Annotated in this window: 49 protein-coding genes; 13 read left to right on the top strand and 36 right to left on the bottom strand. The window is 70.0% G+C overall.

What is annotated here, in order from left to right:
- Positions 1–61: 61 nt before the first annotated feature.
- The 3 genes from istB to AC5YDA_RS13475 all read right to left on the bottom strand — a co-directional run bounded on the left by istB (position 62) and on the right by AC5YDA_RS13475 (position 2,852).
- A complete protein-coding gene (istB, locus tag AC5YDA_RS13485) occupies positions 62–865 on the bottom strand; it encodes an IS21-like element helper ATPase IstB (RefSeq protein ID WP_496189084.1) in 804 nt (267 codons plus the stop codon).
- Positions 862–2,571 carry an IS21 family transposase gene (istA, locus tag AC5YDA_RS13480; protein ID WP_496192733.1) on the bottom strand — a complete coding sequence of 570 codons (1,710 nt, stop codon included), beginning with the start codon at positions 2,569–2,571 and terminating at the stop codon, positions 862–864. The genes istB and istA overlap by 4 nt, the downstream gene beginning before the upstream one ends.
- Before the next feature lie 149 nt (positions 2,572–2,720).
- Entirely contained in the window at positions 2,721–2,852 is a 132-nt protein-coding gene (locus tag AC5YDA_RS13475; RefSeq protein ID WP_496193117.1) for a hypothetical protein, read from the bottom strand.
- A 185-nt stretch (positions 2,853–3,037) separates the two neighbouring features.
- Between AC5YDA_RS13475 and AC5YDA_RS13470 the strand changes: the two genes are divergently transcribed.
- Positions 3,038–3,691, top strand: a complete 654-nt coding sequence (locus AC5YDA_RS13470) for a hypothetical protein (protein ID WP_496193116.1) — start codon at positions 3,038–3,040, stop codon at positions 3,689–3,691.
- A gap of 18 nt (positions 3,692–3,709) precedes the next feature.
- On the opposite strand, the gene AC5YDA_RS13465 is transcribed toward AC5YDA_RS13470, so the two are convergent.
- Positions 3,710–4,174: a YbhB/YbcL family Raf kinase inhibitor-like protein gene (locus tag AC5YDA_RS13465; protein ID WP_496193115.1), complete on the bottom strand. Its 465-nt coding sequence runs from the start codon at positions 4,172–4,174 to the stop codon at positions 3,710–3,712.
- Between the two features lie 82 nt (positions 4,175–4,256).
- Positions 4,257–5,156 carry a LysR family transcriptional regulator gene (locus tag AC5YDA_RS13460; protein WP_496193114.1) on the bottom strand — a complete coding sequence of 300 codons (900 nt, stop codon included), beginning with the start codon at positions 5,154–5,156 and terminating at the stop codon, positions 4,257–4,259.
- Between the two features lie 212 nt (positions 5,157–5,368).
- Here AC5YDA_RS13460 and AC5YDA_RS13455 point away from each other — a divergent pair, with 212 nt between their 5' ends.
- The 11 genes from AC5YDA_RS13455 to AC5YDA_RS13405 all read left to right on the top strand — a co-directional run bounded on the left by AC5YDA_RS13455 (position 5,369) and on the right by AC5YDA_RS13405 (position 15,630).
- Positions 5,369–6,400 (top strand): amidohydrolase family protein, encoded by a 1,032-nt coding sequence (locus tag AC5YDA_RS13455; protein WP_496193113.1) that lies wholly within the window; start codon positions 5,369–5,371, stop codon positions 6,398–6,400.
- Positions 6,401–6,418: 18 nt separating this feature from the next.
- Positions 6,419–7,111 carry a 4-carboxy-4-hydroxy-2-oxoadipate aldolase/oxaloacetate decarboxylase gene (ligK, locus tag AC5YDA_RS13450; protein WP_496190097.1) on the top strand — a complete coding sequence of 231 codons (693 nt, stop codon included), beginning with the start codon at positions 6,419–6,421 and terminating at the stop codon, positions 7,109–7,111.
- Complete coding sequence (locus tag AC5YDA_RS13445; protein WP_496193112.1) at positions 7,111–8,016, top strand: DUF1932 domain-containing protein; 906 nt, start codon at positions 7,111–7,113, stop codon at positions 8,014–8,016. The genes ligK and AC5YDA_RS13445 overlap by 1 nt, the downstream gene beginning before the upstream one ends.
- The gene (locus AC5YDA_RS13440; RefSeq protein ID WP_496193111.1) at positions 8,003–8,938 is read left to right on the top strand and encodes an amidohydrolase family protein; all 936 of its coding nucleotides are present in this window, start codon (positions 8,003–8,005) and stop codon (positions 8,936–8,938) included. The genes AC5YDA_RS13445 and AC5YDA_RS13440 overlap by 14 nt, the downstream gene beginning before the upstream one ends.
- 2 nt (positions 8,939–8,940) lie before the next feature.
- Positions 8,941–10,251 (top strand): protocatechuate 4,5-dioxygenase subunit alpha/beta, encoded by a 1,311-nt coding sequence (locus AC5YDA_RS13435; protein ID WP_496190094.1) that lies wholly within the window; start codon positions 8,941–8,943, stop codon positions 10,249–10,251.
- A gap of 18 nt (positions 10,252–10,269) precedes the next feature.
- Positions 10,270–11,232 carry a Gfo/Idh/MocA family oxidoreductase gene (locus tag AC5YDA_RS13430; RefSeq protein ID WP_496190093.1) on the top strand — a complete coding sequence of 321 codons (963 nt, stop codon included), beginning with the start codon at positions 10,270–10,272 and terminating at the stop codon, positions 11,230–11,232.
- Complete coding sequence (locus tag AC5YDA_RS13425) at positions 11,229–12,209, top strand: aldo/keto reductase (RefSeq protein ID WP_496190092.1); 981 nt, start codon at positions 11,229–11,231, stop codon at positions 12,207–12,209. Before AC5YDA_RS13430 ends, AC5YDA_RS13425 begins: the two co-directional genes overlap by 4 nt.
- Entirely contained in the window at positions 12,200–12,904 is a 705-nt protein-coding gene (locus AC5YDA_RS13420) for a substrate-binding domain-containing protein (RefSeq protein WP_496190091.1), read from the top strand. The genes AC5YDA_RS13425 and AC5YDA_RS13420 overlap by 10 nt, the downstream gene beginning before the upstream one ends.
- Before the next feature lie 73 nt (positions 12,905–12,977).
- On the top strand, positions 12,978–14,183 hold the full coding sequence (locus AC5YDA_RS13415) for a 4-hydroxybenzoate 3-monooxygenase (protein ID WP_496190090.1): 1,206 nt from the start codon (positions 12,978–12,980) through the stop codon (positions 14,181–14,183).
- A 137-nt stretch (positions 14,184–14,320) separates the two neighbouring features.
- Entirely contained in the window at positions 14,321–14,755 is a 435-nt protein-coding gene (locus AC5YDA_RS13410; protein ID WP_496190089.1) for an OsmC family protein, read from the top strand.
- Positions 14,756–14,868: 113 nt separating this feature from the next.
- Complete coding sequence (locus AC5YDA_RS13405) at positions 14,869–15,630, top strand: sulfite exporter TauE/SafE family protein (protein ID WP_496190088.1); 762 nt, start codon at positions 14,869–14,871, stop codon at positions 15,628–15,630.
- Here AC5YDA_RS13405 and dprA read toward each other — a convergent pair.
- From dprA to AC5YDA_RS13250, 31 genes are all read right to left on the bottom strand, one after another.
- A complete protein-coding gene (dprA, locus tag AC5YDA_RS13400; protein WP_496190087.1) occupies positions 15,595–16,761 on the bottom strand; it encodes a DNA-processing protein DprA in 1,167 nt (388 codons plus the stop codon). The genes AC5YDA_RS13405 and dprA overlap by 36 nt on opposite strands.
- Entirely contained in the window at positions 16,754–18,292 is a 1,539-nt protein-coding gene (locus AC5YDA_RS13395; protein WP_496190086.1) for a YifB family Mg chelatase-like AAA ATPase, read from the bottom strand. Before AC5YDA_RS13395 ends, dprA begins: the two co-directional genes overlap by 8 nt.
- Positions 18,289–18,651, bottom strand: a complete 363-nt coding sequence (locus tag AC5YDA_RS13390) for a YraN family protein (protein ID WP_496190085.1) — start codon at positions 18,649–18,651, stop codon at positions 18,289–18,291. The genes AC5YDA_RS13395 and AC5YDA_RS13390 overlap by 4 nt, the downstream gene beginning before the upstream one ends.
- 97 nt (positions 18,652–18,748) lie before the next feature.
- Positions 18,749–19,060, bottom strand: a complete 312-nt coding sequence (locus AC5YDA_RS13385; protein WP_496190084.1) for a DUF2469 domain-containing protein — start codon at positions 19,058–19,060, stop codon at positions 18,749–18,751.
- Positions 19,057–19,695: a ribonuclease HII gene (locus tag AC5YDA_RS13380; RefSeq protein ID WP_496190083.1), complete on the bottom strand. Its 639-nt coding sequence runs from the start codon at positions 19,693–19,695 to the stop codon at positions 19,057–19,059. The genes AC5YDA_RS13385 and AC5YDA_RS13380 overlap by 4 nt, the downstream gene beginning before the upstream one ends.
- 1 nt (position 19,696) lies before the next feature.
- Entirely contained in the window at positions 19,697–20,449 is a 753-nt protein-coding gene (gene lepB, locus AC5YDA_RS13375; protein WP_496190082.1) for a signal peptidase I, read from the bottom strand.
- Between the two features lie 17 nt (positions 20,450–20,466).
- Positions 20,467–20,817, bottom strand: coding sequence for a 50S ribosomal protein L19 (rplS, locus tag AC5YDA_RS13370; protein ID WP_496190081.1), 351 nt, complete (start codon positions 20,815–20,817; stop codon positions 20,467–20,469).
- 167 nt (positions 20,818–20,984) lie between these two features.
- Positions 20,985–22,028: a glutathione synthetase gene (locus AC5YDA_RS13365; protein ID WP_496190080.1), complete on the bottom strand. Its 1,044-nt coding sequence runs from the start codon at positions 22,026–22,028 to the stop codon at positions 20,985–20,987.
- Complete coding sequence (locus AC5YDA_RS13360) at positions 22,025–23,182, bottom strand: tyrosine/phenylalanine carboxypeptidase domain-containing protein (protein WP_496190079.1); 1,158 nt, start codon at positions 23,180–23,182, stop codon at positions 22,025–22,027. The genes AC5YDA_RS13365 and AC5YDA_RS13360 overlap by 4 nt, the downstream gene beginning before the upstream one ends.
- Positions 23,179–23,970 (bottom strand): N-formylglutamate amidohydrolase, encoded by a 792-nt coding sequence (locus AC5YDA_RS13355; RefSeq protein ID WP_496190078.1) that lies wholly within the window; start codon positions 23,968–23,970, stop codon positions 23,179–23,181. The genes AC5YDA_RS13360 and AC5YDA_RS13355 overlap by 4 nt, the downstream gene beginning before the upstream one ends.
- Positions 23,971–24,123: 153 nt before the next feature.
- Positions 24,124–24,885, bottom strand: coding sequence for a succinate dehydrogenase/fumarate reductase iron-sulfur subunit (locus AC5YDA_RS13350; RefSeq protein WP_496190077.1), 762 nt, complete (start codon positions 24,883–24,885; stop codon positions 24,124–24,126).
- Complete coding sequence (locus AC5YDA_RS13345; RefSeq protein ID WP_496190076.1) at positions 24,882–26,885, bottom strand: fumarate reductase/succinate dehydrogenase flavoprotein subunit; 2,004 nt, start codon at positions 26,883–26,885, stop codon at positions 24,882–24,884. The genes AC5YDA_RS13350 and AC5YDA_RS13345 overlap by 4 nt, the downstream gene beginning before the upstream one ends.
- Positions 26,873–27,520 (bottom strand): succinate dehydrogenase cytochrome b subunit, encoded by a 648-nt coding sequence (locus AC5YDA_RS13340; RefSeq protein ID WP_496190075.1) that lies wholly within the window; start codon positions 27,518–27,520, stop codon positions 26,873–26,875. Before AC5YDA_RS13340 ends, AC5YDA_RS13345 begins: the two co-directional genes overlap by 13 nt.
- A gap of 190 nt (positions 27,521–27,710) precedes the next feature.
- Positions 27,711–28,409: a tRNA (guanosine(37)-N1)-methyltransferase TrmD gene (trmD, locus tag AC5YDA_RS13335; RefSeq protein ID WP_496190074.1), complete on the bottom strand. Its 699-nt coding sequence runs from the start codon at positions 28,407–28,409 to the stop codon at positions 27,711–27,713.
- The gene (rimM, locus tag AC5YDA_RS13330; RefSeq protein WP_496190073.1) at positions 28,409–28,927 is read right to left on the bottom strand and encodes a ribosome maturation factor RimM; all 519 of its coding nucleotides are present in this window, start codon (positions 28,925–28,927) and stop codon (positions 28,409–28,411) included. The genes trmD and rimM overlap by 1 nt, the downstream gene beginning before the upstream one ends.
- Positions 28,928–29,013: 86 nt before the next feature.
- Positions 29,014–29,265 (bottom strand): RNA-binding protein, encoded by a 252-nt coding sequence (locus AC5YDA_RS13325; protein WP_496190141.1) that lies wholly within the window; start codon positions 29,263–29,265, stop codon positions 29,014–29,016.
- Between the two features lie 2 nt (positions 29,266–29,267).
- On the bottom strand, positions 29,268–29,729 hold the full coding sequence (rpsP, locus tag AC5YDA_RS13320) for a 30S ribosomal protein S16 (protein WP_496190072.1): 462 nt from the start codon (positions 29,727–29,729) through the stop codon (positions 29,268–29,270).
- A gap of 200 nt (positions 29,730–29,929) precedes the next feature.
- On the bottom strand, positions 29,930–31,138 hold the full coding sequence (locus AC5YDA_RS13315; protein ID WP_496193110.1) for an amidohydrolase family protein: 1,209 nt from the start codon (positions 31,136–31,138) through the stop codon (positions 29,930–29,932).
- Between the two features lie 12 nt (positions 31,139–31,150).
- The gene (gene ffh / locus AC5YDA_RS13310; protein WP_496190070.1) at positions 31,151–32,722 is read right to left on the bottom strand and encodes a signal recognition particle protein; all 1,572 of its coding nucleotides are present in this window, start codon (positions 32,720–32,722) and stop codon (positions 31,151–31,153) included.
- A 181-nt stretch (positions 32,723–32,903) separates the two neighbouring features.
- Positions 32,904–34,058, bottom strand: a complete 1,155-nt coding sequence (ftsY, locus tag AC5YDA_RS13305; RefSeq protein WP_496190069.1) for a signal recognition particle-docking protein FtsY — start codon at positions 34,056–34,058, stop codon at positions 32,904–32,906.
- A 33-nt stretch (positions 34,059–34,091) separates the two neighbouring features.
- Complete coding sequence (locus AC5YDA_RS13300; protein WP_496190068.1) at positions 34,092–34,595, bottom strand: hypothetical protein; 504 nt, start codon at positions 34,593–34,595, stop codon at positions 34,092–34,094.
- 42 nt (positions 34,596–34,637) lie between these two features.
- A complete protein-coding gene (smc, locus tag AC5YDA_RS13295; protein WP_496190067.1) occupies positions 34,638–38,201 on the bottom strand; it encodes a chromosome segregation protein SMC in 3,564 nt (1,187 codons plus the stop codon).
- Positions 38,202–38,210: 9 nt separating this feature from the next.
- Positions 38,211–38,798: a GtrA family protein gene (locus tag AC5YDA_RS13290; RefSeq protein ID WP_496190066.1), complete on the bottom strand. Its 588-nt coding sequence runs from the start codon at positions 38,796–38,798 to the stop codon at positions 38,211–38,213.
- On the bottom strand, positions 38,795–39,469 hold the full coding sequence (locus AC5YDA_RS13285; RefSeq protein ID WP_496190065.1) for a helix-turn-helix domain-containing protein: 675 nt from the start codon (positions 39,467–39,469) through the stop codon (positions 38,795–38,797). The genes AC5YDA_RS13290 and AC5YDA_RS13285 overlap by 4 nt, the downstream gene beginning before the upstream one ends.
- Positions 39,470–39,615: 146 nt before the next feature.
- Complete coding sequence (gene mutM / locus AC5YDA_RS13280) at positions 39,616–40,452, bottom strand: bifunctional DNA-formamidopyrimidine glycosylase/DNA-(apurinic or apyrimidinic site) lyase (protein WP_496190064.1); 837 nt, start codon at positions 40,450–40,452, stop codon at positions 39,616–39,618.
- Positions 40,452–41,168, bottom strand: a complete 717-nt coding sequence (gene rnc, locus AC5YDA_RS13275) for a ribonuclease III (RefSeq protein ID WP_496190063.1) — start codon at positions 41,166–41,168, stop codon at positions 40,452–40,454. The genes mutM and rnc overlap by 1 nt, the downstream gene beginning before the upstream one ends.
- Positions 41,165–41,356, bottom strand: a complete 192-nt coding sequence (gene rpmF, locus AC5YDA_RS13270; protein ID WP_496181829.1) for a 50S ribosomal protein L32 — start codon at positions 41,354–41,356, stop codon at positions 41,165–41,167. The genes rnc and rpmF overlap by 4 nt, the downstream gene beginning before the upstream one ends.
- A 36-nt stretch (positions 41,357–41,392) precedes the next feature.
- Positions 41,393–41,938, bottom strand: a complete 546-nt coding sequence (locus AC5YDA_RS13265; RefSeq protein WP_496190062.1) for a YceD family protein — start codon at positions 41,936–41,938, stop codon at positions 41,393–41,395.
- Between the two features lie 119 nt (positions 41,939–42,057).
- Positions 42,058–42,492, bottom strand: a complete 435-nt coding sequence (locus tag AC5YDA_RS13260) for a hypothetical protein (RefSeq protein WP_496193109.1) — start codon at positions 42,490–42,492, stop codon at positions 42,058–42,060.
- Positions 42,489–42,983, bottom strand: a complete 495-nt coding sequence (gene coaD, locus AC5YDA_RS13255; RefSeq protein WP_496190060.1) for a pantetheine-phosphate adenylyltransferase — start codon at positions 42,981–42,983, stop codon at positions 42,489–42,491. The genes AC5YDA_RS13260 and coaD overlap by 4 nt, the downstream gene beginning before the upstream one ends.
- The gene (locus AC5YDA_RS13250; protein ID WP_496190059.1) at positions 42,980–43,564 is read right to left on the bottom strand and encodes an RsmD family RNA methyltransferase; all 585 of its coding nucleotides are present in this window, start codon (positions 43,562–43,564) and stop codon (positions 42,980–42,982) included. Before AC5YDA_RS13250 ends, coaD begins: the two co-directional genes overlap by 4 nt.
- A gap of 133 nt (positions 43,565–43,697) precedes the next feature.
- Here AC5YDA_RS13250 and AC5YDA_RS13245 point away from each other — a divergent pair.
- The coding region (locus AC5YDA_RS13245; RefSeq protein ID WP_496189277.1) for an IS481 family transposase at positions 43,698–44,709 on the top strand (1,012 nt) is incomplete at its 3' end.

Below are 44,709 nucleotides of genomic sequence, written 5' to 3'. Positions count from 1 at the left end.
TGTCGCTTGCCAGCGTGATGGGACCACCGTGTTGCCACGAGCATGGGACCACTTGGAAGTGTTATCGAGCATGGCGGACCTCGTTTCTGGGGTCAACGGTGACGCGCCCGCGTTGGCGGTAGGAGGGGCCTTCGACGACGAGGGTGTGCGCGCCTGAGGTGAGTCGATCGATGGCGGATTGGGCGAGGAGGGCGTCGGTGGTCAGGCCGAGCCATTCGGCGGGTTCTCGGTTCGACACCCAGATCGTGGCGGCGCGGCGGTGACGTTCGACGACGATCTCGTAGAAGTCGTTGGTTTGGGTGGCGTCGAGGGCCCGCAGCGCGAAGTCGTCCACGATGAGCAGGTCGATGCTGGTCAGGCGTCGGAGCTCGGCCTCGAGGGTGTTGTCGAGCCGGGCCGCCCGCAACCGGGTGAACAGTTTGTCGGCGCGGTGGAAGCCGACGGTCAGGCGGCGACGGATGGCGATGTGCCCGAGCGCGGTGGCGAGGTGGGTTTTGCCGACGCCGACGGGGCCGAGGATGAGGACGCCGGTGCCGGCTTCGGCGAACCGCAGGGTGGTCAGGTCGGACCACAGGTGCCGGTCGTAGGTGAGGTCGGGTTGGTCGTCGAAGGTGTCCAGCCGCATCGTGGGGTCCAGGCCGGCCTTGGCGGCGCGGAGGGTCGCGGAGCGGCCCTCGCGGCGGGTGACCTCGTCGGACAGGACGAGTTCGAGGAACGCGGCGTGGCCCAGCTGTTGCTGGCGGGCCAGGTGGAGCCGTTCGGGCAGGGTGTCGGCCATGCCGCCCAGCTTCAGGGCGCGCAGGGTGCGGGTCAGGTCGACGCCGACCGGGTCGACCGGCGCCGGGGGTCTGGTCATGGTGGTCATCGGTGCTCCTCCTCGAAGAGGGTGTCGGGTCCGTCGTCGCGGACCAGGGTCAACGTGGCGACCGGACCGCCGGCGGTGGGGGTCCGGTGACTGGCAGGGGTGGTCCCCTGGATGGCAGCGGGGCTGGTCCGGTCACTGGCGAAGGCCGTCGGCCGGGTGGCGAACTCGGCGGGTTGGCGGGCGAACCGGCCGCCGGGGATGGTGCCAGTCGGTAGCAGCGGCAGGGTGTCCTCGGTGGCCCGCTCCAGCATGGAGGCGATCTTGGTGACCGACACCACGTCGAGGTCCAGGGCGCGGGAGCAGGCGGCTTCGACCGGCCCGTTGCCGTAGCGGCGGACCAGCCCAAGGAGCCGGTACACCGCGCGCATCCGCGTCCACGGCAGCGGGTCGTCCAGGAGCCGCTCGGCGTAGATCCCGATACTCGACCCGTGGACCGCGCACGTGCTGATCAGGCGGGTCAGGTCCCGTAACGCGTAGCCGGACCTCTCTGCGGGCAGGTCGTCGCGGTCGGTGGATCGGCCCCCCGGCGCTTGGCGGGGGTGGGTCTTGACCAGCCGGCCCCGGTGGTACAGCTTGACCAGTTCCCGGTCGGCGCGCACGTCCAGCTGGTGGCCGAGGTAGGCGCCGGGCACCGAGTAGAGGGCGCGGGCGACCTCGACGTGGAAGTCGCGGTGCACCTTCACGGTCTTGAACACGGGCACGTCATACGCCGGCGGGACGGGCAACAGCACCCCGGCCTCGTGCTCGTCGAACACCTCCGCCGGGCGGGCCTGCAGGGTGCCGTGGATCCGCATCCCGGCCCGCTCGGCGCACCACACCGTGGCGCGTTGTTGGGCTTCCTCCAGGCTGGTGAACACCTCACCGGCCCAGAAGTTGCCGCGGACGTACTGCACCGCCCGCTCGACCTTCGGTTTGTCCTTCGGTGATCTGACGCGGGCCGGGTCGGTGCCGAACCCGGCGTGTTGGGCGTAATCGAGCCAGCCTTGGGACAGGCGCGGGTTCACCGGATCGGGGTCGGTGACGATGGCCTTCATGTTGTCGGGGATCAGCACCTTGAACACACCCTGGAAGAACGCCCACGCCGCTTCACAGCCGGCGATGACCGCCACCAACGTCTGCGAGTACGTCAACCAGACGAACAGGTGCCGCGAGTAGCAGGCGGTGAAGATCAGGGCGTGGACCTTCCGCCGGCGACCGTCTTCGCCGGTCAGGTAGCCCAGGTGTCCGAAGTCGACCTGCAGCTCGACGCCGGGCTCGCCGTCGGCGACCCGCACGGTGGTGTCCTTCACGCGGAACCCGCACCGTTCGGCGGCGAACCGGTGCAACGTCCGATACGGCACCACACACCCCTGCCGCGCCAACAGTTCGTGGACCTTCACCACCGACAACGGCTTGGCGTCCTTGCCGTCACCGGCCAACCACACCGCGATCTGCTCCTGGCGGGCTTCCAGGGCCTCCCACGCCGTCCCGTGCCCGTTCGGGCGGGCCGGACGCACCGCCGACACCACCTGAGCGACCAGGTCGTCATCGACCGCCGTGAACCCCGCGTCCCGCTGCAGACCGGCCTCCTGCGCGGCGGCCACATAGCGGCGGGCCGTCTTGCGGTCCACCCCCGCCCGCTCGGCGACTGTCCGCAGCCCGGCGCCCTCGAGCCAGCCGCGGAGTACTTCCCTGACCTCAACCACACTGACCTCCCTGAATCCCACGCCCGTAGACCTCCATGACGGCGACACCGACACGGCGATCCAACGAGCCGACCCAGGACCCACCGGCAAGACACGCCGGGTGGTCCCATGACTGGCAATCCAAGTGGTCCCATGAACCTGGCAGAAAACCCGCTACCCCGGTCCCATGCTCATGGCAGGCGACAGACCAGCATCTCCTGCTCGAACCCCTGGTAGAGCTCCACCAACTCCGGGGTGACCGGAGGCTGACCAGGGGCATCCCTGGCCTCGAGCCGGACAGGTGTCGGATGCGTGTTGGGCATGTCGCTCCTTCTCGCGGTCCGCACGGCTGCGCTTCCTTGCGCACGCGGCTGACCTTCGTGGGCAAGCCTCCCAGAGGATCACCCCCGGAATCGACACTTTCTGTGGTGCAGAACCGCGAAGACACCCATCGCCGACATCGAGGGGTGGGCGCCTCGGCGGCGCGCCACGCTGGCAGGATGGAGACATGACGGCTGTTCAACCTCCCAGCACCGGTGCACCATGGGCACCCCTGTCGGTCGACGACCTGACCGCGCTCTTCGGCGACGTGGCCGCACGCTGGTGGCTGTCGGGCGGTGTCGCGCTGGAGCACTGGCTGGGTGAGCCGATCCGCGAGCAGTCCAACATCGACATCAGCACCCTCCCTGGCGACCTGGCCACGATCATGGGAGCCCTGCCGGCGAACCTCCACGCGTGGGCGGTGCTGGAGGACGGCCTGATCGCCTTCGCGGACGTCCCCGCCGACGCGGATCTGCAGACCATCGGCATCCACGACGCCGACCGGGACGTCTGGGTCCTGCAAGTCCATGTCGAGGACGGCACGGCCGACCGCTGGCTCTACCGCCGAGACCCACGACTGGGCATCCCCTGGGACGAAGCGGTGCTGGACGTGGGAGGGGTCCCGACCGGCGCTCCCGGCATCCAGCTGCTGTGGAAGACCTTGCGCCCGCGCCCGCAGGACGAGGTCGACCGCGACGCCGTCCTGCCCGCCCTCTCGGAGGAGGAACGCGCGCGCCTGGAACGCGACACGCTGTCGATCCACCCGCACTCGACGTGGGCGATCCACGCCCGCAGCCCCTTCGCGCCGGCCAAGGCCAGCTGGAACCGCAAGAAGCGTTGACCTGGGGAGCGTCGCTGATCAGCGAGCCCGGACGAGTCCGGTCAGGGTCCCCCACGCCACCACGTGGGCGTCGATCGCCTGCAGCGCCTCCTGGCTCGAACCCGCCTCGACGTGCGCGTCCAGGGCGAACACGGCGAAGACGTACCGGTGCGTCCCGCTCGGCGGGCATGGCGGGTACCACCCCGTCGTCCGACCGCTGTTGGCCCACTCCCGCGCTCCCGCAACCGTCGCACCAGCGGGGAAGCCACCGTCCGCAGCGGGCAGCCCGGTCACCAGCCAGTGCAGGAACGTGCCGCTCGGGGCGTCCGGGTCACTGACGACCACCGCAACCGTGGTCGCGTCGGCCGGCACTCCCGACCAGGTGAACGCAGGTGATGCTCCCGGGCCGTGACAGGTGAACGGGTCGGGGATGACGCCGCCCTCGACGAAATCGCGGCTCGCGACCTCGATCGTGCGGTGCAGCGTCGGCTGTGGGACGTCCATGGCGCCTCCTTCGGGCAGGTCACCATTATCCGCCGCCGGGATGCGGACGCCCCGAGGTGCCGGCGTCCCCACACCGACGAGGTCACCAGGTGGGTTCGGTCACCGCCGTGACCACCAGGTCACGGAACCAGCGCTGCGCGGGGGTCAGGTTGCCCGCGGGACGGCTGTAGACAGCAACGGGGGTGCTCTTCGCGGGCCACGGCAGGCGGAAGGTGCGCAGGTTCGGGAACCAACCGATGAACACCTCCGCGACGTGCTTCGGCAACAGCGCCACGAGGTCGGTGGCGGCCAGCACGGCCGGCACGCTGGCGAACTCCTCGATGGTCAGGGCGACCTGCTCGGTCAGCCCGTGCTCGACCAGGACCTGGTTGGGGAAGACGTGCCCACCGCGGGCCGACACCCGCACGAACCGGCGGCCGGCGAACATGTCGGGGTCGCCGTCCGGCAGCGGGTGCTGCCCGGAACTGAGGGCCACGTACTCCACGCCGCGCACCGGGGTGCGCCACACGTGCCGGCTGCCCAGCAACATCACGGAGATCGCAAGGTCGATGGACCCCCGCAGCAACCTCTCCTCCACCACGTCGGCGTCCAGTCGCTCGACGCGCAGGTGCAGGTGGGGTGCGTGCTCGCCCAACGCCGCCATCACGGGCGGCAGGAAGGTCTGCTCCCCGATCGAGGTCAGCGCCAGTCCCACCTCGTCGGTCCAGGTGGACGGGGAGAAGTCGTCAGGGTCGGCGATGGCGGCATCGATCTGGGCCAGTGCCTCGTGGATCGGGCCGAACAGGCGGGTCGCCCGCGGTGTCGGCACCAACCCGCTCCCCTCGCGACGGAAGAGGTCATCACCGAACCGGCGACGCAGGCGTCCGAGCGTGTAGCTGACCGTCGGCTGGGTGACGTGCAGGTTCTCAGCCGCCGCGGTGACGCTGCGCAGCTCGTACAACGTGACGAGGGTCCGCAACTGGTTCAGGTCGACCACACTCATACATAGAGGTTATCTATGTATGACCATCGCAACATCTATTGGACCCGAAGGCTCGTCCGCGCCTAGATTCTTTGGTGTCAGGTCGCCCGGCACCGCGGCCGAACAACCTGGCCCCATCCGTAACGCCGCGGCCGTTCACCATTCCTGACAAACCCACCCATCCGACGCCGTGAGGCGCGAGGCTGGGACGCAGCACTACGACGGAGGATCGCATGATCATCGACATCCACGGCCACTACACCACCGCTCCGGAGCAACTCGGCGCCTGGCGTGACCTGCAGATCGCCTTCGCCAACGGGGATGGTGAGGCGCCCGACGTCGCCGCGCTCAGCATCAGCGACGACGACATCCGCGAGACCATCGAGGCCAACCAGCTCAAGCTCATGAACGAGCGCGGCAGCGACGTCACGGTCTTCAGCCCGCGCGCGTCCTTCATGGCCCACCACATCGGCGACCTGGAGGTCAGCAAGACCTGGGCCCGCATCTGCAACGATCTCGTCGCCCGCGTCAGCGAGTTGTTCCCCGACCGCTTCCTCATGGGCGCGATGTTGCCCCAGTCCCCCGGCGCCGATCCGGCCACCAGCGTCCCCGAGTTGGTCCGAGCCGTCGAGGAGCTCGGCGCGGTCACCGTCAACCTGAACCCGGATCCCTCCGGCGGCACGTGGAGCGCCCCCGCCCTGACCGACAAGGCCTGGTACCCCATTTACGAGAAGCTCGTGGAGTACGAGGTGCCCGCCATGGTGCACGTCTCCACCACCTGCAAGCCCGGCGTCTTCCACACCACCGGCGACCACTACCTCGGTGCCGACACCACCGCGTTCATGCAGCTGCTCAAGGGCGACCTCTTCTCGGACTTCCCGACCCTGAAGCTGGTCATCCCCCACGGCGGCGGCGCGGTCCCCTACCACTGGGGTCGGTTCCGCGGCCTGGCGATGGCGCTGAAGAAGCCGGAGATCGAGGAGCACCTGCTGGGCAACGTCTACTTCGACACCTGCGTCTACCACCAGCCCGGCATCGACCTGCTGACCGACGTCGTCCCGGTCGACAACATCCTGTTCGCCTCGGAGATGATCGGCGCCGTCCGCGACATCGATCCGCGAACCGGCCACTACTTCGACGACACCAAGCGCTACGTCGACGCGACCCTGAACCTCACCGACGAGCAGAAGACGGCCGTCTTCGAGACCAACGCGCGCAGGGTCTACCCCCGCGTCGACCGCGCCCTGGCCGCCCGCGGCCTCTGACACAAGGAGACAGAACGAATGCACCTGTACAACGAACTGGGCGTCGTCCAGCCGACCATCGAGCGCGCGGACGCGGACGTGGTCGCCAAGCTCGCCGAGTTCGGCGTGCCGACCATCCACGAAGCGATGGGTCGGGTCGGCCTCATGCGTCCCTACATCCGCCCGGTGTGGAAGGGCGCCAAGATCGCCGGCACCGCCGTCACCGTGCTCCTCCAGCCCGGCGACAACTGGATGATGCACGTCGCCGCCGAGCAGGTCCAGGAGGGCGACGTCCTCGTCGCGGCCTGCACCACCGAGTCGGAGGACGGCTTCTTCGGCGACCTGCTCGCCACGTCGGTGCAGGCTCGCGGCTGCAAGGGCCTGGTCATCGACGGCGGTGTCCGCGACGTCGACGTGCTCGAGGAGATGGGTTTCCCCGTCTTCGCCCGTGCGATCAACTCCAAGGGGTGCGTGAAGGCGACCCTCGGGTCGGTCAACATCCCCGTGGTGGTCGCGAACGCCCTCGTCATGCCCGGTGACGTGGTCATCGCCGACGTCGATGGCGTCGTCGTCGTCCCCGCTGCCCGTGCCGCCGAGGTGGCCGAGGCCGCCGCCAAGCGTGAGGCCAACGAGGGTGACAAGCGCGACCGCTTCGCGGCGGGCGAGCTGGGCCTGGACATGTACAAGATGCGCGAGCCCCTCGCGGCCGCCGGCCTGAAGTACCTGGGCTGATGACGATCGTCGGTGTCGTGGGCTACGGCGAGGTCGGGCGCATCCTCGCCGAGGACCTGCGCGCTCGCGGCACCGGCGTCGTCGCCTACGACGTCAAGCTCGACCCCTCGGGATCCCGCGGAACCGGTCAGCGGGTTCCCCTCGTCGAGCACGCGGCGGCCCACGGCGTCCGGCTCGTGGCCGACCACGTGGCGGTCGCAGCCCTGGCCGACCTCGTGATCAGCGCGGTGACGGCCGACCAGGCCGTCGCCGTGGCGGACGCCGTGGCCCCCGGCCTGGACGAGGGCACGTTCGTCCTCGACCTGAACTCGGCCTCGCCACGAGCGAAGCAGCGCGCGGCCGAGGCCGTGAACGCGGTGGGTGGGCGTTACGTGGAGGGGGCGGTCATGACCTCGGTCCCCCCGCACCGCCTCGATGTGCCGATCCTCCTCGGGGGCCCGGACGCCTCGAGCCTGGCCCCGCTGCTGGCCGACCTCGGCTTCACCGCCGCCACCGCGCACGACGAGCGCCTCGGCGTCACCTCTGCATCGAAGCTGTGCCGGTCGGTGGTCATCAAGGGGATGGAGGCCCTCTTCATCGAGAGCCTCGTGGCAGCCCGCCACCACGGCGTCGAGGACGAGGTGCTCGCCTCGCTCACCGAGACGTTCCCCGGTATCGACTGGGACGCGCAGGCGTCCTACTTCTTCGCCCGCGCCACGCAGCACGGCCGCCGCCGCGCCGACGAAATGGACGAGGCGGCCGACACCGTCGCCGCCGCGGGGATCGAACCCTGGTCCTCACGAGCCACCGCCCAGCGCCAACGCTGGGTCGCCGACCTGGCCCAGGCCGGCACCATCGAACCGACCCCGGACTGGCGCGCCAGCGCCGACCGCATCCTGAAGGAGGATCCCCATGGCCCACGGTGACGTCACCGGCGACTTCACCAAGACGCCCGGCTGGCTCGACTGGTACGACGGCCCCAGCAAGCCGCGCTTCCAGCTGCCCGCCGGCGCCGTGGACGCCCACTGCCACGTGTTCGGCCCGGGCGGGGAGTTCCCGTTCGCCCCCGAGCGCAAGTACACCCCCTGCGACGCGTCCGCCGACCAGCTGTTCGCCCTGCGCGACCACCTCGGTTTCGCGCGCAACGTCATCGTGCAGGCCACCTGCCACGGCGCCGACAATTCGGCGATGGTCGACGCGGTCCGCCGTTCGAACGGCAGGGCGCGCGGCGTGGCGACCGTCCGCCGTGACGTGACCCCCGAGCAGCTCGCCGAACTGCACGAGGCCGGAGTCCGCGGCGTCCGGTTCAACTTCGTCAAGCGCCTCGTGGACTCCGTCCCGACCCACGCCCTGACCGAGATCGTCGAGAAGATCGCTCCGCTGGGCTGGCACGTGGTCATCTACTTCGAGGCCGAGGACCTCCCCGACCTCTACGACTTCTTCTCCTCCATCAAGACCGATGTGGTCGTCGACCACATGGGCCGCCCCGATGTCACCCAGGACGTGGACGGCCCCGAGTTCGGGCTCTTCCTGAAGTTCATGCGCGAGAACCCGAACGTCTGGTGCAAGGTGACCTGCCCGGAGCGACTCACCAAGACGGGTGCGCCCGCCCTGGACGGCGAGCAGCACGCCTATGCCGACGTCGTCCCCTTCTCCCGCCGCGTCGTCGAGGAGTTCCCCGACCGCGTGCTGTGGGGTACCGACTGGCCCCACCCCAACCTCAAGAGCCACATGCCCGACGACGGGCTGCTGGTTGACCACATCCCCCTCATCGCCCCGACCACCGAACTGCAGCACAAGCTGCTCGTCGACAACCCGAACCGCCTCTACTGGCCCGAAGGAGAATGACCATGGCACTCGACAAGCCTTACAAGGATGTTCCCGGCACCATCATCTTCGATGCCGAGCAGGCCCGGAAGGGCTACCACCTCAACCAGTTCTCCATGTCCTTCATGAAGCCGGAGAACCGGGAGCGCTACCTCGCCGACCGCGAGGCCTACATCAACGAGTGGCCGCTCACCGACGCCCAGAAGAAGGCCGTGCTGGCCCTGGACCTCAACGCCATGATGGCCGAGGGCGGCAACATCTACTTCCTGAGCAAGATCGGCGCCACCCACGGCCTGAGCTTCCAGCAGATGGCCGGCTCGATGACCGGCATGTCCGAGGCCGCCTACCGCGACATGATGATCAACGGCGGCCGTCGCCCCGAGGGCAACCGCCTCAAGGACCAGGACGGCTGGGTTCCCCCGGAGCCGGGTGAGAAGGCCGAGACGACCCGCAAGGATGCCCCGGCGCGCTACACCTCCGCGGTCTTCACCTCGCACGTGCCCGCCATCGGTGCCGCGATGGACCTGAAGAAGACCGATGAGCCCTACTGGAAGAAGGTCTTCGACGGCTACGTGGAGTCGAAGGAGTGGATCAACAAGCCGGAGAACACCCCGGACGTCGTGATCCTGGTCTACAACGACCACGCCACCGCCTTCGACTCCACCTTGATCCCGACCTTCGTGCTCGGCACCGGTGCCCACTACCCCGTCGCCGACGAGGGCTACGGCCCCCGTCCGGTTCCGGACGTCGAGGGCTACCCCGAGCTGGCCGCGCACATCGCCCAGTCGGTCATCATGGACGACTTCGACCTGACCCTGGTCAACGAGATGGTGGTCGACCACGGCCTCACCGTGCCGCTGTCGCTGATGTTCGGTGACGTCGAGAAGTGGCCCACCAAGGTCATCCCGCTCGCGGTCAACGTGGTCCAGTACCCCGTCCCGTCCGGACGCCGCTGCTACGAGCTGGGCAAGGCCCTGCGCCGCGCCCTCGACAAGTGGGACGGCGAGCCCCTCAACGTCCAGATCTGGGGCACCGGCGGCATGAGCCACCAGCTCCAGGGTCCGCGCGCCGGCCTGATCAACAAGGAATGGGACAACGCCTTCCTCGACATGCTGATCAACGACCCGGTCGGCCTGACCGAGTGGCCGCACCTCGACTACGTGGACGAGGCCGGTTCGGAGGGCATCGAGCTGGTGATGTGGCTGATCGCACGCGGCGCGATGGACGATCAGTTCACCGGCGGCGAGGGCATCTCCGTGAACCACCGCTTCTACCACGTGCCCGCGTCCAACACCGCCGTCGGTCACCTCGTGCTGACCAACCCCGGCATCTGAGGGAACGAAAGGAAACCCATGAGCAACGACAAGGTCCGCATCGCCGTCGTCGGCGCAGCCGGCGCGTTCGGCATGAAGCACCTCGACGGCCTGAGCAACATCACCGACGCCGAGGTGACGGTCGTCAGCGGCAGCAACGCCGGGTCGACGCAGGCCGTGGCCGACAAGTACGGCGTGAAGAACGCCGTCGTCGGGTACGAGGCCGTCCTCGAGCGCGACGACGTGGACGCGGTCATCCTCGCCACGCCGACCCAGCTGCACGCCTCGCAGACCCAGGCCGCGCTGGCCGCCGGCAAGCACGTCCAGGTCGAGATCCCGTTGGCCGACTCCCTCGCGGACGCCCGTGCCACGCTGGCCGCGGCGCAGGCCAGGCCCGAGCTGGTGACCATGGTGGGCCACACCCGCCGGTTCAACCCGAGCCACCAGTGGGTGCACGACAAGATCACCGCCGGTGAGTTCAACGTGCAGCAGATGGACGTCCAGACGTACTTCTTCCGCCGGAAGAACATCAACGCCAAGGGCGAGCCCCGCACCTGGACCGACCACCTGCTGTGGCACCACGCCGCGCACACGGTCGACCTGTTCGCCTACCAGGCGGGCAGGATCGTGCAGGCCAACGCCGTGCAGGGTCCGATCCACCCCGAGCTCGGCATCGCCATGGACATGTCGATCCAGCTGAGGTCCGAGACCGGCGCGATCTGCACCCTCTCGTTGTCGTTCAACAACGACGGCCCGCTGGGCACGTTCTTCCGCTACATCGGCGACACCGGCACCTACATCGCCCGCTACGACGACCTCGTGAACGGTCGCGAGGAGCCCATCGACGTGTCCCAGGTGGCGGTCAGCATGAACGGCATCGAACTCCAGGACCGCGAGTTCGTCGCCGCCATCTCCGAGGGCCGCGAGCCCAACAGCTCGATCGGCAAGGTGTTCGACTGCTACCGCGTCCTCGGCGAGCTCGAGGAGCAGCTCACGCGATGAACCTGCCCCGCATCGGTCTCGGTTGCATGTCCCTGAGCCACGCCTACGGCGTGCCGCCCACGCCCAGCGAAGGCCTGGAGATCCTCCTGGCCTCGCTGGACGCCGGCGTGACCCACCTCGACACGGCCACGCTGTACGGCGGCGGTCGCAACGAGGAACTCGTCGGGAGGGCCCTCAAGGGCCGCCGGGACGACGTCGTGCTGGCCAGCAAGGGCGGCATGTCGATCGTCGACGGGAAGAAGGTCATCGACGGCCGACCCGAGACCCTGCGGGGTCAGGTCGACGCCTCGCTGCGGCGGCTGGGCGTCGAGCACATCGACCTGTACTACCTCCACCGGTGGGATCGGGACGTCCCCATCGGTGAGAGCGTCGCCGCGCTCGCGGAGATGGTGGCGGCCGGCAAGATCGGTGGCATCGGCCTCTCCGAGGTCTCGGTCGCGCGGCTGCGCGATGCGCTCGAGGCGGCCCCGATCGCGGCCGTCCAGAACGAGTACTCGCTCTGGAGCCGAAACGCCGAGCTCGGCATCCTCGAGGCGACGCGTGAGGCGGGGGTCGCCCTGGTGGCCTTCTCCCCCGTCGCGCGCGGCTTCCTGGCCGCCGACGGACTCGACCCGGACGCGCTGGCGGAGAAGGACATCCGCCGGGCCATGCCGCGCTTCCAGCCCGAGCACTGGCCGGCCAACGCCGCCCTGTTGCCCCGCTGGGTGGAGCTGGCCCGGGAGGCAGGGTGCACGCCCGCGCAACTCGCGCTGGCCTGGCTCCTGTCCCGGGGTCCGCACGTCACGGCGATCCCGGGCACGACCAACGTCGACCACCTGCGGGACAACCTCGCGGCGGCCGACCTGACGATCGAGGAGGGCATCCTCGAGCGGGCCGGCGACCTGGTCAACCAGTCGACCGTCTCCGGGCCGCGCTACAACGCCGCCCAGTCCGCCGAGGTGGACGCCGAGGCGTTCGAGGAGGCGGCATGGCGCTGACCGGCATCTCCTCCATGGCCACCCGTCACGTGCTGGCGGACCTGGTCGAACTCGCGGCATCCGACGGGCTGCCCCGGGTCGAGTTCACCGCCGTCGGCGGCGTCGAGGCCGCCAGGCGCGTCGCGGCCGGCGAGTCCTTCGACCTCGTGGTGCTCGCTGCCGGTGCGCTCGACGAGCTCGCCGCCGACGGCCACGTGGACGCCGCGACCATCCGTCCGCTCGTGCTCTCACAGGTGGCGGTCGGCGTGCCGGACGCGCTCGTCGAACGAGCCGGGCGACCCGAGGGGGTCGCCTACCCGGACGCCGGGGGCGTCCGAGCGGCCCTGCTCGAGGCCACGAAGGTCGGCTACTCCACCGGCCCGAGCGGCACCGCCCTCCTCCGTCACGTCGAGGACTGGGGCCTGATGGACGCCGTGGGCGACAAGCTCGTCCAGGCCCCGGCAGGCATCCCCGTCGCCCAGTTGCTGGCCGAGGGGACGGTCGACCTCGGCTTCCAGCAGCTCAGCGAGTTGGTCGGACAACCAGGGGTCCGCATCCTCGGCGTCCTGCCGGACGACTGCGCCATCGAGACGACGTTCTCGGGTGCGGTCGGCGCCTCGGCGTCCGACCCGGACGCCGCTGCCGCCGTCCTGGGGCACTTCGCCTCCGGACCAGCAGCGGCCGTCAAGGAGCGGCACTCCTTCGCTTCCCATTGATCCGGGGCGTCCGCACGACGGACGGCTCCCCCACAGCACCACCATTGGACCCTGTTCGAGGAGGAACACCACCATGGAACGTGAGATCATCACCACCCGCGTCGGCATCGTGGGCGGCGGCCCCGCCGGCCTGATGCTGAGCCACCTGCTGGCCCGCGAGGGTGTCGACAACGTGGTCATCGACAACCGCGAGCACGACGTCATCGCCACCACGCACCGCGCCGGCATCCTCGAGGCGGGCAGCGTGCGCATGCTGACCGAGACGGGTGTCGACGGGCGCATCCTGGAGCAGGGCTACGAGCACGCCGGCATCTACCTGCGCTTCAACGGCGAGAGCCACCAGATCGACTTCAAGAAGCTCGTCGGCCAGACCGTCTGGCTCTACGCCCAGAACGAGGTCTTCGTCGACCTGGCCGCCGCGCGGAAGCGGGACGGTGGGGACGTGCGGTTCGGCGTCAGCGACGCCGAGGTCCTCGGCCACGACACCGATGCACCGAAGATCAACTTCACCGACGCCGACGGGGTGGCCAAGCAGATCCAGTGCGAGATCGTCATCGGGTCGGACGGCTCCCGCAGCCGGACCCGCGACCTCATCCCCGGCCGGGTCAAGCACACGATGCGCTATCCGTTCGCCTGGTTCGGCATCCTGTGCGAGGCGCCGTTCAGCTCCGACGAGTTGATCTACTGCCACTCCCCGAAGGGCTTCGCGCTCATCAGCCAGCGCAGCGAGACCGTCCAGCGCATGTACTTCCAGTGCTCCCCCGACGAGGACGTGGCCGACTGGGATGACGAGCGCATCTGGAACCACCTCGATGAGCTCGTCGCCGGCCCCGACGGTTACAAGCTCAAGCGCGGCCCGATCTTCGACAAGGTCGTGCTGCAGTTCCGCTCGTTCGTCCAGGAACCCATGCAGCACGGGAACCTCTTCCTGGCCGGTGACGCCGCCCACACCGTCCCGCCGACCGGCGCCAAGGGTCTCAACCTCGCCTTCGGTGACGTCGCCCTGCTGGCCCCGGCCCTCGTCAAGTGGGCGAAGACCGGCAGCCGCGAGGACTTGGACACCTACGGTGAGCGCGCCGCCAAGCGCATCTGGAAGTCGCAGAACTTCTCCTATTGGATGACCCAGATGCTGCACACCCCGACCGACGACAACCCGTTCCTCCTGAAGCGCCAACTGGGCGAGCTGGAGGCCGTGACGTCGTCGGAGGACTCCAAGAAGTACCTGGCGGAGTCCTACACCGGCTGGCCCTACGACCTTCCGGAACTCATGGAGGGCTGAGGCGGACATGCCCCCTGACGAGGATCGCTCCTCGTCAGGGGGCTTTTCCGGCCGGGACCGGGGCCCCTGGCCCGCCGGCCCTTCACCTGAATCAAGAAACCGGCCCGGATGGCCCGGCGGCGCACTAGCGTGCCGTCATGAAGCCTTACCCGCACCACTATGAGGTCTCGACCGTGGGTGCGCCCACCGGCCCCCTCACGTTCTCCTCCCCGGGGCTGCCCGATCGGGAAGCCGACTCCCCGCCCGAGTTCGATGGACCCGGCGGCTACTGGTCACCCGAGACCCTGCTGATGGCCGCGCTCGCGAACTGCCTGACCCTGACGTGGCGCTCGGTCGCCGCCCACAACAAGTTCACGTGGAACGGCCTGCGTGTCGAGGTAACCGGTGTCCTCGACCGTGTGGATCGGGTGGCCCGGTTCACCGAGGTGCAGGCGATCTTCCACCTCACCGTTCCCGAGGACGCCGACGACGAGGTGGCCGAGCGGCTCGCTCACAAGACCGAGTCCGTCTGCCTCATCAGCAACTCCCTCAGCGCGACGAAGTCGATCGAGTTGCGCCTCACCCGCGCCTGAGTGCCCCACCTTCACCCCTGCACCACGTTCGGCAAGGGTCCGGGCTGGGGCCGCTCGGCTCCGGATGTCGGCGGCCCGCCGGGCCGGGTCCGGAACGGGGGTAGATTCACCCAGTGCCCGATGTCATCGCCCTGTACGGCTGGCCCCTGTTGCTGGCCATGACCGCCGCGTCGGTCCTGATCGGCTTCTCGAAGACGTCGTTCGGGGGGATCGCCGCCATCTCGGTCGCGGTGTTCGCCCTGGCGATGCCGGCCAAGGAGTCCACCGCCACGGTCCTGCTGTTGCTCATCGTCGGTGACCTGATCGCGATCCTGCGCTATCGGACCGTGTCGTGGCGCCTGCTGCTCAAGCTGGTCCCCAGCGTCATCCCCGGCCTGTTGCTGGGTGCCCTGTTCATGAACTTCGTCGATGACACCACCATGCGCCGCACGATCGGGCTCCTCCTGCTCCTCATGGTCGGGATCCAGGTGTGGCAGCGCCTGGCCCGGCCCAAGGCCGACCTGTCGCCGAACACCGATCCCCACTGGGGCCGGGCGAGCCTGACGGGCACGGCAGCCGGCTTCGCGACGATGACCGCGAACGCTGCCGGCCCCGTGATGGCGCTGTACTTCCTCGCCGCCCGCATCGACAAGGCACGCTTCATCGGCACCAACGCGTGGTTCTTCGCTCTCATCAACGTCTCCAAGGTTCCGTTGGCCGCCTCGCTGGGCCTGTTCACCGTCGAGGGGATCGTCCTGGACCTGTTCATGATCCCCGCCGTGCTGCTGGGGGCCCTGCTCGGCGCCTGGGTGATCAAGCACGTCACCCAGCGCCAGTTCGAAGCGGTCACCATCGTCGCCTCAGCCGTCTCCGCCGCCACCCTTCTGCTGCGCTGAGGGCAACGGCCGGTCCTGGACCGGACCCAGCGCCCAGCAGCCGTCGGGCGCTGCCGCCACCAGGCGCCGGGAGCGCAGGGCCTCCAAGGCGCGGAGCGTGGCCGGGACCAGGAGCCCCGCCCGCAGTGCCAGGTCACCCGTGTCCCGGCTCCCACGGCTCGGCAGCGCCTCGTAGACGGCCAACTCCTCGGGGGTGAGCAGGTCCAGGAGGCGGGGTTGCGTCTGGTGCTGCGGCAGGCACTCCCCCATCGGCGCCACCATCTCCCGGATGTCGGCCACGCTGGTGACGAGCGTCGCCTCCCCTTCGCGGATCAGCCGGTGGGGCGTGTAGGACGTCGCACTGCTCACGGGCCCGGGCACGGCCATGAGGTACCGGTTCAGGGTCATCGCCCATGTCGCCGTGTTCCGTGCCCCGCTCCGGGCTCCGGCCTCGACGACCACCACGCCCGCGCACAGGGCTGCGATGAGCCGGTTGCGCGCGAGGAAGCGCCGACGGGACGGGGGCTGGAAGGGCGGCGCCTCGCTGACCAGCACGCCCGCCTCGGCGACCCGCTCCAGCAACGCGGTGTGCGCCCGGGGGTAGAGCTCATCCAGGCCGCCCGCCAGCACGGCCAGCGTCCGACCGTCCCCTGCCAGTGCTCCCCGGTGGGCTGCCGCATCGATGCCGTAGGCCCCGCCCGAGACCACCGTCGTGCCGGAGCCGGCCAGCTCCGCCGCCAGTTCGGTGGCCGTCCGGTCCCCGTAGGCCGTGGAGGCCCGGGACCCGACCAGCGCGACCGCGTCCGCCGCGAGGGCGCCGAGATCGCCGTGACCGCGCACCCACAGCCCGACGGGTGTCCCTCCCATGTCCTGCACCGGCTCGGTGAGGGCGAGGTCGTCCATCTGTGGGGGCCACTCGGCGTCCCCCGGTACGACGAACCGGACTCCCGCACGCCGCGCCGCCTCCCGGATGGGCCCGAGGTCCAGAACCGCGGCGCGCCGTACCCAGGGGTCGTCCACCTGCGAGGTGCGGACCGCCTCCCAGACCCCGGCCACGCCCTCCCGCCGCAGGCGGTCCCGCAGGCGCAGGTCCCCCGCCTCGACCACGCACGACAACGCCATCCGTGCCCTGCGCTCGGCCTCATCAGCCACAGCGAACCTCCTCCAGTTCCTCGCCCCGGCGCATCGCCAGGGCCACCTGTACGTCGTCACGGCGTGGCTTGTCGACACCGGCCAGGTCGGCCACCGTCCACGCGAGCCGCAACACCTTGTCGACGCCGCGGGCACTCAGCAGGCCCTTGGTGACGGCGTCGTCCAGCAGGGCGACGCCGCCGGGTCGTGGCAGGTCATGACGCAGCACCGGCCCGGGCACCTCGGCGTTCGTCGTGAACCCCAACGGCGCCAATCGCACGCGCTGGCGCTCGCGCGCCGCCGAAACCCGAGCGGCCACCACCGCGCTGGGCTCGGCCGTGCCGCGGGCCGCACGCAGGTAGGACTGGGTCATGGGCCGCAGGGTCTGCGTGATGTCGATCCGGTCCAGGATCGGGCCTGAGAGCCGCTCCCCATAGCGCCTGATCAGCGATGGGGCGCATGTGCACGTCCCCGACCGCACCCCCGCCTGCCCGCACGGGCACGGGTTGGCGGCCAGGACCAGCTGGAACCGCGCCGGGTACCGGGCGACGGCCCTGACCCGGGCGAGCTCGATGCGGCCCGACTCCAGCGGCGTCCGGAGCGCATCGAGCGCCCGGGCGCTGAATTCGCAGGCCTCGTCCAGGAAGAGCACCCCGCGGTGGGCCAGGGAGATCGCGCCGGGCTGTGGGATGTGGGAGCCGCCGCCCACCAGTGCCGCGACGCTGGCCGAGTGGTGCGGGGCCGAGAAGGGCGGACGCCGCGGCAGTTCCCCGCCGACGTGGAGCCCGGAGAGCGACTGGATCGCCGCGACCTCGAGGGCCTCCTCGGAGGACAGGCGGGGAAGGATGCCCGGCAACCGTTCGGCCAGCAGGGTCTTGCCCACCCCCGGCGGCCCCTTGAAGGAGAGGTGGTGCGCACCGGCGGCAGCGACCTCCAGCGCCCAGCGGGCCTCGAGTTGTCCGGCCACGTCCGCCATGTCGGGCTCGCGTTCCCGCTGCGGGAGGGGCTCGGCGTCGGGCAGGCGTTCCGGCAAGTCCTCGCCACGGAGCAGCGCCGCCAGGTCGTCGATGGATCCGACGCCGTGGATCGTGATGCCCTCCACCAGCCGCGCCTCGCGGACGTGTTCCCACGGCACGATCGCGTGGCCCACGCCCTCGGCGGCGGCCTGCAGCACCGCCGGCAGCACGCCGCGCACCCGGCGGACGGAACCGTCGAGCCCGACCTCACCCATCACCACCGCGTCATCGAGCCGGACCTGCGGGACGCTCTGGTTGGCCACCAGGATGGCGCCGATGATGGCCAGGTCGAAGTGGGTGCCGGCCTTCGGGAGGGATGCCGGGGAGAGGTTGATCGTCACCAGGTGTTGCGGCCAGCCCGCCAACCCGCTGTTGCCCAGGGCCGCGCGGCAGCGCTCCCGGGCCTCGTTCAGCGCGGCATCGGGCAGCCCGACGATGACCGTGCGCGGGAGGCCACCACCGACGGAGGCCTCGACGTCCACGAGCGTGGCCTGCAGGCCGACGAGCCCCACCGAGCGCGCCCGTCCGAGCCTCACGGTTCGATCCCCCGGACGTGTTCGATCGCCGCGGTGCCGTCGGGGTACCGGATGATGCCGAGCGCGTCCACGCGCAGGTGCGGCACCGGCGCGCTCTGCGTGCGTGCCCAAGCCGCAGCCAGCCGGCGCAAACGGAGCACCTTGGCGCGGGTGATCGCCTCGAGCGGAGAGCCCCACCCGGTGCCGTTGCGTGTCTTCACCTCGCACACCACCGCGACCCCGTCGGGATCGCGCAGCACGAGGTCGATCTCTCCGTGCACGCAGCGCCAGTTGCGCTCCAGCACCGTCCAGCCGCGGTCGGTCAGGTAGATGGCCGCCAGGTCCTCACCGTGGTCGCCGGTCGTTCGTCGTGGGTCCATGCCCCATCCATAGGCGGAACGCCGCCCTGCCGGTCACGCACATCCGCGCCCTGTGGACAACCCGGACGCCGGCGTCGGCCTGCCTGGGGAGAACGGGTCAGAGGTTGTTCGGCACCTGAAGGTCGGAGTGCGCGATCTCCTCGATGGACACGTCACGGAAGGTCAGCACCTTGGCCGACTTCACGAAGCGCGCGGGCCGGTACATGTCCCACACCCAGGCATCTCCCATGGACACCTCGTAGTAGACGTCACCGCCCTCGGTCCGAACCTTGAGGTCGACCGCGTTGCAGAGGTAGAACCGCCGCTCGGTCTCGACGGCGTAGGTGAAGATGCCGACGACGTCCTTGTACTCGCGGTACAGCTGGAGTTCCAGCTCGGACTCGTACTGCTCCAGATCCTCGGTGCTCATGACCTGCCCAGCCTAACCGTTCGCGCCACGTTCTCCCACTTCATCCGGTGGATCGGGCACGGGCCCAGCGCATCCAGTTCGGCCTGGTGCTCGCGCGTGCAGTAGCCCTTGTGCACGTCGAAGGCGTAGCCGGGGTGATCGGTCGCGTACGCGGTCATGATCCGGTCCCGGGTGACCTTGGCGATGATGGACGCCGCCGCCACGCTCGCCGCGACGGCGTCCCCCTTCCACATGGCCAGGGACGGAACCCCGAAGCCGTCCACGGGGAACCCGTCCGTCAGGACGAAGTCGGGCCGGTGTTCGAGCCGGGCCACGGCGCGGCGCAGCGCCTCGAGGTTGGCCACGTGCATGCCCAGCGCGTCACACTCGGTCGGCTCGACGCGGACCGCTGCCCAGGCCAGCGCCTTGACCGTGATGACGTCATAGAGCCGCTCGCGCGCCTTGGCGGTGAGTTTCTTGGAGTCGTCGAGCCCCTCCAACGGACGCGCCGGCAGCACGACGGCCGCCGCGACGAGGGGACCAGCGCACGCACCGCGTCCGGCCTCGTCGGCCCCGGCCACCGCGGCGAAGCCGGCCCGGGACAGGGCGCGCTCATAGCCGTACAGCCCGGCGTCGCGCCGGATCACGAAGGCCATGTCAGCAGTTGTTCGCGGTGCCGCCCACCGTCACGACCGGCTTCTGGGGAGCAGGTACGGACGCCGCCGGCACGGCCGCGAAGGTCTCGGGGGTGTGGTGACCCCGCCAACGGTCGAAGGGGAACAGCGTGAACGCCGCTGCCCCGACGATGGATTCGGTCGAGGGGAACGCCCCCAGGTGGTCGACGCCCAGGATTGACTCGTCGAGGTGGCAGCGGGAGTCGGCGGAGGCGCTGCGGTGGTCTCCCATCACGAAGACCCGGCGATCGGGCACGACCAGGTCGAACGGGATGGTCGACGGCCGGTCCGGGACGCCGTCACGGTCGACGTACAGGTACGACGACTCGTCCAGGGCCTGGCCGTTGACGGTGATCCGATGATCGGCGTCGCAGCAGACCACGTGGTCACCCGGGGTGCCGATGACGCGCTTGACGAGGTGGTTGGCGGAGGCGTCCGGCATCAGGCCGATGAAGACGAGGACGTCCTGCCAAGGCTCCTGTCCGAAGCGGTCGGGGTTGCCCAGCCACTCCAGGTCGTCCCGGAAGACGACGACGTCGCCGCGCTGGAAGGGTTGAACCTTCTGCACGGCGACGCGGTCACCGACGTTCAGCGTCGACTCCATCGAGCGCGACGGGATCGAGAAGACCTGGACCAGGAGGAGCCGTAGCAGTGTCGATGCGATGACTGCACCGACCACCACGATGGTGACCTCCTTCAGGAAACCACCGAGTCCACCATCGCGCTGCTCGTCCATGTCGGGGCCGGGCGCGATCAGTTGTCGCGCTTCTCCTTGATCTTGGCAGCCTTGCCGCGCAGGCCGCGGAGGTAGTACAGCTTCGAGCGGCGGACGTCACCGCGGCGCTCGACCTCGATCTTCTCGATGATCGGGGAGTGCAGCGGGAAGGTGCGCTCGACACCGGTGCCGAAGGAGACCTTGCGGACGGTGAACGCCTCGGCGATGCCCGATCCGTTGCGGCCGATCACGACGCCGGCGAAGACCTGGATGCGGGACCGGGTGCCCTCGACCACCTTGACGTGGACCTTGACGGAGTCACCGGGGCGGAACTCGGGGATGTCCGTGCGGAGCTGGGCGGCCGAGAGTTCGGCAACGATCTTGTTCATGGTGTGTCCTCGCCGGTGCCACAGGTCACCTCGTGAGCTTGAAACGGGGTTGACTCGAGCCGATCCCCCTGCGGCAGGGGCACGAGCGCAACCTGCACAAGTCTGCCACAACGCCACCCGGGCGGCGAAATCCGCCGGCCGGACGGCCACCGACCACCGGCGCCGGGTCAGATCGTCGCGAGGTGTGCGTTGTCGAGGTGGGCCTCGTAATGGCTGCGGATCCGGACCTTGCGCTCCAGGTCGGCGATCACGGCCGGGGCGAAGTTGACGTCGTACAACGCCTGACAGCTGCCCAATCCGCCCGGGGTGAAGACGTTGACCTCCATGAGTTTGTCCCCCACGATGTCGAGGCCGACCAGGAACATGCCGTCCGCGACCAGCTTCGGGCGGACCAGGTCGACCAGGCGGAGCATCTCGGGGGTGACGTCCACCGCCACGGCCGCGCCGCCCACCTTCATGTTGGAGCGGATGTCACCGGTGTCGTTGCGCCGGCGGAAAGCCGCGTGGGCGCCGTCGACCCGGAGGGGGTGACCGTTCATCACGAACATCCGGACGTCACCCTCCTCGGCTTCGGGGAGGTATTCCTGGGCGACCACGTACCCGTCGCGGGCGATCGCCTCGATGATCTGCTTCAGGTTGGGCGACTCCTTCTGGTTCACGAGGAACACGCCGCTGCCGCCGGAACCCTGCAGCGGCTTGAGGACCGCCTTGCCGCCCAGGTCGGAGACGAACTCCGAGATGAGCGCCTCGTCACGCGAGATGAGGGTCCTGGGGCGGACCGCCTCCGGGAAGTGCTGGAAGTAGGCCTTCGACAGCGCACCGGCCAGCTTGGTGGGGTCGTTCACCACCAGGACGCCGGCCCGGGCGAAGAGTTCGCCGAACGCGATCGCGGCGGTGGGCGCCCAGGGTCGATCCCCGGCGTCCTCGGCGGGGTCGTTGCGCAGCATGACCACGTCGAACTCGTCCACGCGCACCTGCTTGTCGCCGTCGGGCTTCTGCACGTCGGCCAGGTAGCGCTCGAGCGACCGGTAGCCCTTGTCGGACGCCGAGCGCGCCCGCGCGCTCAGCGAACCGTCCGGCTCGTAGGCGAAGTCACCCAGCCCCATCACCGCGACCTCGTGCCCCGCCTGGGTGGCCGCGAGCGCGAGCCGGGTGGTGGTGTAGACCGCCTGCTCAGTGGCGACGTCATTGACGACGAATCCGATCTTCATGGCGCAACTCCGATCAACTCGCTGAGGGATTCCAGTTCCGCGGCCCACCGGATGCGCAAGCCCGCGGTGGGGTCGGCCAGGTAGCGGGGGCGAAGACGCGGCGGTGCGAGGATGCCGCGCCGATCCAGCTCCTCGATGAGGGGCAGGTCACGCAGGGCGAACTTGCCCAGGAGGAGCAGGTCCAGGTGTCCACCGCCGCGGACGTGGCCGAGCAGGTCGACCAGCCCGCGCAGGTAGATGGCGTCCTTGGTCAGGCCTCCGGACCGGTAGGCGCGCATGGTCGTGGTGAAGGCGCTGCCCTGGGGGAACCCCAGGTCGGTGAGCGCCTCGAGGGATTCGACGAAGGACGCCCCCATGACCATGCGGTGCACGGTCACCACGCGGGCGGCGAGCTGGCGCAACCTGAAAGGGGTGAGCTGCCCGACGGCGATCTCGGCCAGGACGGCGAGCCCCTCCTGGGTCTCGTCGTACCCGGCCAGGCCGCTGCCGAGCACCCGGATCGGTTGGGCCAGCCCGTTGACCTGCGTGACGAGGTGGGTGCCGACCTCGTGCTGGATCAGGGCGTTGGTGCGTCGGCTCTGGACCGCGGCGTCGGCGGAGATGAGCAGGGTGTTGCCCGAGACGAGCACCCCGGCCACGTCGTCGCGGACCTCCGCGAACATGGCGATGTCGGGGTCCTGCTCCTTGTAGTGCTCGATCTCGGCCAGGGCCAGCGCGTGGAACTCGACGGCTCCCACCTGATCGCCACGGCCGGCCCCGACCGGGACGTGCTCGAGGATGTGCTCGGCCACCCGGCGCAGGGCGGGCGCCACGCCGCCGTAGAGCTCGAGGCTCAGCGGGAGGAAGTCCTCGGTGTCCCGGGCGCGCAGCAGGTCGAGCTGCAGGGTCAGCTCGCGGTGCTTGCTGCGCAGCAGGTGGGCCAGCGTGGGGTCGCTGACGGCGTCCAGGTCGATGCCGTCGAGCATCCCCTGGGCGGTGTCGGGGTCGGTCTGCAGCTCGCGGTAGGCGAACCGGGGTTCCCGGACGCCGCCGGCCCAAGCCGCCAGCGCCTCGTCGGCGTTGACCGGGGTGACGTCCAGCAGGAACTGGATCGCTCCCCCGACCTGCGCGATGGCGTGGTCGATGACGAGATCGGTGGTGGCCAGACCCGTCACGGGAGACCTCCCGGGGGCAACGCGCCTTCGACGGCGGGCACCGTGGCGGCCAGGGCGTCCGCCAGGGCCCGCAGCCGGGCTCCGTCGACCTCCCCGGTCCACTCGTCCATGAAGGACTTGCGGAACTCCAGGGCCAGGCAGCACCCCACCCCGGGGTAGCGGGCATGGATCCACCTGCTGAGGTGACCGCCCCGGAACCGGACGTTCTCGCGCACGTCCAGGTTCCCCCACGGCACCCGCTGGGCAGCCATCGCCCCGATGAAGGCCTGCACGACACCGCCGAAGCGGGCATGGTCCAGCGACCCGGTGCCGACGTTCACCTCGGGATTGTCCTCAGCGGCGGAGGGCTCGGCGTCCGCCCCGTCACGACGGTGGTTGTAGCTGTGCACGTCGTACACGACGAACGGGCCGGACGCCGCCAGCCGGTCCAGCCGCTCGGTCAGCGCGTCATGGAAGGCGTCGTAGGCCTCCAGCGACCCTCGGACGAGGTCGTCGGGCAGGACGGTGTCGCGCCAGACCTCGAGACCCCAGCAGTCGGTGGGCGTCCGGTAGACGGCGTTCTCGCGCGGGCGGTTGAGGTCGACCTCGAACCGGGAGCGGTGGACCACCACGTGGGAGGGCAGGGCCGCGGCCAGGACGCCGGTGTGGGGATCCTCCTCGCGCAGGCGGTCCCGTTCGTCGAGCACCATCAGCGCGGCCACGTCCGGGCGCAGGTCGTGGCCGTCATGGATGGCCGTCGCGACGACACGGGAGGTCCAGTCGCCGTGGAAGCTGTACGGGCTAGCCATGAGGAGAACCTAGCGAACCGGCCCAAGCCGCGACAGCCCCGGAGGCAGGGCGATCGCGAGGCCCGCGCGAGGTCCTGTCACCCCGAGGTGCCACCGGACGTGCCACAGGCCGGCCCCGTGAACGGGACCGGCCTGGGTGGCGGAGTCGAACGACTACTTGCCGTCCTTGGTGAACAGCGACTTGATGAGGTCGCGGTTCAGGGCGCTGATGGTGTCCAGCGGGATCGACTTCGGGCAGACCGCCGAGCACTCGCCGATGTTCGTGCAGGCGCCGAAACCCTCCTCGTCGTGCTGCGCGACCATCGTCTTGACGCGGCTGTACCGCTCCGGCTGACCCTGCGGGAGCATCGCCAGGTGGGTGATCTTCGCGGACGTGAACAGCATCGCCGACCCGTTGGGGCAGGCAGCCACGCACGCGCCACAGCCGATGCAGGTCGCCGCGTCGAAGGCGCGGTCGGCCTGGATCTTCGGGGCCGGGACCGAGTGGGCCTCGGGCGCCGAACCGGCGTTGATGGAGATGAAGCCACCGGCCTGGATGATGCGGTCGAACGCGCTGCGATCGACGACCAGGTCCTTGATGACCGGGAAGGCACCGGCCCGCCACGGCTCGACGTCGATGGTGGCACCATCGGCGAAGGAGCGCATGTGCAACTGGCAGGTGGTGGTCGGGACCGGGGAGCTGCCGCGGCCGTGGGCCGCACCGTTGATCACGACACCACACATGCCACAGATGCCCTCACGGCAGTCGTGGTCGAATGCGATGGGCTCCTCGCCCTTGACCGTCAGGTCCTCGTTCAACAGGTCGAGCATCTCGAGGAACGACATGTCCTCGGACACGTTCTCCACGCGGTAGTTGACCATCTTTCCGGCCGACTGGGCGTTGGCCTGACGCCAAACACGCAGGTTGATGATCACTTGTAGCTCCTCTGCTTCAGCTCGATGAACTCGTACTCGAGCGGTTCCTTGTGCAGGATCGGGGCGTTGCCCGCCCCGGTGAACTCCCACGCCGACACGTGGAGGAACTCGTCGTCGTGACGCAGCGCCTCCCCGTCCTCGGTCTGGGACTCGGCCCGGAAGTGGCCGCCACAGGACTCGCGGCGGACCAGCGCGTCCACGCACATGAGCTCGCCGAGCTCGAGGAAGTCCGCCACGCGCCCCGCGCGCTCGAGGGTCTGGTTGAAGTCCTCGTTGACGCCGGTGACCTTGACGTTGCTCCAGAACTCCTCGCGGAGCTCCCGGATGCGGCCGATGGCGAACTTGAGGCCCTCCTCCGTGCGCTCCATGCCGCAGTACTCCCACATGATGTTGCCCAGCTCCTTGTGGAAGCTGTCAACGGTGCGGTCGCCCTTGATGGCGAGCAGGCGGTTGATGCGCTCGTTGACCTCGGTCAGAGCCTCGACGACGGCCGGGTGGTCCTGACCGATCTTCTCGAAGGGAGCATCCGCGAGGTAGTCGTTGATCGTGTTCGGCAGGACGAAGTAGCCGTCGGCCAGGCCCTGCATGAGCGCCGAGGCGCCCAGGCGGTTGGCGCCGTGGTCGGAGAAGTTCGCCTCACCGGTCACGTACAGGCCGGTGATCGAGCTCATCAGGTCGTAGTCGACCCACAGGCCACCCATCGTGTAGTGCACGGCCGGGTAGATGCGCATCGGCGTCTCGTACGGGTTCTCACCCGTGATCTGCGCGTACATGTCGAAGAGGTTGCCGTACTTGGTCTCGACGGCCTTCTGGCCCATGCGCTCGATCGCCGAGGCGAAGTCGAGGTACACGCCACGACGCACCTGGCGCCGTTCACCGGTCACGTGGTCGATCTCATCCACGGCCGGGCCGACACCGCGGCCCTCGTCGCACATGTTCTTGGCCTGGCGGGACGCGATGTCACGCGGGACCAGGTTGCCGAACGCCGGGTAGATCCGCTCCAGGTAGTAGTCGCGATCCTCCTCGGGGATCTGGCGGGGATCCTTGGTGGCGTCCTCGGCGTTCTTGGGCACCCAGATGCGACCGTCGTTGCGCAGCGACTCCGACATCAGGGTCAGCTTGGACTGGGTGTCGCCGTGCACGGGGATGCAGGTCGGGTGGATCTGCGTGTAGCACGGGTTGCCGAAGTAGGCGCCCTTGCGGTGCGCACGCCACGACGCGGTGACGTTGCAGCCCATGGCGTTGGTCGACAGGAAGAACACGTTGCCGTAGCCACCGGTGGCCAGCACGACCGCGTCGGCGGTGTGCGCCTCGATGGCGCCCGTGACCATGTTGCGGGTCACGATGCCGCGGGCGCGGCCGTCCACGAGGATCAGTTCGAGCATCTCGTGGCGGGTGTTCATCTGGACGGTGCCGGCGGCAACCTGACGCTCCAGGGACTGGTAGGCGCCGATGAGCAACTGCTGGCCCGTCTGGCCGCGGGCGTAGAACGTGCGCTGCACCTGGACGCCACCGAAGGAGCGGTTGTCGAGCAGGCCGCCGTACTCACGGGCGAACGGGACGCCCTGGGCGACGCACTGGTCGATGATGTTCGCGCTGACCTCCGCGAGGCGGTAGACGTTCGTCTCACGGGCGCGGTAGTCGCCACCCTTGACGGTGTCGTAGAACAAACGCATCGTCGAGTCGTTGTCGTTGCGGTAGTTCTTGGCGGCGTTGATGCCACCCTGAGCCGCGATCGAGTGCGCGCGGCGCGGGCTGTCCTGGTAGCAGAAGTTCAGGACGTTGTAGCCGGCCTCGCCGAGCGTGGCGGCGGCGGCACCGCCGGCCAGGCCGGTGCCGACCACGATGACCGTCAGCTTGCGACGGTTGGACGGGTTCACCAGCTTGGCCTGGAACTTGCGGCTCGCCCACTTCTTCTCGATGGGGCCGGCGGGGGCCTTCGTGTCGCGGATGTCCGCGCCGAGTTCGTAGTAATCAGTGACAGTCATCAGTTCACCCATCCAAGCAGAACGGCCAGCGGCATGATCATGAAGCCCACGAACAGCACGACCGCGATCACCCAGGCGAGACCGTTGAGGAAGCTGCGGGCGCTCGGGGACGTGTTCGCGCCGAGCGTGGTGAGCGCGCTCCAGACACCGTGGCGGACGTGCATGCACACGATGGCCACCCAGATGCCGTAGAGCAGCACCAGCCACCAGTTGCTGAACGCACCGACGGTCATGGCGTAGGGCTCGGCGCCGGCGCTGAAGCCGGTCTGCACGGTCTGCGTCGTGAACTGAAGGAGGTGGAAGATCAGGCCCACCAACAGGATCACGCCACCCCAGCGCATGGTGCGCGCGGAATAGGTCTGCGCGAGGCGCTTCGTGGTCGTGTACTTGCTGCTGCGAGCGGCGTGCGCACGGCCGGTCAACACGGCGGCCGAGTAGATGTGCAGCACGATCGCGAGCAGCATGACGGCGCGGAAGATCCAGATGAACCACCCGGACGGGACCAGCGGGTAGAGGATCTCCCCCTTCAGCCAGTGCGCGTAGTGGTTGAACGCGTCGGCACCGAGGAAGACCTTCAGGTTGCCGTACATGTGCATGAGCAGGAAGCCGACCATGATGAGTCCGGTGAGGGCCATCACGACCTTCATGGTCACCGTTGACCGGACCGCTCGTTGATGAGGAGTCAATGTTGTTGTCGCCACGGCCACAACTTAGCCAAGTTTGCCGGGGTTTGCCCCATCCGTCTGTGCGTTTCTCCCGGGCACCGGCGGAGACGCCCCAATCACGGTCCCACTGGGGGTATTAACGCATTGACACGCTTGCGTAAATGCGTGCGCCCTATTCGGGGAGCAGGTCCGGGCGACGCCGCGCGGTGCGCTCCAGAGACTGCTCGCGGCGCCACTGCGCGACCTTGGCGTGGTTGCCCGACAACAGCACCTCCGGCACGTCCAGGCCCCGCCACGACGGCGGCTTGGTGTACACGGGGTACTCCAGCAGACCCTCGCCCTCGACGGAGTGGGACTCCTCGACCAGGGAGTGCGGGTTCCCGACGACACCGGGGATGAGGCGGACGATCGCCTCGACCATGGCGAGCACCGCGACCTCCCCGCCGTTGAGCACGTAGTCGCCCAGACTGACCTCTCGGACCGGCAACCGGGTCGCGGCGTGTTCCATCACCCGGGCGTCGATGCCCTCGTAACGCCCGCAGGCGAACACGAGGTGGGGCAGCCCGGCCAGTTCGTGCGCGGTCGCCTGCCGGAACGGCTCACCGGACGGGGTGGGCACGACCAGCGTCGGCCGGGACCAGGCGCGGCCGAGGACGTGATCCAGGGCGTCGCCCCACGGCTCGGGCTTCATGACCATGCCGGCGCCGCCACCGTACGGGGTGTCGTCGACCGTCCTGTGCCGGTCGTGCGTCCACGTGCGCAGGTCGTGGACCTCCCAGTCCACCAGCCCCGCGCGCCGGGCCTTGCCGACCAGCGACAGATCCAGGGGGGTGAAGTAGTCGGGGAAGATCGAGATGATGTCGAAGTACATCATTCCTCCTCGTCCGACAGCAGCCCGCCCACCTCGGCGAGTTGGACGTGACGGGCCTCGAGGTCGACGACCGGGACCAGGGCGTCCACGAACGGGATGAGCCGCTCCCCCGACGCCGTCCGGACGACCAGGGTGTCGTGCGCCGGCAGGTGCAGGACCTCCGCGACGGTGCCGACCGCCTCACCCGCGGCATCCAGCACCGACAGGCCGACCAACTGGCGGTCCCAGAACTCGCCCTCCATCGCCGGGGCCTCGTCGGCGGGGACCTTGACCCACACCTCCTGACCACGCAGCGCCTCGGCGGCGGTGCGGTCGGCGACCCTGTCCCACTTCACCAACAGGGTCCCGGAGTGCCAGCGGGCGGCCGTCACGGTCCGCGGCCGCCCGTCGACGACGAGGGACGCCCCGGGCGCGAAGCGGCGCTCCGGCTCATCGGTGCGCACGTGCACGGTGACCTCACCGCGCAGGCCGTGCGCACGGCCGATCGTGCCGACGAGCACATCGACGAACTCACCCATGGGTCACTCCTTGTGGTGGGACGGGAACGGCCCCGGCCCGACACGTTCCTGACGACGAAACGTGACGGGCCGGGGACCGTGGGTGCTCAGTTGCGGCGCGGGCGACGATCCACGTCGACGAAGTCGACCCGGACCTGTTCACGGCCGGCCAGAGCGGTAATGACCGTGCGCAGGGCGCTCGCGGTGCGACCCTGGCGTCCGATCACCTTGCCGATGTCCTCGGGGTTGACGCGGACCTCCAGCGTCCGGACCCGGCGTCGGTCCAAATCGGACACGACGACGTCGTCGGGGTTGGACACGAGCCCGCGGACGAGGTGTTCCAGTGCGTCCGCGAGCACGGTCACGCCTCGTCGGACGCGGCGCCCTCGGCGTCGGCCGCGTCGGCGTCCGCCTCGGCCTCAGCCTCGGTCGGCTCCTCGGCCTTCTTCTTGCGGGAGGTGATGGCCCCCGCGGCGGGCTCGTCGTCGGCCTCGGCCAGCGCCTTGTTGAACGCGACCAGCTTGTCGCCCTTCTCAGCCTGCGGCTTGACCGCGGACTCACCGGCACCGCCGGTGAACTTGTCCCGGTCGCCGGTCAGCTTGAGCAGCTTCTCGACGGTCTCGGACGGCTGGGCGCCGACACCGAGCCAGTACTGGGCGCGCTCGGAGTTGATGCGGATCACCGAGGGCTCGGACTTCGGCTGGTAGATGCCGATCTCCTCGATCGCTCGACCATCGCGCTTGGCGCGCGAGTCGATGACGACGATGCGGTACTGCGCGTTGCGGATCTTGCCCATCCGCTTGAGACGAATCTTGACGGCCACGTGTGTGGTTCTCCTGTTGGAACATGCCCGTGCACGTGCACGGACGGGATCGGGTGAGCAGGACCTCCGGCGTGGGTCAACCATCGGTCGAACTCGGGTGGACTGGGCTCGCCGGCGTGAGAGGGCACCCACGGGCACAGTGCATCGTTCATTGTGCCAGAAGCGGGCGCAATCCGCCCAACCGGTGCCGGGGCTGTTCCTCAGTCGCGGACGACCCGGCCCCGCAGGACGATCAGGGTGGGGTGCCGCAGCACCCCCAGATCGGTGCGCGGGTCGGTCGCGAAGACGACCAGGTCGGCGGACGCCCCCTCGGTCAGCCCCTCCGCACCCAACCACTCCCTGGCCCGCCACGACGCGGCGCCCAGGGCGAACTCCGCGCCCCCGACGCGGGCGAGCAGGGCGACCTCGTCGGCGATCAGGCCGTGCGGGATCACGGTGCCCGCGTCGGTGCCCGCGAAGACCCCGACGCCGGCGTCCACGGCCTTGCCGATGGTCTCGAAGCGGCGCTCGTGGAGGGCGCGCATGTGTGCGGCATAGGTGGGGAACTTGGCCTCGCCGGCCGCCGCGATCTCGGGGAACGTCTCGATGTTGACCAGCGTGGGCACCAGCGAAACACCGCGCTCGGCCATCGTGGCGATGGTGGCGTCGTCCAGGCCGGTGCCGTGCTCGATGCCGTCGATGCCGGCGTCCACGAGTTCGGTCACCGATTGCTCGTCGAAGCAGTGTGCCGTGACCCGCGCGCCCTCCTCGTGGGCGGCCGCGATGGCCTCACGGACCACGTCTGCGGGCCACAGCGGTCGCAGGTCCCCGGCGTCGCGATCGATCCAGTCCCCGACGAGCTTGACCCAGCCATCCCCGGCGCGGGCCTGCGTGCGGACCTCCGCGACGAGGTCGTCCGGCTCGACCTCCTCGGCGAGGTTGCGGATGTAGCGCCTCGGCCGCGCGATGTGGCGGCCGGCCCGGATCAGGCGGGGCAGGTCCTCGCGGTCGTCCACCCAGGCGGTGTCGGTGGGCGCGCCCGGGGACCGGGCGAGCAGCGTCCCGGCATCGCGGTCGGCGATGGCCTGCCGCTCGACGTCCTCTGCGTCCGTCGGCCCCTCGGGGCCCATCCCGATGTGGCAGTGGGCGTCCACCAGCCCGGGCATGATCCAGCAGTCTGTGGCGACCGTGAGGGCGTCCGCGACCGGCTCGAACGTGACCCGGCCGTCGACGACCCAGAGTTCCACGACCTCGGTGCCGGGCAGCAGCACCCCACGCAGGTGCAGGCGCGGCCCGGCCGGACTGAGGCGTGCGTCCCCCTCGGCGAGCGGGCGCACGTGGGTGTGGGTCGTCCCGTCGTGCGTGTGGGTGTGGGCGAGCAGCGGCAGGCCCAAGGCGTCCCGGGGGACATCATCGTGGATGTGCGCCATGCCTGATGGTCCCTACTGGCCCTTGTTCTGCTGGTCGAACATCTTCCGCAGCTCCGGCGGCAGTTGGAAGTCGGCCATCGCGGCCTTCACCTCGGCCTCGGTCTGCGGGACGCGCGCCTGCTCGGCCGCGGCGGCCGCGGGATTGCCGGATCGGCGGGCGGGGTTGCCCGACACGCCCTTCCGGCCCTTGGATGCCTTCTTCGCCTGCTGCTTGGCGGGACGACCCGGCAGGCCGGGCATGCCACCCGGCGCACCCATCCCGGGCATCCCCGGCATGCCCCCGCCCTTGCCGAGCTGCCGCATCATCTTGCGGGTCTCCATGAAGCGGTTGACCAGTCCGTTGACGTCCTGGACGGTGGTGCCGGAACCCTTGGCGATGCGTGAGCGGCGGGAACCGTTGAGGATCTCGGGCCTGGCGCGCTCGCCCGGCGTCATCGAGTAGATGATCGCCTCGATGCGGTCGATCTCGCGCTCGTCGATGGCACCCAGCGCGTCCTTGTACTGGCCCATCCCCGGCATCATGCCGAGGATCTTGCTCATCGGGCCCATCTTGCGGACCTGCTGCATCTGCTGCAGGAAGTCGTCCAGCCCGAAGTCGCCCGACCCCATGATCTTCTCGGCGGCCTTGCGGGACTGCTCGGCGTCGAAGCTCTTCTCGGCCTGCTCGATGAGCGTCAGCAGGTCACCCATGTCGAGGATGCGCGAGGCCATCCGATCCGGGTGGAAGAGGTCGAAGTCCTTCAGCGCCTCACCGTTGGAGGCGAACATGATCGGCTTGCCGGTCACCTTGGCGATCGACAGCGCGGCGCCACCGCGGGCGTCGCCGTCGAGCTTGGTCAGCACGACGCCGTCGAAACCGACCCCCTCGCCGAACGCGTTGGCGGTGTTGACGGCATCCTGGCCGATCATCGCGTCGACGACGAACAGGATCTCGTCGGGGTTGACCGCGTCGCGGATGTCGGCGGCCTGCTGCATCAGCTCGGCGTCCACGCCGAGCCGGCCGGCCGTGTCGACGATGACCGTGTCGTAGTACTTGCGCTTGGCCTCCTCGATGGACGCCCGCGCCACCCCCACCGGGTCACCCACACCGTTGCCCGGCTCAGGGGCGAAAACCGGGACCCCTGCACGCCCGCCGACGACCTGGAGCTGGTTGACGGCGTTGGGACGCTGGAGGTCGGCGGCGACCAGCATCGGGGTGTGGCCCTGCTCGCGCAGCCACAGGCCCAGCTTGCCGGCCAGGGTCGTCTTGCCGGAGCCCTGGAGGCCCGCGAGCATGATGACGGTCGGCGGATTCTTCGCGAACCGCAGCGTCCGCGCCCGGCCACCGAGGATCTCGACGAGCTCCTCGTTGACGATCTTGATGATCTGCTGGGTCGGGTTCAGCGCCTCGCTGACCTCGGCACCCTTGGCCCGCTCCTTGACCGCAGCGACGAATTCCTTGACGACGCCGAGGTGGACGTCGGCCTCGAGCAGCGCGAGGCGGATCTCGCGCGCGGTCGCGTCGATGTCGGCGTCGGTGAGCCGCCCCTTGCCCCGCAGGTTGCGGAACGTGGCTTGCAGGCGGTCTTGGAGAGTGTCGAACATGCGTGCCTTCTCGTCGGGACGGATCGGTGCCGCCTCAGCCTACCGCCTCGGTCGGTGGCCAGCGGCGCGGGCCGCGGCGTCGCCCTGGCCGCCATGGGGGCCGGGTGGGGCGCCGAACGAGGCGATGTGACGCTGATGCGCCCTGCGCATCAGCCTCACATCGGGTCGGCGGAGGGCCCGCTCACTCCCCCAGCAGGCCGTCCACGAAGCCCTCGGCGGTGAACGGCGCGAGGTCGTCGGCGCCCTCGCCCAGGCCGATGAACTTCACCGGGACTCCCAGCTCACGCTGGACCTGGACCACGATGCCGCCCTTGGCCGACCCGTCCAGCTTGGAGAGCACGATGCCGGTGATGTCGGTCACCTCGTTGAAGACCCGGGCCTGGACGAGACCGTTCTGGCCGGTGGTGGCGTCCAGCAGGAGGAGGCACTCCGTGATCGGGGCCCGCTTCTCGATGACGCGGCGGATCTTGCCCAGCTCGGCCATCAGGTTGGACTTGTTGTGGAGGCGTCCTGCCGTGTCGACCAGGACCACGTCGACGCCCTTGTCCGCGCCGGTGTTCACGGCGTCGTGGGCGACGGACGCCGGGTCGGCGCCCTCCGGGCCGCGGACGGTCTCGACGCCCACGCGGTCGCCCCAGGTCTGCAACTGCTCGGACGCCGCCGCGCGGAACGTGTCCGCCGCGCCGAGCAGGACGGTCTTCCCCTCGGCGACCAGCAGGCGGGCCAGCTTGCCGACAGTGGTGGTCTTGCCGGTGCCGTTGACCCCGACCACGAGGATGACGCCGGGGAGACCGTTCCTGCCTGTCACGTTGAGCGTGCGGTCGAGGGTGGGGTCGGCGAGCTTCACCAACTCCGAGCGCAGGACCTCGCGCGCGCGGGCCGGGTCCTGGACACCATCGATGGCCAGTTCCTTGCGCAGGTTCTCGACGAGCTCGGTCGTCGGGCCGACACCGAGGTCGGAGCCGATCAGGGTCGCCTCGAAGTCGTCCCACGTGTCGGCGTCCAACTTGTCGGAGCTGAGGATCCCCAACAGCGCCTGGGCGAGGACGTTGTTGGATCCGGCGAGCCGCCGGCGCAGGCGGCTGAGGCGCGTCCCGGCCGCCTCGGGCCGCTCGGTGGTGGGGACGCCCGGTTCGGTGGCGGGCGGGGCCTCGACCTCGGCGTCCGGTGCCGGCGCCTCGACGGACGCGGCTGGAGGCTCGATGGGGCGGCGGTCCTGCCGGGTCAGCTCACGCGCGCGACGATGGCGGACGACGAGGACGGTCGTGAGGATCGCGGCAAGCGCCACCACGGCGCCGGCGATGATCCAGACGAGCGGGTCGAGGGGGGTCAGCACGCCACCATCCTAGTGGGGGCAGTCAGGGGGATCTCAGGCGGGGACGTCGTGCTCGGCCTCGGGGCCGGCTTCTCCCCAGACGCCGTAGGGGTCCTCCGCAGCGAGGTCTTCCGGGACCGGGGCGGCAAGGGCCTCGCTCATCGCCCGGGCGGCGCCTGCGTCCACCGCTGGCTCCGGCTCTGGCTCTGGCCCCGGCTCCGGCTCTGGTTCGGGCGCATTGGCGGACGCGGCGGAGCGCGCCGACAAGGCCGACCATGCGCTACGGGCCGACCGGGCCGATGCCGCCGAGGCGGCGCGCAGCTTGGCGGGGAGATCTCGAACGTCGATGTCCCCCACCTCGTCCATCTCGTCGAAGACGGCGACCAGGGCGCGGGGCGGCTCCCCCTCGCCGTTCAGGTGGCGGGCCGTCCTGGCCATGGCGTCGGCGATCTCGGGGTGTTGGTCGCGCCCGGTGCCCTCCATGCCCATCACGACGACGGCGATCACCGCGGCAGCCAGCACCAGCACGATGAGCATCGCGAAGATCATGACGAGCATCTGCCCACCTCCTTGGTGTGCCAGTATGCCCGAGCCCGCGGATCAGGCGTCACGGAGCCGTTGGCTGATGACCGTGGACACGCCGTTCTCCCGCATCGTGACGCCGTAGAGGGCGTCCGCGATCTCCATGGTCCGCTTCTGGTGGGTGATGACCAGCATCTGGCTGTTCTCGCGGAGTTCCTCGTAAATGCCGAGCAGGCGTCCGAGGTTGGTGTCATCGAGTGCGGCCTCGACCTCGTCGAGGATGTAGAACGGGCTCGGACGCGCCTTGAACAGCGCCACGAGGAACGCCACGGCCACGAGGGACCGCTCTCCACCCGACAGCAGCGACAGCCGCTTGACCTTCTTGCCCGCGGGGCGGGCCTCCACGTCCACGCCCGTGGTCAGCCAGGAGCCGGGGTCGGTGAGCACGAGGCGCCCTTCCCCCCCGGGGAACAACCGCGCGAACGAGTGCTCGAACGCGACCTCCACGTCCGCGTACGCCGCGGCGAACACCTGCTCCACGCGCGCGTCGACGTCGTCGATGATGCCCAGCAGGTCGGCGCGCGTGCGCTTCAGGTCGTCGAGTTGCTCGGCCAGGAACTGGTGGCGCTCGCTCATCGCCTCGAACTCCTCCAGCGCGAGCGGGTTCACCCGTCCCAGGAGGTCGAGGTTCCGCTGCGCCGTCCGGAACCTCTTCTCCTGCTCCGCCCGGACGAACGGGCGCGGATCGGGCTGCTCGTCGTCCTCGGTGAGCGCGCTCCCGTCCGGGCGGGTCAACACCGGGACGAGCTGGTCCGGCCCGTACTCGGCGGCCAGCACCTCCGGGGACAACCCCAGCTCGTCCAGCGCCTTCCCGGCGAGGGCCTCGATGCGCAGGCGCTGCTCCGCGCGGGCCAACTCGTCACGGTGGGCCACGTCGACCACGCCCTCGAACTCGCGGGCCAGGTCGCGGCTGCGCCGGCGTGCGTCGTGGACCCGGCGATCGGCCTCGATCCGGCGCTCGTCGGCGGCGCGGCGGGCGCGGCCCGCCTGTTCCTGTGACGTCGCGACGACCCCCAGCAACCACTCGCACGCCGCGGCGACGGCCCTGGCGACCTCAGCCTCGCGGCGCAGCCTCTCGCGGCGGGCCGCGGCCTCGGCTCGGGCGTTCCGTTCGGCGCGGGCGGCGCGCAGCAGCGAGTCTGCGCGTCCGGCCAGCGCGCGGGCGCGTTCCTCGTCGGTGCGGAGGGCCAGGCGGGCCTCCATTTCCGCTTGGCGGGCGCGGGCGGCCTCCAAGCCGAGCCGGTCGCGCTCGGTCGGGTCCGCCTCGGAGACCTGGGTGGTGTCCTGCGCGACGCGGAGGCGCTCGGTGAGTCCGGCGAGGGCCTCGGCATTGCGATCGCGCGCCTCCTCCGCCCTGGTGACGGACGCGTCGTGCCGTTCGGCCTCGGCGATCGCCGCACGGGCCGCCTGGTTGAGCCGCCCCAGTTGCTCGGCCAGCGCCGAGTACTGAGCATCGGACTCGTGCAACCGCGCCAGCGCCGCCTCGGTCCGGGCGGTCGCCTCCTCGAGCCGCGTGGTGGCGGACGCCCGGGCGAACGTGAGCCGCTCGACCTCCCGCTGGGCGCCGACCAGCGCTTCGGACGCCGCGTCCACGGCTGCCTGCACCTCGATGAGGCTGGGGCGGGCGGACGACCCCCCGGTCGAGAACCACGTCGACAGCAGGTCGCCGTCGCGGGTGATGGCGATGGCGTCGGGCAGGTCGGCCACGAGCGCTCGCGCCGCGGGGAGGTCCTCCACGACCGCCACCTTGCGCAGCAGGCGACTCAGCGCCGGGACCAGCGTCGCGTCCGCCGTGACGGTGTCGAGCGCGTAGCGCGCACCGTCGGGCAGGATGGGCCAGTCGGCCCGGTCGTCCGTGGCGTCCGCACCGCCCAGCAGCAGCCCGGCGCGTCCGAGGTCCTCGGCCTTGAGGTGGTCGAAGGCCGCGACGGCGGCGTCCAGTCCCGTGACGGCGACGGCCTCGGCAGCGCCGCCCAACGCGGCCGCGACGGCCGCCTCGAAACCCGCTTCGACCCGCACCAGGGCGCCCACCGAGCCCAGCACGCCGGACAGCTCCTGCGACGCAGCCAGCAGGGCCCCGGTCCCGTCCCGGCGATCGAGTCCGACCTTGAGTCCCTCCAGGCGCGCGGCGATCGACGCGCGCTCGGACTGGGCGCGCTGTTCGTCCGTACGGAGCGTCTCCACCGCCTCGGCGGCGGCGGCCCGGTCGGCCTCGGCGGCCTCGTACGTGGCGTCCAGGCCTTCCTCGCCCTCGGTGAGTCCGCCGAGTTCCGCCTCCAGGCGGGCGAAGGTGGTGCGGGCCTCCTCGGCGCGCCTGCGGGCCTCGGCACCGGCGGAACGGAGTCGCTCGATCTCGGCGTCCGCCGCTTCGGTGCGGGACCTGAGCGAGTTCACCTCACCGGCCAGGCGGGCGAGTCCCTCGCGTCGGTCCGCGATGGCGCGGAGTTGCGCGGCGTACTGCTTCTCGGCGTCCGCGTGGGCCTTCTCGGCCTGTTCACGGGCGGCGGACGCCTGCGTCAGGGCTGCGGCCCGCTCGGCGACCTGGGCTGCGATGGCCTCCTCGGTCTCGCGAATGCCGGCGGCCTCGGCCTCAATGGCCTCGGGGTCGCGCCCGCGCCGGTCGTCCACGGACGTGTTCGCGGCGTTGCGGACCCGCTCGCTCGCGATCGTGAGGGTGCTGGCGATCCGCTCGCGCAGCGCGGCCAAGGCGTACCAGGTCTCCTGGGCACGGTTGAGTTCGGGGCTCGCGGCGCGGGCAGCCTCCTCAGCCTCGGCCTCAGCCTCGCGGGCGGCCTCCAGTGCATCCTCCAGCGCGAGGCGGCGGGCCTTGATCTCGGCCTCGGCGGCGAGGTCGGACTGCAGGGCCAGCGATGCCATGACGTAATCGTCGGCGAGCAGGCGGGCCTTGGCGTCCCGGAGCTCGGACTGGACGACCGCCGCCTTGCGCGCGGCCTCCGCCTGGCGGCCGAGTGGCTTGAGCTGGCGCCGGATCTCGGCGACGAGGTCGGTCAGGCGGTCGAGGTTGACCTGCGTGGCATCCAGCTTGCGAAGCGCCCTCTCCTTGCGCTTGCGGTGCTTGAGGACGCCGGCCGCCTCCTCGATGAACCCGCGTCGTACCTCGGGTGTGGCCTGCAGGATGGCGTCCAGCTGCCCCTGGCCGACGATGACGTGCATCTCGCGGCCGATGCCCGAGTCGCTGAGGAGTTCCTGGACGTCGAGCAGACGGGCAGGGGTGCCGTTGATGGCGTACTCCGAGCCGCCCGAGCGGAACATCGTGCGACTGATCGTCACCTCGGTGTACTCGATCGGGAGCGCCCCGTCGGTGTTGTCGATCGTGAGGCTCACCTCGGCACGGCCCAACGGGGCGCGGTTCGCGGTGCCGGCGAAGATGACGTCCTCCATCTTGCCGCCTCGCAACGTCTTGGCACCCTGCTCGCCCATCACCCAGCTCAGGGCATCCACGACGTTCGACTTCCCGGACCCGTTGGGGCCGACCACGCAGGTGATGCCCGGCTCGAAGTTCAGGGTCGTCGCCGACGCGAACGACTTGAAGCCGCGCAGCGTCAGGGACTTGAGGTACACACGCCCACCTTACGAATGCGGCGCACCGTCCACCCGGGTGGTGAGCGCGTGTCGCTTCCGGACTGCGCGGAACGTCCAGAGCTTGTTCACGATGAAGTTGATCGGCATCACGCAGACGATCTGGATGAGTTGGGCCCAGTAGAGCCTCTGAGTCCACCAAGGGCCGTCGTACGTGAAGAAGGGGTGCCTGAGGTAGAAGGGCGACGTCTCGTTGCGGAGCATGTACAGGATCACGAAGCCGATCAACTGCGCCACCGCACCGACCGTCAGGAACGGCACGAACTCCTTCAGGAACGGCGCGGGCCGCCCGTGGTGGTCCTTGAACGTCCAATAGCGGTTCAGGACGAAGTTGAAGAGGTTCGCGACAAGAAACGCCAGGCCCGCGTACACGATGTAGAAGCGCAGCGCACGATCCGTGCCGGGCAGGGGGATGAACGGGTCCCTGTCCAAGACGCCGAACACGCCCACGCCGACCGCGTTGGCCACGGCGACCGTTGCCATGTTGACCAGCACTCCGGCCCCGCCGATGAACCCGAACATCACGAATTGCCGTGCAGTGTGGCCGTAGCGGCCGAGGAACGACGTGGAGGGGCTCACAAGAGACCAAGGTTAGCGCCTCCACGCCGGGAGGCTCCGACCGCAGCCGGCCATCGCGGGACGGATGGCGTCTCGCATCGGCACGGACAGTCGTCCCCACAGGTCGGTTCCAGCCAGCAGGGGGCGGGGCACCTGCATGGTTCCGACCGGGGGAACGGGGTCCACTCCGGCAGCCGACGTACGCGCTGGGCGAGGGCCACGCGTCGCTCTCGGGCGACTTCGGCCCGCGCCCTCACGATTTCTTGGTGGGTCGGATGGTCCGAGGGGACCACCCCGGTCGCTGCCCGGAGCCGGTCGCGCCGCCCCCGCCCGGGCGCGTGGGGACGCCGCTCGCCGGCCAGCACCTCCTGCCGGTCGTGGACGTCCAAGTGGCTCGGGAATCGTCTGCGCTGGCGGTCACGCACGGCGTCCGGACGCATCGGGGACGCCTCAGCGGGAGCAGCCGCCTCGGCCTGCTCGTGCTGCTCGGCCACGACCAGCACTGCCAGCCGGAACCCTCCGACCGCGAGGATGCGCTCCAGCACGCGGAGGGAGGGGCACAATTCCCCGGTCTCCCAGCGCGCGACAACGGACTGGTCAACGCCGAGGCGGGCCGCAAGGTCGCGCTGACTGAGATCGGCTTGCCGACGCACGCGCCGGATCAGCCCGGGGACCTGCAAGGGGGTGGTCATGCTCCCAAGATCACAGCCCCGGCTGACATTTCTCGCACGACGCCGGGGCAAGGGTTCGTCACGCAAGCCCGTGCGACGGTGATGCGTGACGCGCATCACTTGCCCATCGCTCCTTGAGGGGAGCATGTGGTCCAGACAAGGAGCGTTCAGCTCCGTGCTTGGCAGGCCGGGCAGCGATAGGAACTGCGGTTCATGAATGCTTCACGGATGATCGGTGTGCCGCAACGCCGGCAGGGCTGGTCCTCGCGGCCGTAGGCGTTGAGGGTGCGATCGAAGTAGCCGGACTCACCGTTCACATTGACGTACAGCGCGTCGAACGACGTGCCGCCGACCGTCAACGCGGCCGCCATCACGGCACGCGCAGCGGTGAGGAGGGTGTCCACCTCGGCGCCTGTCAGGCCCGACGCCGGGGCAAGCCCGTCGAGGCGGGCGGCCCAGAGGGCCTCGTCCGCGTAGATGTTCCCGATCCCGGAGACGATGGTCTGGTCGAGCAGGACGCGTTTGATCGCACTGTTCCTGGTCTGAACGCGGGCTGCGAGGGCGGGAAGGTCGACCAGGGGATCGAACAGGTCCCGGGCGATGTGGGCCACCTCTCCGGGAAGGTCCGCTCCCCCGGCCGAGACGGACAAGCCACCGAACATGCGCTGGTCGACGAAGCGCAGCTGGACGCCGTCGTCGAGGTCGAACAGCACGCGCGCGTGGCGCTGGAGTGGCGCGTCGGGTGCGTCGAGACGAAACTGGCCGCTCATCCCCAGGTGTGCGAGCACGGCGTCGCCGTCGGCCAGTGGCAACCACAAGTACTTTCCACGTCGGCGCGGGGTGGCGAACGTGCGGCCGGTGAGCGTGGCGATGAAGTCGTCCGGTCCTGCTTGGTGACGCCGAACCGGGCGCGGGTGCAGCACGCGGACGCCTTCGATGCGGCGTCCGTTGATCGCGGGCTCCAGCCCCCTGCGGACCACCTCGACCTCGGGCAGCTCGGGCATCAGCCCTCCACAGCGACGCCCAGAGTCTCGGCGAGCTCGTCGTGGGCCAGGCGCGCGGCGCCCTGCTCGGCCAGTTTCTTGGACCGGGCGGTCGACCCCTCGTACCTCACCCCCGCGACGACGGCGACGGCCTCGAAGCGCTTGTCGTGGTCCGGTCCGGTGGAGGTGTGCTGGTAGGTCGGCGCTCCCAGGTCATGGGCGGCGGCCAACTCCTGCAGCGCCGTCTTCCAATCGGTGGAGCGCCCTTCGGCGGAGGCGGATGCGACGACGGGGTCCATCAGGCGGTGCACGAACCGCTCGGCGGCCTCACGCCCAGCCGACAGGAACACTGCCGCGATGACGGCTTCGGTCGCGTCCGCGAGGATCGAATCCTTGTCCGCCCCACCGGTGCCGATCTCGCCCTTGCCCAACTTCAGCAACGACCCCAGGCCCAGGCCCCGGGCGACGTCGGCGAGCGCGTACGTGTTGACCACGGCGGCGCGCATCTTGGCGAGCCACCCCTCGGGCTCGTCCGGGTACGTCACGTAGAGGTGCTCGGTCACGACGACCCCCAGTACCGAGTCGCCCAGGAACTCCAGGCGCTCGTTGTGAGGACTGCCACCGTTCTCGTACGCCCACGACCGATGGGTCAGGGCAAGCTCAAGTAGCTGGGGATCGATGTCGATCCCCAGCTCGTTGAAGAGGTCTTGAACGCGGCCCGCGGCCGCGTCGGTCACAGCTCGAAGACCTGGCGACGCGCCGCCCGGGGGCCGTACTGGCCGCAGGTCGGGCACGCGGTGTGGGGCAGGTGCTTCGCACGGCAGGCGGCGTTGGCGCAGGTCACCAGCTGCGGCGCGGACGTCTTCCACTGCGCGCGGCGGTTGCGCGTGTTGCTGCGGGACATCTTCCGCTTGGGAACAGCCACGTCAAACTCCTCGAATCTGGGGCGCTTCGGCCCGCTTCAGTCCTGGTCGCCGTCATCCCAGCCGGAGAGGCTCGCCCAACGCGGGTCGATGGCCTCACCGTGGTCGTGGTCGGGATCGTCGTTCAGGTTGGCCCCACAAGTGGGGCACAGCCCGGCGCAATCCTCCCGGCACAACGGGATGAACGGCAGGTCGAGCATCGCCGAATCCCTGAGGACGGGTTCGAGGTCGATCATCTCGGCCTCGACACGGCTGGCCTCCTTGTCGTCCGGATCCACGCCCGGGAAGAGGAACAGTTCCTGCAGGTCGATCTCGGCGTCCGCCTCGATCTCGGTCAGGCACCGAGCGCACTCCCCGCGCAGCTGAACCTCAGCGACGCCGGTGGCCAACACCCCGTCACCCACCCCCTCGAGCCGTAGGTCGAGGTGGATCGGAGACTCGGTCGGCACTCCGATCACGTCGTTGCCGATGCCCTCAGGTGCAGGTACGTCGGAGACGATCTCTTTGCTCCCGCCCGCACGGTGCCCGAATTCGTGGATGTCGAAAACGAGACCGGAACGGGGGTCGATGGAGCGATTCGTCATCGCAGGCCCCTCACTTGTTGGCACGACAGCGTCATAACCGACTCCCCACTTTACCTGTTTAGCCGGGCATCGTCCAACCGGACTCCGCCCTCGGACTCCCTCGGTCGGGGGCGCGAGGATCAGGGCACCTCGTCGCCCCGGGAACGTGCGGCCAAGCGGTCACGCAGGGTCTCGACCTGCTCCAGCGTCCGCTGCAGGCCGGCCTCGAACTCGGCGAGGTGGTTGTCGACCCACGTCTGGGACTCCAGCCGGAACGCCTCGGCCTCGGCGTCCGCGGCACGGGCGATCTCGGACTCCTGCACCAGGGCCGCGGCCTCTTCACGCGCCTCGGCGAGGATGCGTTCCGCCTCGGCTCGGGCGTCCGCCAGGACGGCCTGCGATTGCACCGACGTCGGGTCGGGTGGGGCGTCGGCGGACGTCGCGGCCTCGGCCCGCTCGACCAGCCCGAGGAGTTCCGCACGGGGCACCTTCACGTTCGACGACATCGGGACGCCCCTGGCCTGCTCCACGAGCTGTCGGATGGCGGCCAATGCCTCGTTCACGGTGCTGCTCATGCCCGTTCTCCTTGCTTGTCGTGAGCCGTCTTCGCGTGGATCCGTTCCCCCACCTCAGGTGTCACGAACTGGGACACATCCCCACCCAGCTTGGCGACCTCACGGATGATCGTCGAACTCAGATGGGCCCATCGGGCGGCCGTGGGCAACATGATGGTCTCGATGCCGCTCAGCGCGTGGTTCATCTGTGCCATCTGCACCTCGAACTCGAAGTCACCGGCGAAGCGCAGGCCCTTCACGATGACATCGATGTCGCGCTCACGGCAGAAGTCCACCAAGAGCCCGTCGAGCAGCTCGACCTGGACGTTGGGCAGGTCCCTCGTGGCGTCGACGAGCATGGCGGCGCGTTCGTCGGGGGTGAAGAGGTTGTTCTTGGCACTGTTGCGCCCCACCGCGACGAAGACCTCGTCGAACATGCGCGAGGCCCTCCCGATGATGTCGAGGTGACCGTGGGTCACGGGATCAAAGGAGCCGGGGCAGATCGCCCTCATGCGTCGTCCTCCTTGGCGGCGAGATACAGCGTTGTCTCACCGTAACGCCGACTGCGTTGGTCGGTGAGGGATGTCGGCCATGTGGGCGGCGTGTCGCGGCTGGAACGCTCGACCACGACCAGACCGTCCGGCGCCAACCAGCGGTCCACGACCACCCGGACCTGAGCCTCGACCGTCGCGGTCGGCACGTCGTAGGGCGGGTCGAACCAGACGACGTCGAAGGTCCGCGACACGCCGGCGAGGAAGGCGTCCACGGAGGCGGTGACCACCTCGACGGGCAGACCCGTGGCGTCCGCGTTGCCCCGGGCCAGAGCCGCTGTGCGGCGATCCCGCTCGACGCACACGACCGGGCCGGCCCCCCGGCTCGCCGCCTCGAGTGCGACGGCTCCCGTGCCTCCGTAAAGGTCGAGGAACGAAAAACGGTCCAGCATCGCACCGGCCGGCTCCCCGACCGTCCCGGCCCAGTCGGCGATGAGGTTGAAGGCCGACTCGCGCACCAGGTCGCTGGTCGGCCGCGTCCGGGAGTGACTGGGCATGGTGAGGCGGTGCCCACCCGCTCGTCCGGCAATGATGCGACTCACGAAGGGCAGGCTAGCTGTTGCGGCTCATGAGGTTGGTGTCACCCGGCGGTAGGCGGTGAGGGACGGGCAGGTCCCCGGCGGCAAGGATGGAAGTCGACCAAGACAACCGTCGCCGATCCGAAGGACCTGCCCTGTGACCCACCGTAATGCTCCGTTGACCTCCGAGGGCCGTCTGCGGCTGGTGCTGCGCTGCCGCCACCGCCCGATCGCCCATATCGCCGCCGAAGCAGGCGTCTCACGCCAGTGCCTGGGCAAGTGGGTGGCCCGCTACCGCGAACACGGCGAAGCCGGCCTCCACGATCACTCGAGCGCACCCCGACATCGCCCGACCCAGACCCCCACGGCTGTGGTCGAGCAGATCGCGCTGATGCGGAAGAACAAGTGGTCAGCACGCCGGATCGCGCGCGAACTCGCAGCCACCGACATCACCATCTCGGTCGCGACCGTCACCCGCTGGCTCCACAAACTCGGCCTGCACCGACTCGACCACCTCGACGTCGACGGCGAACCACTCCGCAAGCCCGGCACGATCACCGCGCACTGGCCCGGACACATGATCCACCTCGATGTGAAGAAGGTCGGCCGCATCCCCGACGGCGGCGGCTGGCGCATCCACGGCATCAACTCAGACCAGGCCCGCGCCGCAGCCCGCGCCACCGCCAAGGCCAAAGCACGTGGCGCTCGACCCGGCTACGTCTACCTCCACTCCGCGGTCGATGGGTTCTCCCGGCTCGCCTACACCGAGGCCCTCCCCGACGAGACCGCCAAGACCGCGATCGGGTTCCTCCACCGCGCCCACGTCTGGTTCGCCGCCCACGGCATCACCCGGTTCACCCGGATCGTCACCGACAACGGCTCCTGCTACCGCGCCAACGACTTCACCCGCGCCGTCTGCTCCTTCGCCGCACGCCACCAGCGAACCAAGCCCTACACACCCCGCCACACCGGCAAGGTCGAGCGCTACCAGCGAATCCTGGCCAACGAACTGCTCTACGCCCGCCCCTGGGCCAGCGAAGAACACCGACGCCAAGCGATCGCGACCTGGAACCTGCACTACAACTACCATCGGCCCCACAGCGCTACCGGTGACCAACCCCCAGCCTCACGCCTCCGGACGGGCGTCACCAACGTCATGAGCAACTACA

Source organism: Propioniciclava sp. LT294 (assembly GCF_059516005.1).
Note: the sequence above shows the minus strand (reverse complement) of the source record. Positions and strands in the feature narration are given on the sequence as shown.

Coding starts and splice junctions, on each gene's coding strand:
- istB (WP_496189084.1), bottom strand. CDS start 865: ATGACCACCATGACCAGACCCCCGGCGCCGGTCGACCCGGTCGGCGTC.
- AC5YDA_RS13475 (WP_496193117.1), bottom strand. CDS start 2,852: ATGCCCAACACGCATCCGACACCTGTCCGGCTCGAGGCCAGGGATGCC.
- AC5YDA_RS13470 (WP_496193116.1), top strand. CDS start 3,038: ATGACGGCTGTTCAACCTCCCAGCACCGGTGCACCATGGGCACCCCTG.
- AC5YDA_RS13465 (WP_496193115.1), bottom strand. CDS start 4,174: ATGGACGTCCCACAGCCGACGCTGCACCGCACGATCGAGGTCGCGAGC.
- AC5YDA_RS13460 (WP_496193114.1), bottom strand. CDS start 5,156: ATGAGTGTGGTCGACCTGAACCAGTTGCGGACCCTCGTCACGTTGTAC.
- AC5YDA_RS13455 (WP_496193113.1), top strand. CDS start 5,369: ATGATCATCGACATCCACGGCCACTACACCACCGCTCCGGAGCAACTC.
- ligK (WP_496190097.1), top strand. CDS start 6,419: ATGCACCTGTACAACGAACTGGGCGTCGTCCAGCCGACCATCGAGCGC.
- AC5YDA_RS13445 (WP_496193112.1), top strand. CDS start 7,111: ATGACGATCGTCGGTGTCGTGGGCTACGGCGAGGTCGGGCGCATCCTC.
- AC5YDA_RS13440 (WP_496193111.1), top strand. CDS start 8,003: ATGGCCCACGGTGACGTCACCGGCGACTTCACCAAGACGCCCGGCTGG.
- AC5YDA_RS13435 (WP_496190094.1), top strand. CDS start 8,941: ATGGCACTCGACAAGCCTTACAAGGATGTTCCCGGCACCATCATCTTC.
- AC5YDA_RS13430 (WP_496190093.1), top strand. CDS start 10,270: ATGAGCAACGACAAGGTCCGCATCGCCGTCGTCGGCGCAGCCGGCGCG.
- AC5YDA_RS13425 (WP_496190092.1), top strand. CDS start 11,229: ATGAACCTGCCCCGCATCGGTCTCGGTTGCATGTCCCTGAGCCACGCC.
- AC5YDA_RS13420 (WP_496190091.1), top strand. CDS start 12,200: ATGGCGCTGACCGGCATCTCCTCCATGGCCACCCGTCACGTGCTGGCG.
- AC5YDA_RS13415 (WP_496190090.1), top strand. CDS start 12,978: ATGGAACGTGAGATCATCACCACCCGCGTCGGCATCGTGGGCGGCGGC.
- AC5YDA_RS13410 (WP_496190089.1), top strand. CDS start 14,321: ATGAAGCCTTACCCGCACCACTATGAGGTCTCGACCGTGGGTGCGCCC.
- AC5YDA_RS13390 (WP_496190085.1), bottom strand. CDS start 18,651: ATGGACCCACGACGAACGACCGGCGACCACGGTGAGGACCTGGCGGCC.
- AC5YDA_RS13385 (WP_496190084.1), bottom strand. CDS start 19,060: ATGAGCACCGAGGATCTGGAGCAGTACGAGTCCGAGCTGGAACTCCAG.
- AC5YDA_RS13380 (WP_496190083.1), bottom strand. CDS start 19,695: ATGGCCTTCGTGATCCGGCGCGACGCCGGGCTGTACGGCTATGAGCGC.
- lepB (WP_496190082.1), bottom strand. CDS start 20,449: ATGGACGAGCAGCGCGATGGTGGACTCGGTGGTTTCCTGAAGGAGGTC.
- rplS (WP_496190081.1), bottom strand. CDS start 20,817: ATGAACAAGATCGTTGCCGAACTCTCGGCCGCCCAGCTCCGCACGGAC.
- AC5YDA_RS13365 (WP_496190080.1), bottom strand. CDS start 22,028: ATGAAGATCGGATTCGTCGTCAATGACGTCGCCACTGAGCAGGCGGTC.
- AC5YDA_RS13355 (WP_496190078.1), bottom strand. CDS start 23,970: ATGGCTAGCCCGTACAGCTTCCACGGCGACTGGACCTCCCGTGTCGTC.
- AC5YDA_RS13345 (WP_496190076.1), bottom strand. CDS start 26,885: ATGGGTGAACTGATGACTGTCACTGATTACTACGAACTCGGCGCGGAC.
- AC5YDA_RS13340 (WP_496190075.1), bottom strand. CDS start 27,520: ATGAAGGTCGTGATGGCCCTCACCGGACTCATCATGGTCGGCTTCCTG.
- trmD (WP_496190074.1), bottom strand. CDS start 28,409: ATGTACTTCGACATCATCTCGATCTTCCCCGACTACTTCACCCCCCTG.
- rimM (WP_496190073.1), bottom strand. CDS start 28,927: ATGGGTGAGTTCGTCGATGTGCTCGTCGGCACGATCGGCCGTGCGCAC.
- AC5YDA_RS13315 (WP_496193110.1), bottom strand. CDS start 31,138: ATGGCGCACATCCACGATGATGTCCCCCGGGACGCCTTGGGCCTGCCG.
- ffh (WP_496190070.1), bottom strand. CDS start 32,722: ATGTTCGACACTCTCCAAGACCGCCTGCAAGCCACGTTCCGCAACCTG.
- AC5YDA_RS13300 (WP_496190068.1), bottom strand. CDS start 34,595: ATGCTCGTCATGATCTTCGCGATGCTCATCGTGCTGGTGCTGGCTGCC.
- AC5YDA_RS13285 (WP_496190065.1), bottom strand. CDS start 39,469: ATGACCACCCCCTTGCAGGTCCCCGGGCTGATCCGGCGCGTGCGTCGG.
- mutM (WP_496190064.1), bottom strand. CDS start 40,452: ATGCCCGAGCTGCCCGAGGTCGAGGTGGTCCGCAGGGGGCTGGAGCCC.
- AC5YDA_RS13265 (WP_496190062.1), bottom strand. CDS start 41,938: ATGACGAATCGCTCCATCGACCCCCGTTCCGGTCTCGTTTTCGACATC.
- AC5YDA_RS13260 (WP_496193109.1), bottom strand. CDS start 42,492: ATGAGCAGCACCGTGAACGAGGCATTGGCCGCCATCCGACAGCTCGTG.
- coaD (WP_496190060.1), bottom strand. CDS start 42,983: ATGAGGGCGATCTGCCCCGGCTCCTTTGATCCCGTGACCCACGGTCAC.